This window comes from Roseovarius sp. CAU 1744 (genome assembly GCF_039839345.1).
Taxonomy (GTDB): Bacteria; Pseudomonadota; Alphaproteobacteria; order Rhodobacterales; family Rhodobacteraceae; genus Roseovarius.
On the sequence record NZ_JBDOQV010000009.1, the window covers coordinates 169,448 to 226,855 of the forward strand.

At 61.5% G+C, this 57,408-nt stretch carries 52 protein-coding genes and 1 pseudogene (2 of these 53 only partly in view); 27 read left to right on the forward strand and 26 right to left on the reverse strand.

Annotated features, from left to right (window positions below; genetic code table 11):
• From AAFO92_RS18410 to cysK, 4 genes and pseudogenes are all read right to left on the reverse strand, one after another.
• Positions 1–185, reverse strand: the 5' portion of a protein-coding gene (locus AAFO92_RS18410) for an OsmC family protein (protein ID WP_347537632.1). The gene continues 394 nt to the left of window position 1, outside the view; the window shows 185 of its 579 coding nt (coding positions 1–185); the start codon lies at positions 183–185; the stop codon falls past the left edge of the window.
• Between the two features lie 292 nt (positions 186–477).
• Positions 478–1,896, reverse strand: a complete 1,419-nt coding sequence (locus AAFO92_RS18415; protein WP_347537634.1) for an aminotransferase class V-fold PLP-dependent enzyme — start codon at positions 1,894–1,896, stop codon at positions 478–480.
• Positions 1,893–2,252 carry a glutaredoxin domain-containing protein gene (locus AAFO92_RS18420; RefSeq protein WP_347537760.1) on the reverse strand — a complete coding sequence of 120 codons (360 nt, stop codon included), beginning with the start codon at positions 2,250–2,252 and terminating at the stop codon, positions 1,893–1,895. The genes AAFO92_RS18415 and AAFO92_RS18420 overlap by 4 nt, the downstream gene beginning before the upstream one ends.
• Positions 2,253–2,342: 90 nt before the next feature.
• Positions 2,343–3,368, reverse strand: a pseudogene (cysK, locus tag AAFO92_RS18425) (cysteine synthase A); the annotation flags it as partial.
• Positions 3,369–3,769: 401 nt separating this feature from the next.
• On the opposite strand from cysK, the gene AAFO92_RS18430 reads away from it, so the two are divergent.
• The gene (locus AAFO92_RS18430; RefSeq protein WP_347537636.1) at positions 3,770–6,028 is read left to right on the forward strand and encodes an ATP-binding protein; all 2,259 of its coding nucleotides are present in this window, start codon (positions 3,770–3,772) and stop codon (positions 6,026–6,028) included.
• On the forward strand, positions 6,025–6,732 hold the full coding sequence (locus tag AAFO92_RS18435; protein ID WP_347537637.1) for a response regulator: 708 nt from the start codon (positions 6,025–6,027) through the stop codon (positions 6,730–6,732). Before AAFO92_RS18430 ends, AAFO92_RS18435 begins: the two co-directional genes overlap by 4 nt.
• A 10-nt stretch (positions 6,733–6,742) precedes the next feature.
• Here AAFO92_RS18435 and AAFO92_RS18440 read toward each other — a convergent pair whose 3' ends face one another.
• A complete protein-coding gene (locus AAFO92_RS18440) occupies positions 6,743–7,828 on the reverse strand; it encodes a DMT family transporter (protein ID WP_347537639.1) in 1,086 nt (361 codons plus the stop codon).
• Between the two features lie 192 nt (positions 7,829–8,020).
• Here AAFO92_RS18440 and AAFO92_RS18445 point away from each other — a divergent pair, with 192 nt between their 5' ends.
• Positions 8,021–8,917: an HAD hydrolase-like protein gene (locus tag AAFO92_RS18445; RefSeq protein WP_347537641.1), complete on the forward strand. Its 897-nt coding sequence runs from the start codon at positions 8,021–8,023 to the stop codon at positions 8,915–8,917.
• Positions 8,918–8,965: 48 nt separating this feature from the next.
• Here AAFO92_RS18445 and tdh read toward each other — a convergent pair whose 3' ends face one another.
• The 3 genes from tdh to AAFO92_RS18460 all read right to left on the reverse strand — a co-directional run bounded on the left by tdh (position 8,966) and on the right by AAFO92_RS18460 (position 12,303).
• Positions 8,966–9,991 (reverse strand): L-threonine 3-dehydrogenase, encoded by a 1,026-nt coding sequence (gene tdh, locus AAFO92_RS18450; RefSeq protein WP_347537761.1) that lies wholly within the window; start codon positions 9,989–9,991, stop codon positions 8,966–8,968.
• An 11-nt stretch (positions 9,992–10,002) separates the two neighbouring features.
• Positions 10,003–11,193, reverse strand: coding sequence for a glycine C-acetyltransferase (locus AAFO92_RS18455; protein WP_347537643.1), 1,191 nt, complete (start codon positions 11,191–11,193; stop codon positions 10,003–10,005).
• Positions 11,194–11,385: 192 nt separating this feature from the next.
• Entirely contained in the window at positions 11,386–12,303 is a 918-nt protein-coding gene (locus AAFO92_RS18460; protein WP_347537645.1) for a LysR substrate-binding domain-containing protein, read from the reverse strand.
• Between the two features lie 93 nt (positions 12,304–12,396).
• Here AAFO92_RS18460 and AAFO92_RS18465 point away from each other — a divergent pair, with 93 nt between their 5' ends.
• The 12 genes from AAFO92_RS18465 (at position 12,397) to AAFO92_RS18520 (ending at position 24,233) form a co-directional block, all read left to right on the forward strand.
• Positions 12,397–13,905: a trimethylamine methyltransferase family protein gene (locus AAFO92_RS18465; RefSeq protein ID WP_347537647.1), complete on the forward strand. Its 1,509-nt coding sequence runs from the start codon at positions 12,397–12,399 to the stop codon at positions 13,903–13,905.
• Between the two features lie 29 nt (positions 13,906–13,934).
• Entirely contained in the window at positions 13,935–16,406 is a 2,472-nt protein-coding gene (locus tag AAFO92_RS18470) for an FAD-dependent oxidoreductase (protein ID WP_347537649.1), read from the forward strand.
• Between the two features lie 237 nt (positions 16,407–16,643).
• Positions 16,644–16,805, forward strand: coding sequence for a hypothetical protein (locus tag AAFO92_RS18475; RefSeq protein WP_347537651.1), 162 nt, complete (start codon positions 16,644–16,646; stop codon positions 16,803–16,805).
• Positions 16,796–16,963 carry a hemin uptake protein HemP gene (gene hemP, locus AAFO92_RS18480; RefSeq protein WP_347537653.1) on the forward strand — a complete coding sequence of 56 codons (168 nt, stop codon included), beginning with the start codon at positions 16,796–16,798 and terminating at the stop codon, positions 16,961–16,963. The genes AAFO92_RS18475 and hemP overlap by 10 nt, the downstream gene beginning before the upstream one ends.
• The gene (locus tag AAFO92_RS18485; RefSeq protein WP_347537655.1) at positions 16,960–17,436 is read left to right on the forward strand and encodes a hypothetical protein; all 477 of its coding nucleotides are present in this window, start codon (positions 16,960–16,962) and stop codon (positions 17,434–17,436) included. Before hemP ends, AAFO92_RS18485 begins: the two co-directional genes overlap by 4 nt.
• 41 nt (positions 17,437–17,477) lie before the next feature.
• On the forward strand, positions 17,478–18,728 hold the full coding sequence (locus tag AAFO92_RS18490) for an imelysin family protein (protein ID WP_347537763.1): 1,251 nt from the start codon (positions 17,478–17,480) through the stop codon (positions 18,726–18,728).
• Positions 18,729–18,892: 164 nt separating this feature from the next.
• Positions 18,893–19,918, forward strand: a complete 1,026-nt coding sequence (locus AAFO92_RS18495; protein WP_347537657.1) for a hypothetical protein — start codon at positions 18,893–18,895, stop codon at positions 19,916–19,918.
• A 9-nt stretch (positions 19,919–19,927) separates the two neighbouring features.
• Complete coding sequence (locus tag AAFO92_RS18500; protein WP_347537659.1) at positions 19,928–20,191, forward strand: (2Fe-2S)-binding protein; 264 nt, start codon at positions 19,928–19,930, stop codon at positions 20,189–20,191.
• The gene (gene bfr / locus AAFO92_RS18505) at positions 20,170–20,655 is read left to right on the forward strand and encodes a bacterioferritin (protein ID WP_347537661.1); all 486 of its coding nucleotides are present in this window, start codon (positions 20,170–20,172) and stop codon (positions 20,653–20,655) included. The genes AAFO92_RS18500 and bfr overlap by 22 nt, the downstream gene beginning before the upstream one ends.
• On the forward strand, positions 20,627–22,156 hold the full coding sequence (locus tag AAFO92_RS18510; RefSeq protein WP_347537663.1) for a di-heme oxidoredictase family protein: 1,530 nt from the start codon (positions 20,627–20,629) through the stop codon (positions 22,154–22,156). The genes bfr and AAFO92_RS18510 overlap by 29 nt, the downstream gene beginning before the upstream one ends.
• Entirely contained in the window at positions 22,153–23,163 is a 1,011-nt protein-coding gene (locus tag AAFO92_RS18515; protein WP_347537665.1) for an imelysin family protein, read from the forward strand. The genes AAFO92_RS18510 and AAFO92_RS18515 overlap by 4 nt, the downstream gene beginning before the upstream one ends.
• Positions 23,163–24,233: a DUF1513 domain-containing protein gene (locus tag AAFO92_RS18520; RefSeq protein ID WP_347537667.1), complete on the forward strand. Its 1,071-nt coding sequence runs from the start codon at positions 23,163–23,165 to the stop codon at positions 24,231–24,233. The genes AAFO92_RS18515 and AAFO92_RS18520 overlap by 1 nt, the downstream gene beginning before the upstream one ends.
• A 186-nt stretch (positions 24,234–24,419) precedes the next feature.
• Here AAFO92_RS18520 and AAFO92_RS18525 read toward each other — a convergent pair whose 3' ends face one another.
• From AAFO92_RS18525 to AAFO92_RS18555, 7 genes are all read right to left on the reverse strand, one after another.
• Positions 24,420–25,550, reverse strand: coding sequence for a patatin-like phospholipase family protein (locus tag AAFO92_RS18525; protein ID WP_347537669.1), 1,131 nt, complete (start codon positions 25,548–25,550; stop codon positions 24,420–24,422).
• 240 nt (positions 25,551–25,790) lie between these two features.
• On the reverse strand, positions 25,791–26,429 hold the full coding sequence (locus AAFO92_RS18530; RefSeq protein ID WP_347537671.1) for a NapC/NirT family cytochrome c: 639 nt from the start codon (positions 26,427–26,429) through the stop codon (positions 25,791–25,793).
• Positions 26,429–26,893 carry a nitrate reductase cytochrome c-type subunit gene (locus AAFO92_RS18535; RefSeq protein ID WP_347537673.1) on the reverse strand — a complete coding sequence of 155 codons (465 nt, stop codon included), beginning with the start codon at positions 26,891–26,893 and terminating at the stop codon, positions 26,429–26,431. Before AAFO92_RS18535 ends, AAFO92_RS18530 begins: the two co-directional genes overlap by 1 nt.
• 4 nt (positions 26,894–26,897) lie before the next feature.
• Positions 26,898–29,402: a nitrate reductase catalytic subunit NapA gene (gene napA, locus AAFO92_RS18540; protein WP_347537675.1), complete on the reverse strand. Its 2,505-nt coding sequence runs from the start codon at positions 29,400–29,402 to the stop codon at positions 26,898–26,900.
• Positions 29,380–29,688, reverse strand: coding sequence for a chaperone NapD (locus AAFO92_RS18545; RefSeq protein ID WP_347537676.1), 309 nt, complete (start codon positions 29,686–29,688; stop codon positions 29,380–29,382). The genes napA and AAFO92_RS18545 overlap by 23 nt, the downstream gene beginning before the upstream one ends.
• Entirely contained in the window at positions 29,685–30,170 is a 486-nt protein-coding gene (gene napF, locus AAFO92_RS18550; RefSeq protein WP_347537677.1) for a ferredoxin-type protein NapF, read from the reverse strand. The genes AAFO92_RS18545 and napF overlap by 4 nt, the downstream gene beginning before the upstream one ends.
• Before the next feature lie 21 nt (positions 30,171–30,191).
• A complete protein-coding gene (locus tag AAFO92_RS18555) occupies positions 30,192–30,371 on the reverse strand; it encodes a periplasmic nitrate reductase, NapE protein (RefSeq protein ID WP_347537678.1) in 180 nt (59 codons plus the stop codon).
• Between the two features lie 398 nt (positions 30,372–30,769).
• On the opposite strand from AAFO92_RS18555, the gene AAFO92_RS18560 reads away from it, so the two are divergent.
• Both AAFO92_RS18560 and AAFO92_RS18565 read left to right on the forward strand, forming a co-directional pair.
• Entirely contained in the window at positions 30,770–32,188 is a 1,419-nt protein-coding gene (locus tag AAFO92_RS18560; RefSeq protein WP_347537680.1) for a hypothetical protein, read from the forward strand.
• A 21-nt stretch (positions 32,189–32,209) separates the two neighbouring features.
• On the forward strand, positions 32,210–33,955 hold the full coding sequence (locus tag AAFO92_RS18565; protein WP_347537682.1) for a hypothetical protein: 1,746 nt from the start codon (positions 32,210–32,212) through the stop codon (positions 33,953–33,955).
• On the opposite strand, the gene AAFO92_RS18570 is transcribed toward AAFO92_RS18565, so the two are convergent.
• Positions 33,847–34,986, reverse strand: coding sequence for a CoA-binding protein (locus AAFO92_RS18570; RefSeq protein WP_347537684.1), 1,140 nt, complete (start codon positions 34,984–34,986; stop codon positions 33,847–33,849). The two genes, AAFO92_RS18565 and AAFO92_RS18570, sit on opposite strands and share 109 nt — an antisense overlap.
• Before the next feature lie 77 nt (positions 34,987–35,063).
• Here AAFO92_RS18570 and AAFO92_RS18575 point away from each other — a divergent pair, with 77 nt between their 5' ends.
• Entirely contained in the window at positions 35,064–36,011 is a 948-nt protein-coding gene (locus tag AAFO92_RS18575; RefSeq protein ID WP_347537686.1) for a helix-turn-helix domain-containing protein, read from the forward strand.
• Positions 36,012–36,113: 102 nt separating this feature from the next.
• Here AAFO92_RS18575 and AAFO92_RS18580 read toward each other — a convergent pair whose 3' ends face one another.
• The 10 genes from AAFO92_RS18580 to AAFO92_RS18625 all read right to left on the reverse strand — a co-directional run bounded on the left by AAFO92_RS18580 (position 36,114) and on the right by AAFO92_RS18625 (position 48,497).
• Entirely contained in the window at positions 36,114–37,514 is a 1,401-nt protein-coding gene (locus tag AAFO92_RS18580) for an MATE family efflux transporter (protein WP_347537688.1), read from the reverse strand.
• A 474-nt stretch (positions 37,515–37,988) separates the two neighbouring features.
• Entirely contained in the window at positions 37,989–38,795 is an 807-nt protein-coding gene (locus AAFO92_RS18585) for a hypothetical protein (protein ID WP_347537690.1), read from the reverse strand.
• Complete coding sequence (locus tag AAFO92_RS18590) at positions 38,792–39,178, reverse strand: hypothetical protein (RefSeq protein WP_347537692.1); 387 nt, start codon at positions 39,176–39,178, stop codon at positions 38,792–38,794. Before AAFO92_RS18590 ends, AAFO92_RS18585 begins: the two co-directional genes overlap by 4 nt.
• 78 nt (positions 39,179–39,256) lie before the next feature.
• On the reverse strand, positions 39,257–40,234 hold the full coding sequence (locus AAFO92_RS18595) for a dynamin family protein (protein ID WP_347537694.1): 978 nt from the start codon (positions 40,232–40,234) through the stop codon (positions 39,257–39,259).
• A 16-nt stretch (positions 40,235–40,250) separates the two neighbouring features.
• Positions 40,251–42,296, reverse strand: a complete 2,046-nt coding sequence (locus AAFO92_RS18600; RefSeq protein WP_347537696.1) for a dynamin family protein — start codon at positions 42,294–42,296, stop codon at positions 40,251–40,253.
• A gap of 156 nt (positions 42,297–42,452) precedes the next feature.
• On the reverse strand, positions 42,453–43,682 hold the full coding sequence (locus tag AAFO92_RS18605; protein WP_347537698.1) for a hypothetical protein: 1,230 nt from the start codon (positions 43,680–43,682) through the stop codon (positions 42,453–42,455).
• Positions 43,679–44,629: a protein phosphatase 2C domain-containing protein gene (locus AAFO92_RS18610; protein ID WP_347537699.1), complete on the reverse strand. Its 951-nt coding sequence runs from the start codon at positions 44,627–44,629 to the stop codon at positions 43,679–43,681. Before AAFO92_RS18610 ends, AAFO92_RS18605 begins: the two co-directional genes overlap by 4 nt.
• On the reverse strand, positions 44,622–45,695 hold the full coding sequence (locus AAFO92_RS18615; protein WP_347537701.1) for an FHA domain-containing protein: 1,074 nt from the start codon (positions 45,693–45,695) through the stop codon (positions 44,622–44,624). Before AAFO92_RS18615 ends, AAFO92_RS18610 begins: the two co-directional genes overlap by 8 nt.
• A gap of 11 nt (positions 45,696–45,706) precedes the next feature.
• The gene (locus AAFO92_RS18620) at positions 45,707–47,011 is read right to left on the reverse strand and encodes a serine/threonine-protein kinase (RefSeq protein WP_347537703.1); all 1,305 of its coding nucleotides are present in this window, start codon (positions 47,009–47,011) and stop codon (positions 45,707–45,709) included.
• A 520-nt stretch (positions 47,012–47,531) separates the two neighbouring features.
• Entirely contained in the window at positions 47,532–48,497 is a 966-nt protein-coding gene (locus AAFO92_RS18625) for a LysR family transcriptional regulator (RefSeq protein ID WP_347537705.1), read from the reverse strand.
• A gap of 88 nt (positions 48,498–48,585) precedes the next feature.
• Here AAFO92_RS18625 and AAFO92_RS18630 point away from each other — a divergent pair, with 88 nt between their 5' ends.
• The 9 genes from AAFO92_RS18630 to AAFO92_RS18670 all read left to right on the forward strand — a co-directional run.
• The gene (locus AAFO92_RS18630) at positions 48,586–49,458 is read left to right on the forward strand and encodes an ABC transporter permease (protein ID WP_347537707.1); all 873 of its coding nucleotides are present in this window, start codon (positions 48,586–48,588) and stop codon (positions 49,456–49,458) included.
• 9 nt (positions 49,459–49,467) lie between these two features.
• Positions 49,468–50,259 carry an ABC transporter permease gene (locus AAFO92_RS18635; protein ID WP_347537709.1) on the forward strand — a complete coding sequence of 264 codons (792 nt, stop codon included), beginning with the start codon at positions 49,468–49,470 and terminating at the stop codon, positions 50,257–50,259.
• Between the two features lie 22 nt (positions 50,260–50,281).
• A complete protein-coding gene (locus tag AAFO92_RS18640; RefSeq protein ID WP_347537711.1) occupies positions 50,282–51,451 on the forward strand; it encodes an extracellular solute-binding protein in 1,170 nt (389 codons plus the stop codon).
• Positions 51,452–51,517: 66 nt separating this feature from the next.
• Positions 51,518–52,591, forward strand: a complete 1,074-nt coding sequence (locus AAFO92_RS18645; protein WP_347537713.1) for an ABC transporter ATP-binding protein — start codon at positions 51,518–51,520, stop codon at positions 52,589–52,591.
• Positions 52,588–53,928 carry an aspartate aminotransferase family protein gene (locus tag AAFO92_RS18650; protein WP_347537715.1) on the forward strand — a complete coding sequence of 447 codons (1,341 nt, stop codon included), beginning with the start codon at positions 52,588–52,590 and terminating at the stop codon, positions 53,926–53,928. The genes AAFO92_RS18645 and AAFO92_RS18650 overlap by 4 nt, the downstream gene beginning before the upstream one ends.
• A gap of 7 nt (positions 53,929–53,935) precedes the next feature.
• A complete protein-coding gene (locus AAFO92_RS18655; protein WP_347537717.1) occupies positions 53,936–54,868 on the forward strand; it encodes a 3-keto-5-aminohexanoate cleavage protein in 933 nt (310 codons plus the stop codon).
• Positions 54,865–55,347, forward strand: coding sequence for an N-acetyltransferase (locus AAFO92_RS18660; protein ID WP_347537719.1), 483 nt, complete (start codon positions 54,865–54,867; stop codon positions 55,345–55,347). The genes AAFO92_RS18655 and AAFO92_RS18660 overlap by 4 nt, the downstream gene beginning before the upstream one ends.
• Entirely contained in the window at positions 55,348–56,373 is a 1,026-nt protein-coding gene (locus AAFO92_RS18665) for a histone deacetylase family protein (protein ID WP_347537721.1), read from the forward strand.
• Positions 56,370–57,408, forward strand: the 5' portion of a protein-coding gene (locus AAFO92_RS18670) for an FAD-dependent oxidoreductase (RefSeq protein WP_347537722.1). 71 nt of this gene lie beyond the right edge of the window; 1,039 of the gene's 1,110 nt are visible here — the first part of the coding sequence; its start codon is at positions 56,370–56,372; the stop codon falls past the right edge of the window. Before AAFO92_RS18665 ends, AAFO92_RS18670 begins: the two co-directional genes overlap by 4 nt.

The following is a 57,408-nucleotide window of genomic DNA, read 5'->3' on the forward strand; positions in this document are numbered from 1 at the left end:
GCGCCGTTGAAACCGTTGATGCTGGTCCGGCTGTGGGTGCCGCTGAGCCATTCGCCGTTGGCGCGAAAGGTGAACTTGGCCAGTTCCGTTTGTTGGCCGACGGCGCCGATGGTGCCAAGAAGGGTGGGAACATCCACGCCGTTCATGGCGATCTTTGCGGGTTTGTCCATTACGGCATTTGCCATTTTATCGTCCTTTGCTTCGAGATTTTCAGTACCCGTAGGTTGGTTTCCGCCCCGACGCAGGGAGATGAGGTAGGGAACGTGGGAACCATCGCGCCCGGGCAATGAGGGTGTTTTAGCCAAGGCGTGTTTCAGCATTTCATCGCGCAAAGGTGCTTTGGGTTTCATATGTTTCAACTGGTTTTGGATTGCGTAACGCCGGGGTTAACGCGTTGATAAAAATAAAAAACCCCGGTGGATTTTCCCACCGGGGTTGCCAAGCGGCTCCGTGAGCGATCGCCTGTACAGCGCCTTTTCAGCCGCCGATCTCATGCCATAGCTCAATGATCTTGTGCGCCAGCTCCTGCATGTGCAGTGGGCCGGTGTCCTGGCTGATGATCGAAACCCGCAGGACACACCGGCCCCGCCATTGGGCGGTGCGAAAGAAATGCCTGCCATCGGCGTTGAGGGCGTCTTCCATGGCCCGGGTCAGGCGGTCTGCGTCCGTTTTGCCGCGGCCCCGGTCGAAGGACAGCACAAGCTGGTTCAGCACGACATCGTTCAGAATGGCGATTCCCCGCACATGTTGCAGTTTGTGAGCCAGAAGGCTGGCACAGTCGCAATGATTGCGCACCATGTCAGAAATCCCGTCGCGGCCGAACGCCTTCATCGTTGCCCAGACAGCAAATCCACGTCCGCGCCGGGACAGTTCCGGATTGTAACTGGTCGCGTTGCGGCCGTCGCGCGGCTCGTTCGGCAGGTAGCTGGCCGTGATGTCCATCGCGCGGCGATGCGCATGTTCATGACGTACAATGGCAAAGCCCGCATCGAACGGAATCTGAAGCCATTTATGCCCATCGGTTGACCAGCTGTCGGCCCGCTCGATGCCTTCGGTCATTGCCCGCGTAGAGACGCTGGCGCGTGCCCAAAGCCCGAACGCGGCGTCGACATGCAGCCAGGCGCCATATTCTTCGGCGAGATCTGCAAGCGCGTTGAGATCATCGAAAGCGCCGGTGTTGATATGCCCGGCTGTCGCGATCACGATCTTGGGCCCCTGCGGAGCCGCCATGAGGCGGGACAGCGCGTCCACATTCATCCGGCCCTGGTCGTCGGCCGGTACCTCGACGATATTCCGGCTGCCGAATCCCAGGTAACGCAAGGCCGCAAGGTTTGACGCGTGCGTTTCCTCCGAGACGAAGACGGTCACCGGCGGCGCATATTGCAGGCCGGTTTCGGCAAAGTCATGTCCATCGCGGCGCAGCATCTCGTCGCGGGCGGCGGCCAGGCCGATGAAACCCGCCATCGTTGCTCCGGTGGTGATGCCCACCGATGCCGTGCGCGGCAGATCGAGTATGTCGAGCAGCCAGCCGCAGGCCACTTCCTCGGCGGTCGCGGCGGCCGGCGAGCCCTGGTAGAGCGCGGCGTTCTGGCCCCAGATCGAGGTCAGCCAGTCGGCGGCGACGCCGACCGGATGCGAGCCACCCATGACCCAGGCGTGAAAGCCGGGTTGGGTGTTGCCGACAAGACCGGGTTCGGCGGCGGCAATAAGCTCGTCAATGATCTCGGTGCCGGGCTGGCCCCTGGCGGGTAAATCGCCGCCGAAGGACTCGCGCAGCTCGGACAGCGTGGCGGTGGGATGCAGGTTGCTTTTGCGGTCGCGATAATCCTGGGCATAGACAGCTGCGGTGGTCAGCGGGCTGCGGTCAAGGGTGGGAAAGGAATGTATCTGTTTCATCTTGGGTGAATCCATTTCGGAAGGAAGGAATAGGCATTGACGTTGCCTGAGGGCGCGCAGGGGATGCCCGCCGCCGCGAGCCGTTCATGAAGGCTGCCGTCGTTGAAGGCGTCGAAGGTCTCGGTCGCGCCCCCGATATGTTCGCCGCCGACAAAGATCTGCGGGATGGTCGCCTGACCGGTGACCTGGCGCAGGGCGGCCCGCATTTCGGTACCCAGGTTGTCCTGCTGGTAGGGCAGGCCATCCAGGTCGACGCTCTGATAGGTGATCCCCGCTGCGGCGAACATCTTGCGCACCGACCAGCAGAACTCGCACCATTCAAGCGCGAAAATGACGACAGGTTTGTTGGCGACCATGGCCCGAAGTTTTTCGATAATTTCGGGGCGCGCGGCCTGGGCCGCACCTGCCGGAGGCCGGGGTGCCGGTTTGTCGAACCGAGCACCTTGCGTCGATCGTGACAGTGCCGTTTCCTCGGCGGTCATTTCGGCCGGGACTTCCTCGAACAGCGGGGTCGAAAGATACCGCTCGCCCGTATCCGGCAGCATCGCCAGAATCTTGGACCCCTTGGGTGCCGTACGCGCCAATTCCAGCGCGGCGGCTAAGGTGGCACCACCGGTGATGCCGCAAAGGATGCCCTCTTGCCGGGCGAGGGCCCGGGCCATCGACAACGCATCAGCGCCCGCGACGGGCTGCATCTGATCAATTAAGCCGTCCTTCAGCGACTGATTGGCGATCTCCGAAATGAAATCGGGTGACCAGCCCTGCATCGGATGCGGGCGGAATTCCGGGTGGCTTGCGGCGGCGCTGCCATCGTCGTTGAATGGCTGGACCGTGCCGCTTCCCATCAGCCGGGCATTTTCGGGCTCGGCCACGACAACCTTGGTGGCGGGGCTTTGCGCCTTGAGCACACGCGCCACGCCGGTCAGCGTTCCACCGGTGCCGAAACCGGTTACCCAGTAATCCAGCCCCCCGGCGCCGAAATCACGCAGGATTTCGCGCGCTGTCGTACGGCTGTGGATGTCGGCATTTGCAGGGTTTTCGAACTGGCGCGACATGAACCAGCCGTGTTCTTCGGCCAGCTCGCGCGCCTTGGCAATCATGCCGGTGCCTTTTTCCGCGGCAGGTGTAAGAACGACCTTCGCCCCGAGAAACCGCATCAGCTTGCGTCTTTCGACGCTGAAACTTTCCGCCATGGTGACCACCAGCGGATACCCTTTCTGGGCACAGACCATGGCCAGTCCAATGCCGGTGTTGCCGCTGGTCGCCTCGACGATGGTCTGGCCGGGTCTAAGCGATCCGTCACGCTCGGCCGCTTCAATCACGCCCAGTGCCAAGCGGTCCTTGACCGATCCCATCGGGTTGAAAGCCTCGAGCTTGACGAAAATCTCGACATCGCTCGGCGCCAGATTGTTGATCCTGACAATCGGTGTGTCGCCGATGGTGTCCAGGATGGAATTCTTGATTTGTGACATGGGATCAGTCCTGTTCTGAAAATCTTAGATATGCGTTGGCCGGCGCTTGCCGGCGTAGAGATTGGCGTAGTTGCCGGGGCGATAGCGGGCGGGCATCTTGTGAATGCCCGAAGCGATGCCGGGAGAAGGGTAGTCATGTTTCATCCTGGTTTTCCTTTCCGAGAGGCCGTTGTGACGGATCCGTTCTGCGCGGCCAAAGTTGCAATCTGTTGTCCGGAGACGGGGTTTCGTGTTTCATTCGCGCAAGCAGGGGGTCGCGGCGCGGGAATTTCGAAAATGTATTTGGAACAGATATTTGAGCGATTTGCCGGCGTCGGTGGGCACGGGGCCGCTGTTACAATTGAAACAAATTGCCGGGGCGTCGAAAACCGGCTGAAACAAAGGCCCGATAGGTAACGGTTATGGCCATCGGAACCGATTCAAAACCATTCGTTCGTGACCCGGCAGCAGCAGACTTAGTCTGGGACGCGATTGAGGCGTTGTCGGAGGGTATTGCCGTCTATGACAGGGACCACAGGCTGGTCACCTGTAACCAGCGATATATCGACATGTATCCGCTGATCGCCGATCTGATCAAAAGGCGTGCCAAGTGGGAAGAACTGATAAGAGCCGGCGCAGAGCGAGGACAATATGCCGATGCCCTGGGCCGGGTCGAGGAATGGCTGTTGGAGCGGGCCGACCTGGAAACGGAGTTCAGCACGAACCTCAAGCCCCAGATTCGCGAGGTCGCGCTGACCAGCGGTGCGGTTTACGAAGTTCGGCTGAGCCCGACAAGTCAGGGCGGATTTGCCGTCACGAATATCGACATCACCGAACAACGGCAGGCCGAGAAAGTTGTCCGCGAACAGGAAAACATTTTGCGCACGGTGCTGGAGGCCTGCCCGGTGATCGTGGTGATGGCGCGTATGAAGGACGGCCGGATCCTTTACCGGTCGCCGGAGGCGATCAAGTTCTTTGGCAACACTTCGAGCGCGGTAGAGCACTACGTCGACCCCAAGGACCGCGTGACATATATCGAGGCGCTGGAAAAGGCCGGGCGGGTCGATGATTTCAGGCTGCTTCAGCGCGATGTCGAGGGCCGGACGCGGGCCACCACGATGTGGGGCCGGGTGGTGGAATTCGACGGCGAGGCCTATATCGTCACCGCGATCGTGGATCTCAGTGACCGGCATGAGCGTGACGACCTGATCCGACGGGTGCTCGAAGCCTGCCCGACGCCGATACAGATGACCCGCGCCGAAACCGGCGAGGTGCTTTTCGCAAGCCCGGAAACCGTCTCGCTCTTTGGCCGTACCGATCTTGCCCGCCAGTATTATGCCGATGCCGGAACGCGCGAACGCTACCTTCGGCAGTTGCGCCGCGACAGGGTGGTGAACGAATTCAAGGCGGAATACATCAACGCGGCGGGCAAACGTTTCTGGGGTTCGGTCTCGGCCCGCCTGATCGACTTCAACGGCGAAGAGGTCATCGTATCCAATACCCGCGATCTGACCGAGCAGCTGCAGATCGAAACCGCGCTGCAGCAACAGCAGGACCAGCTGTTTCAGAACGAGAAACTGTCGGCGATGGGCGAACTGCTGGCCGGCGTCGCGCATGAGTTGAACAATCCGCTGTCGGTCGTCGTGGGCCATTCGCTGATGCTGCGAGAGGACTGCCATGATCCCGAAACGCTGCGCCAGGTCGAAAAGATCAGCCACGCGGCGGAGCGCTGCGCCAAGATCGTCAAGACGTTTCTGACGATGGCGCGGCAGCAACCGGTGCGGATGCAGAAGGTCGATATCAACGAGATCATCCAGACGGCCGTGGACGTCGCCCGGTACGGGGACAAGGGCGACGGTATTACGCTGGATTGCGCGCTGGACGCGGACCTGCAACGGGTCTGCGCCGACCCCGACCAGATCACACAGGTTTTCATCAATCTCATCCTGAATGCCGAGCAGGCAATTCGCGACAGCAACCAGGGTCAGAGGATCACCGTTTCGACCTCGGCAGCGAAGAATGGCAAGGCGGTCAAGATCACCGTCGAGGATGACGGGCCGGGCATTCCCAAGAAACACCGCAACCGCGTGTTCGAACCGTTTTTCACCACCAAGGATGTGGGCGACGGCACCGGCATCGGCCTGGCATTGTGCCACCGGATCGTACAGTCGCATAACGGCCGGATCTCCCTGGGCGAGGGCAGCAGCGGCGGGTCGCTGTTCACGATCGAGTTGCCCCTGGATCTTGAAGTCGCACCGCATCCCGAAAAACGCCAGGAGGCCAAGGCGCCGGGAACGCCTATTCGCGTCCTGATCCTGGATGACGAGGATGACGTGGCCGAGTTGAACGCCGAAATGCTGACGCGGGCGGGGTACGATGTGGACGTGTTCAACCACGCGGGACAGGCAAGAGAGGCCCTGCGCCAGGGCGAGTACGGGCTGGTGCTGAGCGACCTGAACATGCCGGATATCGACGGCAGGGGATTTTTCGGGATCATCAGCAGCGAATTTCCACACATGATCGCCAGGACCGGATTTGTCACCGGCGATACGATGGGCCGCGCCTCGCAGACATTTCTGGCCGAGGCCGACAGGCCCTGTATTGAAAAACCGGTATCTCCCAAGGAATTGCGGGCCTTCGTGGCCGATATCATCGCTAACGCAGAAAAGGTTTCCGAATGACGACTACAGCGACAATCATGGTATGCGACGACGAGCCTGACGTGCGCGAAATGCTGCAGGAATACCTGTCCAAACGCGGGTTCGACATCGTGGCGGCCGCCAACAGTCAGGAACTTCGGGCGACCTTGGAAAAGGCGCCGGTCGATCTGATCCTGCTGGATATCAACATGCCGGGCGAGGATGGGCTGACGACGTTGCGGACGCTCAGAACCGACAATCAGGTGCCCGTCGTCATGCTGACCGCGGCGGGTGAGGTCATCGACAAGATCGTCGGCCTGGAAATGGGCGCGGACGATTACCTGGCCAAGCCGGTTGACCTGCGCGAGCTTGAGGCGCGGGTAAAGGCCGTGTTGCGACGCAGGACAGAACCTGCGGTGACACCTGCCGCCGACGCATCCGGATCCGCTGCTTTTGGCGCGTTCACGCTGGATTTGTCGGCAGCCAAATTGCTGACGGCTGAAGGTGAGGAAGTGCCTTTGACGGCGATGGAATTCAACCTGCTCAGCCTGTTTGCGCGTAATCGGGGGCGGGTGCTGAACCGTGACCAGATCCTGGAACAGGCGCATGACCGCTCGTGGGATCCTTTCGATCGCAGTATCGACATCCGTATTTCGCGCCTGCGCCGCAAGATCGAACCGAACCCGCAGAAGCCCCAGATCATCAAGACCGTCCGCGGGATCGGCTATATTTACGACCCCGATTGACCGTTCGGCATCAATAGCTGCCCGTGTATGCCCTGTTGTTGGCACCGGGCAGGGCGGCAACCGGCACCACCAGCTGAGCGATCCCTTCAGGCGAGAAGGTCGGGCGTTTGCGCCAAATCCGTTTCAGTTCGGGCAGCACCGGCATTTTCAGCTGGCCGACACAGATCGCCAGCAGGATCAATGCGCCGCCGGGCAGCAACCCGGCCCCGGGGTTTTCACCCAGCAGCAGCATCGCAAACACGACCCCCGCCACTGGAGAGAAAGATGATGCAAGCGCCACATCGCTTGAGCGCGCGTATTTCAGCGCGATGAACCAGGTCAGCTGACCGACCACCACGACCGGCAGCGCATAGAGCCAGATCCAGCTCAGCAGCACGGGCGAAAACACGTCCTGAAACTGTTGCGGTCCGCGCAGGACTGAAATCAGCGCGAAATAGATCAGCGTCCCGGCTGCGGTGCGGTAGATCGAAAACAACCCCATCGGAATTTCCTTGAGCGCTTTGCGGGCGACGATCGCAGAGGCGACATAGGAAAGGGTCGCCAAGGCTGCGGCAATCTCGCCAATGCCGAAGACGCAGTGACCACCGCTTTCACGCAGAACGATGATGAGCATGGCGCCGAAAAGGGCAACAAGACCTGCGGTGAAAGCCTTCAGGTCGACGCGTTCTCTTAGGAAGACACCTGCCGCCAGCAGGAATAGCGGCGGCTCGATCCGGCTGACCAATACCACGTTAGTCACGCTGGAATGTTCCAACGCGAAAAAGAACAACCCGGGCGTCAGGGCCGAGGACAGCAACGCCGATAGCGTCAGCAGGCCCCAGTGACCCCACGAGAGCCTGCGCAGGTTCTTGCGGGTCCAGTCGCCGCGAAACAGAACCGTCATCGGGATCAGTGAAATCAACGATCCAAGAAACAGCAGGTTGGTGAATGTGATGGCATTGCGCCCCCCGGCCACGGGCGACGCCGCGCCGATATCGACCAGCAAGGTCGCGATGGAATTTGATGCGGCATAGATAAGAACCCCCAACCAGGCAAAGCCCAGGCCAAACTGGGTGGGGGTGATCGTGCTGAAATGGTTTGTTGAAGGCGTTCGCATGATTGCGCTCCGGTTTCTGAATGCCGAAGGAATAAGCGCGCCGTGTTTCGCCTGAATTTCCTGCGAACCCCTTCCGTGTTTCAGTTGTTTCGTCTGCGTATGCGGGTGAAACACTGCCGTGTGGGGCACGTCCGAAGGGCTATTTGCCGACAGGCCCTTTCAATTCCGCGCGAATGCACCGACAAGGCGGGCATGAAGACTGACCTGCAAGACACCCGATCAGTATTCGACCGCTACGAGGAGATCCGTGCGCGGTTGCCAGCCGCCCCCGGTTCGCCGAAGACCCGGCGGGTTGGGTCCCTGATGGATTTGATGGGGCAGGTTGATGCCTTTGTCTTTGACGCTTTCGGGGTGCTCAATATTGGCGAGACGCCGGTGCCGGGTGCCGCGCGTCGGCTTGGGCAGCTCCGGTCGGAAGGCTGCGCGATCCGGGTTCTGACCAACGCCGCGAGCTATCAGAGGAGTGCCGCAATTGCCAAGTTCAGGCGATTGGGGATGGGGTTGCACGACGATGAGATCATCACCAGCCGCGATGCGACAATTCGGTCGCTGGACCCGCGCAACTGGGGCGCCATTTGCGCGTCAGAGGATACGCTGGCCGATATTCAAGGTGATGTCGTCAGGCTGGGAAACGATCCGGCGGCCTATGACCAGGTGGACGGATTCCTGTTCCTGTCGACGGCGGATTGGGATCTGCACAGACAAGGCCTGCTGGAGGCCGCATTGCGGCGGCACCCGAGGGAGGTGATGATTGCCAATGCCGATCTGGTCGCGCCGCGCGATCACGGGTTTTCCCTGGAGCCGGGCTATTTCGGTCACCAGCTTGCCGACAGGACCGGCGCAAAGGTCAGGTTTTTCGGCAAACCTTTTCGCGAGGTATTCGATATGGTCGAAGCATCGCTGCCGGCCCTGCCCGGGCACAGGATCGCGATGTGCGGCGACTCGCTTCATACCGATATCCTGGGCGCAGCCGCGTCAGGTTGGAAATCCGTGCTTGTAACGCAGGACGGGCTTTTTGCCGGAACGGATGTGGGGCGCTATGCAACCGCATCGGGTATCCACGCGGACTGGCTGGTCAGCCGTATCTGATCGTCACGCAACGGCACCGGGCGGTATTGCTCGGGCACCCTGCTGCGGTCAGCCCCAGTCCATGACGACTTTGCCGGCGTTTCCTGAGATCATGGCGGCGAAGCCGTCCGCAAAGTCGTCGATTCCGATGCGGTGGGTGATCAGGTCGGTCAGGTCCAGGCCCGACTGCACCAGCGCGATCATCTTGTACCAGGTCTCGTACATCTCGCGGCCATAGATCCCCTTGACGTGCAGCATCTTGAAGATGACCTTGTTCCAGTCCACCGCGAACTCGGTCGGGGCAATGCCCAGAAGCGCGATCTTGCCGCCATTGTTCATCTTGTCGATCATGTCGCGGATCGCCGGGGCGGCGCCGGACATCTCGAGGCCGACGTCAAACCCTTCGGTCATGCCGATCTCGGCCATCACGTCGCTCAGGTCTTCCTTGCCGGCATCCACCACGTGCTGCACGCCCATCCGCCGCGCCAGTTCGATCCGATAGGGGCTGATATCGGTGATCACCACCTTGCGCGCGCCGGCCTTCTGCGCGACCAGCGCGCCCATGATGCCGATCGGGCCCGCGCCGGTGACAAGCACATCCTCGCCCACCAGGTCGAAGCTGAGCGCGGTGTGCACCGCGTTGCCGAAAGGGTCGAAAATCGCGGCGATCTCATCGGGAATATCGTCCGGGATCGGCACCACGTTGCTTTCCGGGATGCAGAGATACTCGGCAAAGCTGCCGGGGCGGTTCACTCCCACACCCAGCGTGTTGCGGCACAGGTGCCCGCGCCCGGCGCGGCAATTGCGGCACTTGCCGCAGACCACATGCCCTTCGCCCGAGACCCGCTGGCCGATCCTGTACTTGGTTGCCGCCGATCCGCAATCGGCGATCTCGCCGCAGAACTCATGGCCCACGACCATCGGCACGGGCACCACCTTGGCCGACCATTCGTCCCATTTCCAGATATGCACATCGGTGCCGCAGATGGCGGATTTGCGGACCTTGATCAGCACCTCTCCGGGGCCGGGCTCGGGTACCGGCACGCTTTCCATCCACAGGCCTTCCTCGGGTCTTGCCTTGACCAGCGCCTTCATCTGATTGTCGCTCATGAGATGATCTCCATTTCCCTGCCGACGGCAATGAAGGCGTCGATGGCGGTGTCCAGTTCCGCGCGGCTATGGGCGGCGGACATCTGGGTGCGGATTCGGTCCTGCCCGCGCGGCACCACCGGAAAGCTGAAGGGGGCCACGTAAACGCCGCGTTCGTCCAGCCGCCGGGCCATCTCCTGCGCCAGTTTCGGGTCGCGCAGCATCACCGGGATGATCGGGTGTTCGCCGGGCAGCAGATCGAACCCCGCCGCCGACATCCGCTGACGGAAATGGGCGGCGTTTTCCATCAGCCGGTCGCGGCGTTCGGTCGAGGCCTCCAGCATGTCCAGCACCCTGATCGAGGTCTGCGCGATCACCGGCGCCAGCGTGTTGGAGAAAAGATAGGGGCGCGAGCGCTGCCGCAGCCAGTCGATCACCTCTTTCCTGCCCGAGGTATAGCCGCCCGAGGCCCCGCCAAGCGCCTTGCCCAGGGTGCCGGTCATGATGTCCACCCGGCCCATCACGTCGCAATGTTCGATGCTGCCACGCCCGGTCTTGCCCACGAAACCGACCGCATGGCTGTCATCGACCATGACCATCGCGCCGTAGCGGTCGGCCAGGTCGCAGATCTCGCCCAGCCTGGCGATGTACCCGTCCATCGAAAAGACGCCATCGGTGGCGATCAGCCTGAACCGGCAGTCTGCGGCGGCCTGCAGCTGCGCCTCCAGGTCGGCCATGTCCGAGTTCGCGTAGCGGAACCGCTTGGCCTTGCACAGCCGCACCCCGTCGATGATCGAGGCATGGTTCAGCGCGTCCGAGATGATCGCATCCTCGGGGCCCAGGAGCGTTTCGAAAAGCCCGGCATTGGCGTCGAAACAGCTGGAATAGAGGATCGTGTCCTCGAACCCGAGGAAGTTGGAAATCCGCCTCTCCAGCTCGGTATGCTCTTCCTGCGTGCCGCAGATGAACCGCACCGAGGACATGCCGTAACCGTATCGCGCCAGCGCCTCCCGCCCGGCCTCGATCAATTCGGGGTTGTCACTGAGGCCCAGATAATTGTTGGCGCAAAGATTGATCACCTCCCGGCCCGAGGCCAACGCCACCGTCCCGGCCTGCTTGCTGGCGATGACACGCTCGGTCTTGTAAAGCCCGGCCTCCCTGAGACCCTCCAGTTCCTGGGAAATGTGGCTGATGAATGCCTGGGTCATCCTCTTCCTCCGCTGATGGAAAGCGCCGGGTGGACCGCTTTCCTGTTCTTTCCTGGTGTGAGCTTCGCTCTCCTCGAACCCTCTGGGTATAGCCATACAGGTCACCGGGCATCTTCGCCAGTTGATTGGCTGGGCGCCTGCCTCATTGGCGACATGCGCCATCAGCCCAGCGACAATCTTGCCTGCCCCTGGTCACGGGCCGTCAGGGAAATCCGAAACCGAGATGATCCAGTCGCGAACCAGCGTGGCCGGGTGCGACAGCGGCTTGGTCCTGGACCAGATCAGGTAGATGCCGTTGCCGGTTTTCCACGCCCATTCGGTGCGCGCGGCCAGGGTCTTGCGGTCCACCAGCCCCTGCACGACATGCTGCCAGCCAAAGGCGAAACCCTGACCCGACAGGGCGGCCTGCAAGACCAGCGCATAGTCGTTGAGCCGGAGCCCGGCAACGATGTCACGATCCCTTATGCCGTGATGGGCGAACCATTGCGACCATGTCGGGCGCTGGCGCACAGGCTCTTCGAGGTGGATCAGCCGTTCGTTCAGCAGGTTGGGAATGGACCGCAGATTCTTGGCGGCGGCCATCACCTCGGGGCTGGCGACGGGAAAGATCACCTCCTCGGCGATCAGCGCCGAATGCACGCCGGGCCAGTTGCCGCTGCCCAGCCGGATTGCCAGGCTGATATTCTCGGCGTCGATATCCGGCTCGTGATCGCTGTTTTGCAGCCGCAGGTCGACATCGGGGTGCTGTTCGCGCAAGAGATGCAGCCGCGGTATCATCCAGTAATATGAGAAGCCCGAGGATGAATTGAGCGTCACATGTTCCTTTCGGCCCATTTTGTGCACCGCTTCGGCGGAGGTCTCGATCTCGTGCAGCGCGCGCGACACATCGGTGAAGAACCGCATCCCCGCATGGGTCAGCGAAACCTTGCGGTGCCCGCGCTCGAATAAAATCACGCCCAGAGAGGATTCAAGCTGCTTGATCGCCGCGCTGACCGAGGGTTGCTGCATCCCCAGTTCCTCGGCTGCGCGGGTGAACGAGCCTAGCCGCGCCGCCGCTTCGAAGACAAAGAGGTTACGCGGAGAAGAGAGGAGCTTGAGTGAGTTTCGCATAGACTGACACTATCCAAACCATCACTATTTTCAAGGATCACAAACGCTGGAATCGCCTCTATCAACGGCGGGTAATTCGATCAGGAGGCAGGAATGGCCCGTCGCGCATCTTCGGACAGCTCTGACGCTGCCATTTCCCAATCGCCCTATGTCCAACGGCGCCTTCCGTTCTTCGACCCGCTTGACGAGGAACAGATCACGCGGCTTGAGGCGCAGGTAGACTGGCTGTTCGAAAACGTGGGTTTTGCCTTTCGCGATGATCCCGAGGCCATCCGCATCTGGGCCGATGCCGGAATCAAGCAGAAGGATGGCTTGATAAAGGCCGACGCCCAGTGGGTGCGCGCGCTGTGCGCCAAGGCGCCCAGCCAGTTCACGCAAGTCGCGCGCAATCCCGAACGCTCGGTCATCATCGGCGGCAGAAACCAGGTTTTCGCGCCGATCTACGGCGCGCCATTCGTGCGCGACCTGGAAGGGGGGCGGCGCTATGCCACCTTCGACGATTTCCAGAAGCTGGTGAAGCTCGCCTATATGCACCCCAACCTGCATCATACCGGTTTGGTGATCGCCGAGCCGACGGACATCCCCGTGTCCAAGCGGCACCTGGACATGGTCTATGCCCATATGGTGCTGAACGACAAACCGCATCTGGGCGCAATCACCGAAAAGAGCCGGGCGCAGGACAGCGTGGACATGGCCGAGATCCTGCACGGCAAGGCGGTGATGGACGAAAACGTGGTCATCATGGCCAATGTCAACACCAACTCGCCGCTGCTGGTCGACCGGGTCGTGACCGAGGCCATCCAGGTCTATTCGTCGCGCGGGCAGGCGATGGTGGTAACGCCCTTCATCCTGACGGGCGCCATGGGGCCGGTATCGACCGCCGCGGCGGTGGCCCAGGCGATGGCCGAGGCGATGATCTGTTGCGCCTTTGCCCAGCTTGTGCGCCCGGGCGCGCCCTTCGTGATGGGCAACTTCCTCAGCTCGATGTCGTTGAAATCCGGCGCGCCGACCTTCGGAATGCCGGAACCGGTGATGTCCAACTATGCCATCGGGCAACTGGCGCGCCGCGCGGGCCTGCCGCTGCGCTGCGGTGGATCGCTGACCGCCTCCAAGATCGAGGATGCGCAGGCGGCCTATGAAAGCGCCGATTCAATGCACTCAACCATGCTGGCCGGGTCGAATTTCACCCTGCATGCCGCCGGATGGCTGGAGGGCGGTCTGGCCACCGGGTTCGAGAAACTGGTGATGGATGCCGACCGGCTGGGCAGCTATCAGAAAGTGCTGGATCAGGGGCTGGATTGCAGCGATGACGCCTTCGCCCGCGATGCCTATGAAGAAGTGCCCGCCGGCGGGCATTTCCTGGGCTGCGGCCACACGATGCGCAACTATCAGAGCGCTTTCTACGAGGCGCAGCTGAGCGATAGCGAGAATGTCGAAAGCTGGGAAGAAGGCGGCGCGAAGGATATGCGCCGCCGCGCCTACGAGCGCTGGAACCGTATGTTGAAAGACTATCAAGAGCCGCCGATCGACATCGCGCGGAAAGAAGCGCTGACCGCCTATGTCGCAAAACGCAAGGAAGAACTGCCGGACGCCTGGTACTGAGCGCCGCCCAATATCAAGAGGAATACCCCATGTCTGACAATCTGGCCCAATCGACCCTGAACATCCAGAAAGATGAAAGCGCCCGTGGCAAGCCGCTTCCGTCGCATGCCAAGGTGGTCGTCATCGGTGGCGGCGTGGTGGGATGTTCGATCCTGTTTCACCTGGCCAAGTTCGGCTGGAAGGATGTGGTTCTTGTGGAACGTAACGAGCTGACCTCTGGCTCCAGCTGGCACGCGGCGGGCCAGATCCACACGATCAGCTCGGACCCCAACATCTCGCGCCTGCAAAGCTACACGATCGGGCTTTACAAGGAGATCGAAGAGCTTTCGGGCCAGTCCGTGGGCCTGCACATGACCGGCGGTTTCTACCTGGCGTCGAACAAGACCTGGTATGACTACCTCAAGCGGGAACGGTCCAAGGCGCGCTACATGGGGCTGCAACAGGAATGGATCAGCCCCAAGGAACTGGCCGAACGGCACCCGCTGATTGATCCCAAACATTACCTGGCGGCGCTGTGGGACGAGCAGGATGGTGATCTTGATCCGTCGGGCACGACCTATGCCTTTGCCAAGGCGGCGCGGCATTATGGTGCCCAGTATTTCACCCACACCCCGGCCACCGAAACCACGCAGCGCCTGGACGGCACTTGGGACGTGGTCACGCCGCGCGGCACGATCAATGCCGAATTCATCGTCAATTGCGGCGGCCTCTGGGCGCGCGAGGTCGGGCGGATGGGCGGCTTTACCCCGCCGGTGCAGCCGATGGAGCACCATTACCTGATCACCGAACGCATCGACGAGATCGCGAATGCGGGCCGCCGTTTGCCTTGCGGTATCGACTATGAGGCCAATATCTATTTCCGTCAGGAACGCGACGGGATGCTTCTGGGCACTTACGAGCCCGTGGGCGTGCCGTGGAAGGTGGCGGGTACCCCGTGGGAATTCGGCCACGAGTTGCTGCCGCCCAACCTGGAACATATCGCAGATCGGCTGGAACTGGGGTTCGAACGCATCCCGGCGCTGGCCAATGCCGGGATCAAGGACGCGATCAATGGCCCGTTCACCTTTGGCCCCGACGGCAACCCGATGATCGGCCCGGTACCGGGGATGCACAATTACTGGTGCGCCGTCGGTGTCATGGCCGGTTTTTGCCAGGGCGGCGGTGTCGGCCTGACGATGGCCGAATGGATGATCGACGGCGAGCCGTCCATTGACGTCTGGGCGATGGATGTGGCGCGTTTCGGCAAATGGGCCTCGCCGGATTGGGGCACGGTCAAGTCGACCGAGAATTACGAACGCCGCTTCGTGATGACCTTCCCCAACGAAACCCTGCCCAAGGGCCGCCGCCAGCAGACCACCGCGCTTTATGACCGGCTGATCGCCAAGGGCGCGCGGATGGGTCAGGCCTTTGGCCTGGAGCACGCGCTGTGGTTCGCCGACGGGCCCGAGGATGCCTGGGAAGACCCGACATTCGAACGCAACCGCAGCCACGATTATGTCGCGCGCGAAGTCGAAGCCGTGCGCACCGGCGTGGCGGGGATCGAGCTTGCCAATTTCGCCAAGCACGAGATCCGGGGCACCGGCGCGCGCGACTGGCTGAACCGGACGATGGCGGGCCATATCCCGCAGCCGGGGCGCATTACGCTGACGCCGATGCTGACCGGGAAGGGCCGTCTTTACGGCGATCTGACTGTGGCCTGCCTGGGGGACGATCACTTCATGCTGTTCGGGTCGGGTGCGATGCAGGATGCGCATACGCGGTTCTGGGCCCGGACGCTGCCGCAGGGCGTGACCCATGAAAACCAGACCGGCGACTGGCACGGCATTGCCATCTCGGGCCCGAAATCCCGCGACCTACTGGCGCGTATCACCCGCGATGACGTATCGGCAGAGGCGTTCAAGTTCCGTGACTGCCGCAAGACCTTCGTGGGCGGTGTACCGGTGATCCTGAACCGGATCAGCTTCTCGGGAGAGCTGGGTTACGAGATCTATTGCCGCCCGCAATACCTGATCCGCCTGGCCGAGGCGGTCGAAGAGGCAGGCGCCGATCTGGGCTATCGATGGTATGGGAACCGCGCGCTGATGTCCTTGCGGCTGGAGAAGGGCTGGGGTGCGTGGTCGCTGGAATTCCGCCCGGATTTCAATGCGGTCGAATCGGGCATGGACGCGTTCATCAACTGGAACAAATCTTTCGTAGGCAAGGAAGCCACCGAGAAATTCAAGGCCGAAGGCACCGGCCGCAAGCTGGTGACACTGACCATCGACACCGACATCGACGTGTCGCTGGACGAGGCCGTTCTGAAAGACGGCAAGGCGATCGGTTACATCACCTCTGGCGGATACGCCCATCACGTGGGCAAATCCATGGCCCTTGCCTATGTCAGCACGGAGAATGCCGCGCCGGGGACCAGGGTTGATGTCGAGATTCTGGGTGAACCATATCCGGCCGAGGTTCAGGGCGCCCCGCTATATGATCCCGATGGATCGCGGATGCGCGGCTGAATCGGCCCAATCGAACAGACTCTAACGGCGGTTCCGATATCCCCCATCGTTCGATCCGGCCCGGCACCTGAAAGTGCCGGGTCGTTTGCCATTTTGGCGGCGCGTTATCCGCTTATTATCTGACTAAAAAAGTCAGATTGACAATTCTTACTAAATAACTCAGTTTATCACTATCCAGCCAACCCGCTGATTCCGGGATAGCCAAAAATCAGATGAATCTTGAACGTGGAGGAACTGATGCTCGTCCTGGCCCATGACCTTGATCCCATGGTTTACAACGAACGATCGCGCGCCGCGCTGATCTGTGCAGCATTCGAAAGCGCTATTCCGTCTTTTTTCAGCCTCGAACATTGCCTCGATGCGGTCGAGCGGAACGAATGGAGCGGGCTATGGTGGTAAGCGTGGCAAAGGCAACCCGGTATTTCCCCGAGGACACCCTGCCTCTTTACGAGGCGCTCGACCTGACCAAGGGGGGAGATCTTGCAAAAATCAAGCTCGACGACCAGTTCTACACGCTGCGCATCACCCGTGCCGGCAAGCTGATCCTGACCAAATGACCGCGCCCCTGTCATATCGCGGCGGCGCGCCGGTAGGTCACCTGTCAGAGTTGGGGCCGGTCGAGGCCGGCGCGATTTTCTATCTGCGCCTCTGGAGCGACGGGCGGGATGCGCAAAGCCTGGTCTGGAACGATTTTGCAACGGCACTGGGGCCGGAAAACGGCCGTAAGGCGCTGAAGTCCTTTGAAGCTCTCTGTACCCTTTGTGCAAGGCACGGCCGGCGACCGCTGATGCGTCACAGCCTGACCTGCAAATGCGTGGGCGCGGATGAATCCTGTTTTGCCAATTTCATCGGGTATGCCAGCGAAGGCGCGCGTGAAGATGCCATGCTGATGGCCACCAACCTGGTGCGCCCCGACATGGCGCCCGTGATTGTCGGCCTGGCCGAGGATTTCGGCATCGCGCTGAAACGCATGGCTATCGCGCCAACCCGCTTCGTCGAAAAACCCGCGGAAAATGCCGTGTATCACTGACCAAGGAAGACCTTATGAAACACTACAAACTGGCCACTGGCATGCTGTCGTTCAGCGTTGCGTTCGGAACCGCCGCCGCCGCCGATGAGGGCGTGTCCAAATCGGCCGTTCTGGAAAACTACGCGAACATCGCCGAGGCCAAGTACGCCGATAGCCTGGCGACCGCGAAATCCCTGCAGGCGGCGGTTGACGCGTTGGTCGCAGCCCCCTCGGCAGAGGCGCTGGCAGCGGCGAAGCAGGCATGGCTTGCCGCCCGCGTGCCCTATCAGCAGACAGAGGTCTATCGTTTCGGCAACGCCATCGTCGATGACTGGGAAGGCAAGGTGAATGCCTGGCCGCTGGACGAGGGGCTGATTGACTATGTCGATGCAGGGTATGGCGGGCCGTCGGACGAAAATGCCTTTGCCGTGCTGAACGTCGTGGCGAACCCGTCCTTTACTCTGTCCGGCGAGACGGTCGATGCGGCCAAGATCACGCCGGAACTGCTGTCCGAGACCCTGCACGAGGCGGATGGAATAGAGGCCAACGTGGCCACGGGTTATCACGCCATCGAATTCCTGCTCTGGGGTCAGGATCTGAACGGGCATGGGCCCGGGGCGGGGAACCGGCCCTGGACCGACTACGCGACCGGAGGTGACTGCACCGGTGGCCATTGCGACCGCCGCGCTGCCTATCTGAAATCCGCGACGGACCTGCTGGTCAGCGATCTGGAATGGATGACGGCGCAATGGGCCCAAGGGGGCGACGCGCGCGGCAACCTCATGGCGGATGAGGATGCCGGCATATCGACCATCCTGACCGGGATGGGGTCGCTGTCCTACGGTGAACAGGCCGGTGAAAGAATGCGCCTTGGCCTGATGCTGAACGACCCCGAGGAAGAGCATGACTGTTTCTCGGACAATACCCATAACAGCCACTACTACGACGGTCTGGGCGTGCAGAATGTCTATCTGGGTGAATATGTCCGGATCGACGGTTCCCTGGTGTCCGGCGCATCGCTGTCGGATCTGGTCGCGGCGGCGGATTCCGACCTGGATGTCGAGATGCAGACAAAGCTGGCGGGCACCATGCAGGCCCTGGGCCGGATCAAGACCGCGGCCGAGGCCGGGTTCAGCTATGACCAGATGCTTGAGGCAGGAAACGAGGCCGGTGAGGCGCTGGTAATGGGCGGTGTCAACGGCCTGATCGACCAGACCCGTTCCATCGAACGTGTTGTCGCGACGCTTGGCCTGGGCAATGTCGAATTCGAGGGCTCGGACAGTCTCGATAACCCGGGCGCAGTCTTTCAATGACACACCCATTGCGCTGCCCGGTTCGGCTTCGGCCGACCGGGCGAGAGATCAAGTCGCAAACACCATCTGGACATCGCAACACGAAACGCAATAAGAGGCGTTACGATATAACATAACTTACGGGCGGAGTTTCCTGCCCTTACAACCCGGAAATGGACAAATACATGATGCGATCCACCCTGCTTCTTGCAGCATCCGCAACCGTCATCGGCGCCGCCGCCAACGCACAAGAAACCTCGTCGCCGTTCTCGGCTGAATTCTCTGTCGAACTGCAAAGCGATTTCACCTTCGATTCCTCCGATCCGGCAGCGGAAATCAACAACACATACGCCACCATCGAAGGCGCGCTTTCGTTTTCGTTCACCCGGAACACATCGTTGAACGCGACCCTGTTGATCGAACAGGTCATGGATCCGACCAGTGACAGTTTCCTGGAAGATCACGGATTTTACGCCGAAGAGCTGTTCTTTGCCCATGATTTCGGCAAGGCGCAGGTGGTCCTGGGCAAGTTCAACCCCGCTTTCGGCTCGGCCTGGGACGTCGCGCCGGGGATCTATGGCGCGGATTTCGCCGAAGATTACGAGATCACCGAGAAACTCGGCGCGGCCGTGGTCGTGCCCTTTGCCGCCGGTGCCGGCGAGCATGAGCTGTCCTTCGCCGTCTTTCAGGCCGATCGCACAATCCTGAGCGATTCCATCGGCACCGAACGCGGCCAGAACAGCCTGCCGGCGGGTGGCGTGTCGAATACCAGCAGCCCGGAATCCGTGGCGTTGTCCGTGGCGGGTACCTTCGGGGCAACGGGGTATAATGTCGGCATCCAGTATCAGGCGAAAGGCCGCGGCGATGCAGCCGATCAGACCGGCGCGGTGCTTGGCCTGACCCATACGGTCGAGACCGGTTCCTTTCCGCTGGAACTGCTGGCCGAGGTCGCGTGGTTCGACGAGTTTGACGGCACGCGCGATTCGGCCAGCTATGGCACCCTGGGACTGGCCGCGCCGGTTGGTCCGGTGACGGTGTCGGCCGTCTATTCGCTGCGCGACGTACAGACCATGCCAACCGATCACCTGGTTACAGTCTCTGCCGAGATGGAGCTGTTCGAGAACTTCACCGGCGCCATCGGCTATCGCTACGGCGACGAGGGCGGGGAAGACAGCCACACCATCGGCACGCTTTTTGCCTATGAATTCTGAGGAAGAAACATGATCGTCTGCCACTGTCAGAATATCGCAGATCACGACATTCACGCCGCGATCGACTGGATGCGGGCCGCCGACAGTGAGGCCCTCATCACCCCCGGAAGGATCTATCACGCGCTTGGCAAGGCAGCGGATTGCGGCGGATGTATGCCGCTGTTTCTGGCCACGATGCGAAACAATGATAATCTGGAAGTACCCATGGAACTCCGTGGCCTCAAGCCACGGGCAACACAGGAAAACAAGATATGCAGGGCGACAGCAAGGTAATTGATTATCTCAACAAGGCATTGCGCCACGAATTGACCGCGGTCAGCCAGTACTGGCTGCACTACCGTCTGCAGGATGATTGGGGCCTGGGCCGGATGGCCAAGAAAAGCCGCGAGGAAAGCATCGAAGAGATGGAACACGCCGACAAGCTGATCGAGCGGATCATCTTTCTGGGCGGACATCCGAACCTGCAAAAGCTCGATCCGCTCAGGATCGGGCAGAACCCGAAGGAGACGCTGGAATGCGATCTTGCGGCCGAACAATCCGCAAGGGCGCTCTACAAGGAGGCGCGCGATGTCTGCAACGATGCGGGCGACTATGTCACGATGAAGCTCTTCGAAGACCTGATGGCCGACGAAGAAGGGCATATCGACTTCCTTGAAACCCAACTTGAACTCTTCGAGTCGCTCGGTGCCGAGAAATATGCGCAACTTAATGCCACCCCCATGGACGAGGCTGAGTAGCCTTGTGTTTCTGGCGGCCGGGCTTGCCCCGGCTGCCAATGCCGGTCCGCCGGACGAACCGCATCTGAACATCATCCCCAGAACCGCAGTGGAACAGGCAAGGGTCGACAAGGTTCTTGCGCTGCCGGCGGATTTCAGCGAACCACAGCAATTCGAAGAACTTTCGGCGGGGGCGGCGACCGTGCGTGTACGGGCAAATGCCGACGCCTTCTCGCAGCCATCGGCCAACATGCCCTTCGCGGATGAGCTGGATTTCAAGGTGGGCAACGGGCTATTTCGCAAGCTCTGGGTGTCGTCGCCCTCTTCGACCCTGGCCTCCGACGGGCTGGGCCCGCTTTACAACGCCCGGTCCTGTCAGCGCTGTCACCTGAAGGACGGGCGCGGCCATCCGCCGGAGGGGCAGGATGACAATGCCATCTCGATGTTCCTGCGCGTGTCGATCCCCGGCGGAGAGGCGGACCGCATGGCCGAGATCGAAGGCTATATCGCCACCGCGCCGGACCCGGTCTATGGCTCGCAATTGCAGGATTTCAGCCTGCCCGGTCACGCCGCCGAGTACCGGCTGCAGATCGACTATCAGGAAATCGACGTTCCGCTTTCGGAGGGTGAGGTCGCCCATCTGCGCCGTCCGGCTTACAGGGCCGCCGATCTGGGCTATGGCCCGCTTCACCCCGATGCCATGCTGAGCCCGCGCATTGCCCCGCAGATGATCGGGCTGGGCCTGCTCGAGGCGATCCCGGCCGTGGACATCTTGGCCGGCGCTGACCCGGATGATGCCGATGGTGATGGAATCTCGGGCCGGGCGAATATCGTCTGGTCGGTGGAACATGACCAGCCAATGCTGGGGCGCTTTGGCCTCAAGGCGGGGGCACCCACGGTCCGGCATCAATCGGCTGCGGCATTTGCGGGGGATCTGGGCATCTCGACCCCGCTTTTTCCCGCGGCCTGGGGCGAATGCACCGCCGCGCAGTCCGATTGCCGCGCCGCGCCGCACGGGGACGGCGACGAACGTATCCACGAGATCGGGGCCGAGGGGCTGGACCTGGTGACATTCTACAGCCGCAATCTGGGCGTGCCCGCCCGGCGCGACGCGGACGATCCGCAGGTGCTGCGCGGCAAGAAGATGTTCTATGACACCGGCTGTACTTCGTGCCACCGCCCTGCCTATGTCACCCACCGCCTGGCGGATCAGCCGGAACAGAGTTTTCAACTGATCTGGCCCTACACCGACATGCTGCTGCACGACATGGGAGACGGTCTGGCCGACAACCGCCCCGAGGCACGCGCGACCGGACGTGAATGGCGCACCCCGCCGCTTTGGGGCATAGGTCTGACGCAGCAGGTCTCGGGCCACAGCTACTTTCTGCATGACGGGCGGGCGCGTTCACTGCTGGAGGCGGTGTTGTGGCACGGCGGTGAGGCCGCGTCGCACCGCGACAGCGTGATCGACATGCCTGCTGCCGACCGGACGGCGCTGATACGATTCCTGGAGAGCCTATGAGAACCCTGTGCTGCATGTTCCTGTTGTGCATCGTCCTGCCAGTGACGGCCAACGCTGACCGGAATGCCGAGTTGATCCGCAATATCGTCGAAGAGGAAATCATCGGCGGGTTCGATGCGCTCGAAACCGCCGCCGAACGGTTGGCCGATACTGCCGCCGAAACTTGTGCGGGTGCCGATCTGACGGCGGCTTATTCCAAGGCCTTCCGGGCATGGATCCGTGTCAGCCATCTGCGTTTCGGCCCCTCGGAAGAGGACAACCGGGCCTTTGCGCTGACCTTCTGGCCGGACCCCCGGGGAAGCACGCCGAAGACCTTGCGCAAACTTCTGTCGGACCAAGGGGAAGCCGCGCCGGACGTTGCGGCCTATCGCAATATCTCGGTTGCGGCGCGGGGGTTTCATGCGCTGGATTATCTTCTTGGTGATCCCGATCTCCGGTCCCGCCGGCAGGAGGACAGGTATTGCGCCCTGGTTGCGGTGATCGCTCAGGACATATTTGCAACGGCCCGCGATCTGGCCCGTGCCTGGCGGTCATATGCTCCGGGGCTGATTGACCCGGGCAAAGATACCCCGTACCGGACGCAGCAAGAAGTGTTGCAGGTGCTTTACAAATCCGCCCGAACCGGGCTGCAGTTTACCGCCGACATGCGTTTTGGCCGGCCCCTGGGTACAGTTGAAAAGCCGCGCCCCAAGCGGGCCGAGGCCTGGCGGTCGGGGCTCAGCCAGATCCTGGCGGGCGAGGCGGTTGCCGGCAGCGGCGGGCTGGCGCTGAAACTGGCGCGCGACAATCCCGACCTGATGAAACGGCTGGACAATTCCCTAAGCCGTTTTGCCGCCGGCATGGCGGCGCTGGATGATCCGGTATTCATGGGTGTCCTGACACCGCAGGGCCGGTTCAGGATCGAGGTGCTGCTGACCGAGCTCAACGGCATCCGCCGCATCGTCGATCGGGATCTGGGCCCAAACCTTGGCGTGGCGGCCGGGTTCAACGCGCTGGATGGCGACTGATGAGAACCCGCCGTGCTTTCCTTGCCGGGATGTTGGCCACCGGCATTATCCCGCGCCCGGGCTGGGCCGACGTGGGCAACCCGGCATATCTGTCCGCTGCGCGGCGCCCGGCGGGTGATTTCGCGCTGCTTGGCCTTGATCGTCAGGGCAGGGCGGTGTTCGATCTTCCCCTGCCTGCGCGTGGACATGCCGCAGCGGCGCATCCCACGCTCCCTCTGGCTGTTGCCTTTGCGCGCCGCCCCGGACGTTTTGCCATCGTGATGGATTGCCTGACCAAGACCATCATCGCCCGGCTGGAGACGCCGCCCCACCGCCATTTCTACGGTCACGGCGCATTTTCGGGTGATGGCCGGTATCTTTTCACGACCGAGAACGATTTTGATGCCGCGCGCGGTATGGTTGGCGTCTGGGACAGCCAGAATGATTTTCGCCGCGTCGGCGAGTTTCCCTCGGGTGGGGTCGGTCCGCATGATATTCGCTTTCTGCACGATCATCAGACGCTTGTCGTGGCGAATGGCGGGATCGAGACCCACCCCGATACCGGCCGCGCCAAGTTGAACCTGCCAGATATGCGCCCGAACCTCAGCTACCTGACACCGGATGGTGCGTTGCTGGATCAATTCGAACCGCCCGGCGAATGGCACATGAACTCGATGCGCCACCTTGCCGTCAGCGCCGAAGGCCGCGTCGCCGTTGCCTGCCAGTGGCAGGGCGATCCGGTCGATGTCCCGCCCTTGCTGGCAACCCATGTGCCGGGTGGCGGGCTACGGTTTCACCGCACCGGGCCGGAACGGGATATGCAGGGTTATGTCGGCAGCGTCGCGTTTTCCGGCGGTGGGGAGGCCATCGCGTTTACCGGTCCGCGCGGCGGCCTTGCCGGACGGATCGACCTGGGCGGCCGGTTGCAGCACACGATCACGGCACCGGATATCTGCGGGGTTGCGCCGCTGGCGGCCGGGTTTGTCTTTACCACCGGGACGGGCGATGTGCTGGCAGATCGCAAGGCACATACGGAGAGGCTGTCGCGACACGACTGTGCCTGGGACAATCACCTGGTACCGGTCGGCTGACAGCTTGACCTGCTGTGCAGGCCCGGGCCGGTCTTGCGCCGCGCTATGGTGCCCCTTGTGACATCGCGCGGCCAGCGGTGATCCGGTTCTGGTCATCGGTTGCCGGGTTGACCCGGGGCGCAGATGGCCTGCGAAGGGCGGCACGAAAACCCAAGCATCCGAAACCCGCCGATGTCGGCGCAAGCCTCACCGAGTTGGGGGATCCATCAGCAGCGTGTCCAGATCCAACTTCGCGTCGATATAGGCACGTGTCAGGTCATAGATCGGACGAATGATGCCGGGATCGTCAAATCGCCGGAACCGCCTGAGATCGCCTGCCGGAACATCCAGCCCTGCTGATTTCAATTCGGCCTCCTCCAGCGGTAAGTCCAGTCGGAGGAAGGAAAATATCGGGTCGGGTGTCAGGTGATCATCCGCCAGGGATCCGATTTCCGAATTCACGCATATCGGACGCCGCGATTTTCCGAGCCATTGCATCATGGCCAGTGTGTGCTCTTCCGCGTCGCCGACCATGCCGCGCATCGCCAAATAGGCCAGTTGCAGCGGCCAGGCTTTCTCGGCCAGTGCGGGCTTGATCCGTTGCCGGAAACGGCCGGCTCCGACGGACAGAACAAAAAGCTGCTCTTCCCCGACCGGCCAGTTCAGTCCAAAGGCGCTCAGACGCGCGAGCTTCAGCAGGGCGAGGCTGGGATCGTTGTGCGGGGAAAGGCCGCCATCCACGAAAGTCGCCCGCTGGCCGGGACCGATCTGCAGGCTTTGCTGTTCGAAGAAGGTCGGTGCGGCGGTCGCTGCCCGCAGGAGCTGCGCAACCGGGTAATGCCGGTTGCCAAGATACGAACCGTCCGGCGCGTCTTCGAAATAGGGCGCTGTCGGAATGTTGTTGACGATCCAGGGACTGCCGGTATCCAGCCGCTTGGTGACGATCGCCAGATAGGTCCGAAATGCCGGATCACCCAGCAAGATATCCCCGACGGTGCCGCGAAATTCCCGCTCCAGCGCGTCGCTGTCGAAAACGCCGCCCGGCCTGATCCCGCCCAGCCAGCGACGCCGTTCAAAGAATTCGGACGCCTGTTCCAGGTAGAACGCCTTGATCCGAGAGAGCGGCAACCCGAGCGAGAGGGCGGTGGCAATCAAGGCTCCTGTCGATGTTCCGCCGATCAGGTGGAAGATGTCGCAGAGTTGGGTTTCCGGGCCGAACCGTCGCTTGTAGACCGTTTCCGCCGCCTCGAGAAAAGCCACCTCGACGATCCCTCTGACACCGCCGCCGGACAGTGCCAGAATGCGCCGGGGCAGGGTTGTTTCAACCGCGCGCGCCATGTGTCGGGGGCTCATTCGGGGCGCGTGAGCGGGTGTGATCGGCTTCTGTCCCTGTCGCATACGCTCCGGCAATCGCGATCTGAAGTCTAAAGAACACCTGTGTTTGTCCAAGTAAGGGCCGCTGTGGTCTGTGATGGCAACCCTAGGATACTCTCCGACGCGTGGGCAACCTCGGATCGCCTGACAGAGGACAATCCGCCGCTCGGGCGGCAACGGGAGGGTTTGCCCCGGTGTTGCTTATCACTCTGCGGTTGCGCTCAGATAGGATTGAAGCACGCCGGGCGCATCGCGCTCCATCCTGGCCGCCTCGCTCATGTCCGGCAATTCATGCGCGATGCCCTTGTGGCATGAAATACAGGTCTTTTCTCCGGTCAGCAGGAATGTCTCATGGGCTTCGGACGCCCGCTTGCTTTGCAAGGTGATGTCCATGCTCTCGGCCGAATGGCAGTTGCGGCATTCCAGGCTGTCATTGGCCTCGAACCGCGCCCATTCATGCTGCGCCAGTTCGAACCGCTTGGCCTCGAATTTCTCGCGCGTGCTGATCGTGCCGAAAATCTTGCCGTACACCTCCTTCGAGGCGGCCATCTTGCGCGCGATCTTGGACGACCACGCGTGCGGCACATGGCAATCCGGGCAGGTTGCGCGCACGCCGGAGGCATTGGAATAATGCACCGTCGCCTGAAGCTCGGCGAAGACATTATCGCGCATTTCGTGACAGCTGACGCAGAATTTCTCGGTATTTGTCAGTTCAAGCGCGGTGTTGAAACCGCCCCAGAAAATGATGCCCATGACAAAGCCGCCGATCGTCAGAAATCCAAGCGATAGATGGGTTGCGGGTCTGCTCATGACCCGCCAGATTCGCGAAACCATGCGGCGCATTACTGATGGCCCTCCCCGTGCGACTGGATATAGTCCAGCACCTCGTCCACATCGACAAAGCTGTTCTCAAGCTGGGGCCGTGCTTCGGATTGCGGCACATGGCATTGGGTGCAAAAGAACCGCCGCGGTGACACCGAGGCAAGGAACTGTCCGTCGCGATCCATGAAATGCGTGATCGACACCATCGGTGCCTGGCTGATCTCGATCGCCGAGCGCGCGTGACAGGTCAGGCATTGATTGTATTTCAGGTCGATCTGATAGCCGTCGATCTTGTGCGGTATGACTGGCGGTTGTTCGGGATAGTTGCGGACCTGCCGGATATCGGAGTTGACGATCTTGGGGATCACCGGCGCGCTGGCGTTTTCATCCAACGGCGCGCTGCCGCGCAGCGTGGCCAACTGGTTCTCGGCGGATGCCGCCGAGACGGACAATGCAATGAGGGCCGGAATAAGCAGATTTTTCATGATGTTACCCCATCACCGGTTCAATTTTCACAGCGCATTTCTTGAAATCGGTCTGTTTCGAGATCGGATCGGTTGCGTCCAGAGTCACCTTGTTGATCAGTTGGCTGGCGTCGAACCACGGTACGAATACCAGCCCGCGCGGCGGCTGGTTGCGGCCACGGGTTTCGATGCGGGTGATGATTTCGCCGCGTCGCGATGCGACACGTACTTCCGAGCCGCGCCTGAGCCCCTGTGCCCTGGCGTCGTCCGGGTGCATGTAGCACAACGCATCCGGTACCGCCTTGTAAAGTTCAGGCACCCGCTGCGTCATCGAACCCGAATGCCAGTGTTCCAGCACGCGACCGGTTGTCAGCCAGAAAGGGTATTCCGCGTCCGGGCTTTCGGCGGGGGGTTCGTAGGGCAGGGCGAAGATTACCGCGCGCCCATCGGGCTTGCCGTAGAAATCGTAATCCGATCCGGGTTTCGCATAGGGGTCCGACCCCTCCTTGAAGCGCCATAGCGTCTCCTTGCCATCGACCACGGGCCAGCGCAGGCCGCGTTCCTTGTGATAGGTATCGAACGGCGCGAGGTCATGGCCATGGCCGCGCCCGAACTGCGCATATTCCTCGAACAGGCCCTTCTGGATGTAGAAGCCAAAAGCCGCCGCTTCGTGATTGGCGTTGTCCGGGCTCGTATCGCTCAGCGGAAAGGCATCGACCTGCCCGTTGGCAAAGAGCACCTCGTACAGGGTCTTGCCCTTGTAGTCGGGATTGGCATCCAGCAACCCGGGCTCCCAGACCTCGTCGGTGGTGAAGCGCTTGGAAAATTCGACCAGTTGCCACAGATCCGACATGCTTTCACCCGGCGCATCGACCAGTTGATGCCAGAACTGAGTGCGGCGTTCGGCATTGCCATATGCCCCCTCTTTCTCGACCCACATCGCGGTGGGCAGGATCAGGTCCGCGGCCTCGGCGGTGACGGTCGGGTAGGCATCCGAGACGACAATGAAATTGTCGGGATTGCGATAGCCGGGATAGCCTTCTTCCATCATGTTCGGCGCGGCCTGCATGTTGTTGTTCACCTGCACCCAGTAGCAATTGATCTTGCTGTCTTTCAGCAGCCGGTTCTGCAACACCGCGTGGGCACCGACCTTGTCGGGGATCGTCCCCTCGGGCAGTTTCCAGACCTTCTCGGCAAACTTGCGGTGTTCCTCGTTTGTCACCACCAGGTCAGCCGGCAGGCGGTGGGCAAAGGTGCCGACCTCGCGCGCGGTGCCGCAGGCCGAAGGCTGGCCGGTCAGCGAGAAAGGCGAGTTGCCGGGGGTCGAGATTTTGCCCGTCAACAGGTGGATGTTGTAGATCATGTTGTTGACCCAGACCCCGCGGGTGTGCTGGTTCACGCCCATGGTCCACAGCGACATGACCTTGGTGTCCGGGTCGGCATAGATCCTGGCCATTTCCTCGATCCGGTGCGCCGGTACGCCTGACATCTCCTCGGCATATTCCAGCGTGTAGGGCGCCACGAAGGCGGCGAATTCCTCGAATGTCATTTCCGAGGAGCCGCCCACCTTGTCGGCATTGGCGGCCGCCTGCTCCAGCGGATGTTCCGGGCGCAGCCCGTAGCCGATATCGGGGTTGCCGCGCCGGAAGTTCACGTGTTTCCCGACGAAATCGTGGTTCACCGCATCATTCTGAATGAGATAGTTGGCGATATAGTTCAGCAGCACCAGATCGGTCTGCGGGGTGAACACCATCGGCAGGTCGGCCAGGTCGAAACTGCGGTGCTTGAAGGTCGACAGCACCGCCACCCTGACATGCGGGTGGCTGAACTTGCGGTCGGCAAGCCGGGTCCACAGTATCGGGTGCATCTCGGCCATGTTCGAGCCCCACAGCACGAAGGCATCCGCATTCTCGAAATCGTCGTAACAGCCCATCGGCTCGTCGATGCCAAAGGTGCGCATGAAACCGCCCACCGCCGAGGCCATGCAGTGCCGCGCATTGGGGTCGATATTGTTGGAACGGAAACCCGCTTTCATCAGCTTCGAGGCGGCGTATCCCTCCCACACGGTCCACTGGCCCGACCCGAACATGCCGATACCCTTCGGGCCTTTCTCTTTGAGCGTGGCCTTCCATTTCTCGGCCATGATGTCGAAGGCCTCGTCCCACGAGACGGGGGTGAATGCGCCGTTCTTGTCGTAGACCCCGTCGGTTTTCCGCAGAAGCGGCTGGGTCAGCCGATCAGCGCCATACATGATCTTTGACAGAAAATAACCTTTGACGCAGTTCAGGCCCCGGTTCACCTCGGCCTTGCTGTCGCCATGGGTGGCCACGACCCTGCCGGCCTTGGTCGCCACCATGATCGAACAGCCCGTACCGCAAAACCGGCACGGGGCCTTGGACCATTTCAATTCCGTCAGTTCGGCATCAGTGACAAGGTTTTGCGCGGCGGCGGGTACCGCCACACCGGCCGCCGCCGCCGCGGCGGCCACGGCCTGAGCCTTGATTACATCACGACGGGTAAAGTCTGCCATGGCTGTTTTCCTTCCGGTTCGGTGGGGGGGTGGGCGCTTCGGCCAGGGCTTCGGCGTGATGATAGACAAGGGCGGCGCTGACCACGCCGTCCAGAAGCTGAATATTGGTAAGCGCCTGGACGATGGCGCTTTCATCAGGGGTTTCCAGCGTCACGATGATCTTGCCGGAGGCATCAGTATGGGCGATCTCGGCAATGGGCATGGATGTGATCGCGCCTGCCACCTGCCGCACCATCCGCGGCTGCGCAGTGACTAGGAGGCTGGAGATATGCGTCATGCTGGTCATGCGGCCTCTCGTTCCGTCTGTGGCGTCAGCGTGATTGCGGTGACCGGGCAGGCGCCGATGCACATGCCGCAGCCGGTGCAGCGGCTCTGATCGATCCGCAGGGCACCCACCGGGCGCTGCGACAGGTCCAAGGCCAGCGCATCGGTGTCGCAAAAATCCGTACATAACTGGCAAGAGACCCCGGATGTCAGCAAACAGCCGTCGGAAATGGTCAGGCTGACCCGCCACGCCGGTTCGCGTTCGTGGTCAAAAACGCTTTCTGTGCAGGCTGTCGCGCAGTCGCCGCAAAAGGTGCACCCGGTATTCGAGAAATCGACCTTGGGCATGCCCGCGCCGTCAAGTGCCAGGATGCTTTCGGGGCAAGCGGAAACACATGCGTTGCAGGATGTGCACTGCAGCAGGGATTGCGCGCTCACCCAGGGCGGGCGATGCGGTGATGGGTCGGATCGCGGTCTTCCGCGAAGGAATTCCCGTCGGTTCATGGCTGCGCACGCGCTCCCGGCTCAGTGGCTGGGAGGCCCGAGCATGAGCTGGGACATCCAGATCAGAAACCCGTATCCGCCAACCAAGGCGAAACTCAGAATGGGTGCCAGCAAAACCGCGAGGAAAAAGAATATCCGCAGCTCGCCGGCTTTGGATACGGTCTCTGATTGCGCACCGGACTCCTGTTCAAACTGGCTCATGAGAGCCCCCCTGAAGAATCTAGGTTGTGCGCGTTTCCGACCCTACTGTGCGTCGGTCATTTCGATATGTCTAGGATTTTGTTCCCCGCGTATTCCCGAGGCATCTCCTTGCGGTTGCGGCGGTAAATGGACCCCCCGGGAGAAACCGACCGGCTGCCCGATGTCCACGCCGCGTCCGCAGGTTTACCCGGGAATGGCGGTCGTGGCCGCGGTTCCGCGTCATTGCACCACCGACTAGCCGGATTTGCCGTGTTGCCGCAATGGTTGAACGGATAAGGCGCTCTTTTCCGGTCTGATTGTGCTATAATTCGACGGCGCCGGGTACAATTTTCCGCGTAACAGCAATTTTTACTTACGAATTTTTCGGTCGCGTATCCTCAGGATCAGGGAGTGAAAATATGACAGATGAAGGTATTCCGACCAATGATCTGGTTCTCGAAGGGGATTTGGTCATCATTGACGCCGCCGGTGTCGTGCGCTTGCGTCTGGACAGGGAAACCGGTTCGATTTTCGGCCACAACGCTGACGGCGACATGGTGTTCCGCTGGCAGGTGCCGGGCAACAACCTCAGTTTCGGCGGGCATGGGCAGGATGGCGATCTTACCATTTTCGATGGCGGCGCCAATACCGTTGCCGGAACTTCCCAGGCGATCCTGCATGTGAACAGCCAGACCGGAACGCTGCGGATCGGCGGCAGCGGCATTTCGGGCAGGATTCTGGGGCAGGACGGGGATAACACACAAGTATTCCTGCTGGATGCCGAGGCGGGGATCATCATCGTCGGCAATGACGGTCAGGAGGGGTCATTCCTGGCGCAGAACTCATCGGGGCAGACAACCATCCGCATCCAGGCGCAAAACGGCAATATCAATGCCGGTGGCGGTGGCGCCGACGGAGACCTGCTCTTGCGCGGGCCGGACGGTTCGCTGCGGGTCCATCTCAGTGCCGGCGGCCAGCGCATGGAAATCCGTGAACCAAGTGGCGAGATCACCGCGATGATGGGGGGCGATGCGAATATTCGCGCCGGCAGCAATGGACGTTCCGGCAACCTGTTTCTGTATCCCCAGCAGGCGTCGGACATCTTCAACAACGCCCAGGCGTCGATCGTTCTGAACGCAGAGAACGGCAACGCAAGCCTTGGCGGAAGCGCCGGGGACGGCGATGTGCTGTTGCGGGACACGTCGGGCGCAACCCGCGTCCACCTGAGCGCCAGCGACCAGCGGCTGGAAATCCGCGACGGGGATGGCGCGATCACCTCGATGATCGGCGGCGACGCGAATGTCCGGGTCGGCACAAACGGCAGATCCGGGAACATGTACCTGTACCCCCGGGACGCAGAGAATATCTTTGACAATTCCGAGGCGACGATCGAGCTGAATGGCGATGCCGGCGATATCGTTCTGAGCAATGGTGACTGTGCCGAGGAATTCCGGCTGGGAACCGATGCCGCCGCCGAGCCGGGGCAGGTCGTCCGTTTGACCGATGAGGGTGCCATTTGCCCGACGACAACGCCATATGACACGCGGGTTGCCGGTGTCGTGGCCGGTGCCGGCGGGCAACGCCCCGGAATCGTGCTGGGGCGCACAGCTGCCGGGGAAACGGCCGCGCGGGTTGCGTTGATGGGCCAGGTCTATTGTCTGGTCGACGCGGAGCCCGGCAGCATTCACACCGGCGACCTACTGGTCAGCGGTTCGCGCAAGGGCCATGCGATGCGCGCAGACGATCCGGCAAAGGCCTTTGGCGCCGTCATCGGCAAGGCCATGGAGCCGCTTGCCGAAGGTACCGGGCTTGTCCGGATCCTGGTCAATATTTCGTAACCGCAACAAGGGGTTATCAAGATGGATTTTGCCAGGTTCTTGACCGCCAAGCGAAAAGCGGAAAGCGAGTTGCTCAGGCGCCCCGGTGTCACCGGGGTTGGTGTCGGGTGGAAATATGTCGGCGGGAAGCGCACCAATCAGCTGGCGATACGGGTCTATGTCAGCAACAAGCGCGATGTTCCGCCGCCTGAACGTATCCCCGCGCGGTTCGACGGCTTGGTGACCGATGTGGTTCAGCGCCGGGCAAAGCCGATGGTGCTTGCCGCGCCGGTCCCGCAGGCGGCGGCGTCGGTCGATGCCGCGTCCTATGACCCGCTGCGCGGCGGCATCAGCATCGGAAGTTGCCGCGAGATAGATGGCAACGCATTCGCCGGGACGCTGGGATGCCCGGTGGTGGACAGTCAGACCGACGACCCGATGGTGTTGAGCAATTACCACGTGCTTGCGCTGGATCAGATGTTTGCGGTCGGCGACCAGATCGTGCAGCCCTCAGTGCCCGATGCGGGTGCCTGCCCGGACGATGTAATCGGCACGTTGCAGCGCGCGGCGCTTGGCGGGCAGCTGGACGCCGCGGTGGCAACCGCGGCGAACCGCGATACCCGGTGTGAGATCGTCGATATTGGTGCCATTGACGGGACCGGCGTGGCCGATATCGGCATGGAGGTTCGCAAGCGCGGCCGGACCTCCCGGGTAACGTCGGGCACGGTGGATGCCCTCGACGTGACGATCTCCGTCGATTTCGACGGCCTCGGCGCATTCCAGTTCAGCAATCAGATTGAGATCACGTCAGGGGCCAGTTCCCTGGCCGTCGAAGAGGGGCTGTTCATCGCCGGCGAATGGACCAACGCCCCCAGTAGCAGCAGCGGCGACGTGACGGTCGAGCTGAACGAGCAGGGGATCACCGTCACCGGCCCAAACGGATCGCTTACGCATCTGGGCGCGGCAAACACCACCCTGCGCTACATGATCTACGGTGACGACCATGTGCTGATCCTTGACACGTTGGGATCAATCGGCCCGATCACCCGCCGCGTGACATCGGTTGATTTTACCACCGTTCCCCCAAGCGAACGCATGATCCTGACCGGCGGGTCAAGCGGGCCGGACATCCCGGCCCCCGTGGTTCAGTTCAGCCAGGGTGACGGATCGGTCTTCATGATCTACAGCTCGTCCGGAACCCAGCTCCAGAACCTCGCCATGTACGAAAGCCGGAATGGCAACGCGATATTCGCCGGGCCGCCATCCTTCGTCGCGACCGGCGAAACCCGCGGCGAAGCGACCGAGGATTCGCTGATCATCCATTATTCAAGCGGCGGCGTCAGCAGCGAAGCGGTCTTTCAGTTTGCCAATCTGGCAGAGGGCGATCCATTCCTGCTGCCCGGAGATTCCGGATCGGTTGTGGTGGATAACTCGCGGCGTGTGATCGGGCTGCTCTTTGCCGCCAACGAAGAGGAGCGCGACGATAACGGCAATGTGGTGGTGGCCGAGGGTGTGTTTGCATATGCCAATCACATAGAACCGGTGCTGGAGACGCTGGACGTCAGTCTGTGCAGGTCCTCGCCGGGCGGCGGCGCGGGCATCCCGGGCGGGGGTATTCCCGGTGGCGGGCCACCTCCGCCGCATGACTGGAAACTCAGCCTGCGCAACATCGCGGCGGATCATCTGGGCGTGGTGCCGACATTTTCGGTCCGCTCCGACATCCTTGCCGACAGAAACGCCGATAACGCCTCGCTGCGTTCCCGGCTGATCGAAATCATGGTCGCCTGAGGGTTGCAGGGCGTGGCGATGTTGGGCAGCAAGCCGCGCAGCCGCTCTGTGCGCGCCTCGGAAGGCTGAGGTAACGCAAAGCCCGCGGCGCTGAGGTGGTCGGCCAGTATCACGCCCAGTACGCCGGAAACGCAGGTCACCAGCGCACGTCGTCCGGCGGGCATCTGGCCGGAGGCGATCAGTTTCATCGTCTCGAAAAATTCGCTTTCCGAGTTGGCGGATATGATGCCAAGGCGGTCGAGCAACGCCTCCCACGCAGCGCCCAGGCCGGTCATCGAGGCGGTATGGGAGGCGGCAGCCTGTGCGCCGGCCTCGGTCTTGCCGAACTTGATCGCGACGATCGGTTTGCCAAGCGTCAACGCCTTGATCGCCGCCCGGCGCAGGCCCGCGATATCATAAAGCCCCTCGAACGACAGGCCCACGGCCCGCACCCTTGGATCCTCCAGCAGGTAGTCCACACATGCCTCGACCCCGGTGACCGCCTGGTTGCCGCAGCCAACCATATGGGTGATTGGAAGGCTGCGGTCACTGAATACGGCGTCACACAGCAAACCACCGCCCTGGCTGACGATGGCCACGCCGTGCTGAACCTGATGCACGCCGAACTGATCCATCATCGCCGCCATCGGATCGACGTAGTTGACGAGGCCCACGGCATTGGGCCCAAGCAGCGCCATGCCGCCCGCCGCGGCGATGAGGCGCCGTTGCAGATCGTGACCGTCGTCGCCGGTTTCGGCAAATCCGGCGGCATTGCAGACCACCGCCCGGCACCCAGCCTCACGCAATGCCGCAATGGCATCGATTGCGGCCTCGCGCCGGATGGCGACGAAGGCAAGGTCCGGCGCGGCGGGCAAGCTCTGGACCCCGTCCACGCAGGCGAACCCCTCGATCTCATCGTATTTCGGGTTCACGACCCAGGTCTCGCCCGAAAAGCCAAGATCACGGTGATATCTGAGGGCGGGCGTCAGGTTGCGGCCACCGATGAACGCGATCCGGCGGGGGTTGAACAAGGGGTCCAGGTGCTGAGTCATGCTGATCGCTCTCAGGGAGTTGTTGCATCAGTGTAGGATTTCGAGCAGAGAGTTAGGTGACCTGAAAGAGCGAAAACATGACTCAAAGTGACAGAAAATCGATTTTCGTCGTCATCGGAGAGGGTTTTCCCCTGCTTTCGCTATCCCTGATCATCGAACCGCTGCGGATCGCCAACCGGGTGAGTCCGCGCCCGGTTTTTGACTGGAGAATTCTAAGCTCGGACAGCGAAACCCCCCGGTCTTCAAGTGGCAGAAAATTCCCTGTGGACGGCTTTCTGGATGATGGTACGGCCGACGCGATTATCCTGCTCGCCTCCTACGCGCCTGACCGTATGTCGTCGAAGGCATTGATGAAATGGCTCCGTGCCCAGGCCCGGAAAGGCACGTTGATGGGCTGCGTGGATACCGGTGCCTTGTTGTTTGCCGAGGCGGGGTTGCTGAATCAGCGCCCGGCAGCCGTGCATCACGAAGCCATTGCCGGGTTTCGCGAACGGCAGGATGATGCGTTTTTCGTGGATCGCCTCTTTGACCTGCATGGCAACCGGTGCTCAAGCGCCGGTGGCGTGGTGACGATAGACATGACGCTTGCGCTGATTTCTCATTTCGAAAGCCCCCGGCTGGCGCGTCAGGTTGCTGAGATCCTGAACTACCGTCCGCTTGATTCCGACAAGGCCAAGGGGTTGTTCGGTTATGACTGGTCGATGCCGCGAACCGACAGAACCCTTGCCAAAGCGGTCGAGATCATGCTGGCAAATGTGGAAACGCCGGTTCAGATCTCGGAAATTTGCACACGGCTGAACGTGAAGATCTGGCGCCTGCGCCGCCTGTTCCTGCGTCATTTGGGCAAGTCTCCGCAGGCCTATTACCTGGAACTGCGGCTGGATCATGCCAGGAACCTCTTGCGCAACTCACATGAGAAAGTCGGTGCGATTGCCCTGATGTGCGGATTTCCCGCGCGTGAAAGCCTGAGCCGAGCCTACCGCGCCCGGTACGGCACGGCACCGAGCGCTGACCGGAAGCTGTGAAACCGCAACAGGCGACAGCCGCCGGTAGTCCGGCAAACCTTTGGGATTGCGCGCTAAATGGAAATCCGTTCCCGGTGCAGCCATGTTTGCCGTTGGCCGCGTTCAGCGTATTGATCTGTTGGCGACGACTTGCAGGCGATACTGTTGCGGGCACAGATGCGGCATGAACAGTTTCTTGCCGGGGCAGTCGATGACCCGGAAACTCAACCAGACCGCAATGGCTGCAAAGATCACGCCGCCAACGGCCTGTCCGATCAGCACACCAGGGGCACCCCACCAGGCGGCGAACAGGATGACGAACGGCCAGGTGCCAAGGGTGTGCCGCCCCCAGTTGATCCAGCTTGAATAGACCGGGTGGCCCAGATTGTTGAACGAGGCATTTGAAACGAAAATCGCGCCATTGAAGAAATTCGCCAATGCCAGCGGGCCGCAAAACCAGTAGAGCAGGACCCGCGCGTCACCTTCCGCGCCAAACATGTCGGCCAACGGAACCCGGACGAAATACAGAACCAGCGCTGCAAGCAGTACGTAGACCGATAGAAATTTCAGCCCGTCAATGTAGCTTTCGCGGACCCTGTCCATGCGCGAGGCCCCGTAATTCTGTCCGATGATCGGGCCGATTGCACCGGATAGCGCCAGGACGACGGCAAAGACCACCGGGGTCAGCCGTCCGACAACGGCCATGCCGGCCACCGCCTCTGTGCCGAACTTTGCCATTTCCCGCGTCACGATGGCCGTCCCCAAGGGCGTTGCAATATTGGTCAGAACGGCGGGCATGGCGATGCCGACAACCTCGACCATATCGCTGGACACCTTGCCGAGGTCAAATTTGGCGAAGGCATCGTATTCCTTGATCGCCGGATAAAGCGCGAAACCCATCGTGGCGATGCGGGCAATCGCCGTCGCCCAGGCGGCGCCTTCCAGGCCCAGCCCCAGTGAAAAGATGAAGATGGGATCAAGCAGCGCATTGACCCCGCCCCCCAGAAGAGAAGGGTACATCGCACGCCTGGCATCCCCATAGGCGCGCAGCACCGCAACGGCGACCATTGCCATCCCCGAGAACATCGTCGTGGGCAGGATGATAAAAAGATAGGACTTGGATTTTTCCGCAATCTCGCCAGACGCGCCCACAAGGTTCAGCAGGAAATCGGCGTTGGTGAGCATCACGATCGGAACCAGTATGCCGATCAGAATTGTAAAGGCGGCAACACTGGTGGCATATCTGCGCGCTTCCTCTTCGCGGTGTCCGCCGATCGCCCGGGAAACAAGTGCCGCCGCGGCAATCGACAAGCCGATGTTGATGGCGCTGGCAAAAAACATGAGTGTGCTCGCGTATCCGGCCGACGCTGCCAGTTCATCCACACCAAGCAGCGAGATGAAAAAGAGGTCGATCAGATCAACGGCAAAAACGGCCATCAGGCCGATACTGGCCGTCAACGACATTGTCGATACGTGGCGCATCAGGTTGCCATGAGTGAATTTTGCGTCTGCAATGTGAGCCACGTTCAGTCTCCTTGTCGGACAGCCGTCCGCGAACCAGCTGGGGAAACGTAAATAATCAACTCCACCGACGATGCCAAGATGCCGAAATCCACGACTGTCGGTGCAAAAATGAACAGGTCGTTCTGGAGACCGTTTTACCGCATGCCGTCCACGATGACCCCGACGCTGTGCGTGGCACCATTGCTACGGGTGAATTTCAGCGTGTCGCCTAGTCTTGAATCACGATCGCCGTCAGAATTGAGAACCAGGTCCGTCAGATTTTCATTCGCAAATGGCGCAAGAACCGGCTGGGTAATTTTGTCAACTTGCCCGGCAAAACCCGCTGGCGGCATTGCGGCAGTTGCGAATGTTTCCGCGCTGTGAAACCTGGCCTGCAATCAGAATGCAAAGACTGGTCCCTGCACGGCGCCTGTCATTGGTCCGGCTGCTCTCAGGCTGCCTTGGTCTGATTTGGGTTGACTACCGGATTTGCCGTTATGCCCGGCAGGATTGCCAATGTTGCGAAAGCGTTTCTGCCTGAGCGGCCGGAACCAGTGCCATGAACCAGGCGTCGCGATCGGTGCTTGCAATCAGGTGGGCATTGTTCGCGAGCGGGATGATGAAACATTCCGGCGCGCCAATCCGGAACTTGGATTTGTGCGACGATGCAGGATCGCTTCCCGGCAGTTTCCGGTAGGTTTTTTCGAGACAATCCACCTGCTCGGCAGAGCCATCCCAAGCGGTCTTTTCCTGGCTTGGGTCGAACTCGACCCATGCCTGCGCTACCGCCTTCGCGGCCTTGTAGAAGCTTTCGAACGATTGTGTGTTCTGATCGTTAAAGCAATCAAGCGCCGCCGCTTCGGCGACAAGCTGCGCCGAACATGAACAGTCGGAACTTACTGCGTCTTCAACACGCTCCGGCGGCAGGATCGTGACCTCCTTGCAGCGGGCGAAGAACTGGGAAAGGGCCGATGCATAGTATTGCGCCAGTTCCGAGGGCCCGGGCGGCGGCGGCTGCGACGGTCCTGCGTCATCAGAGAACTCGATCGCCGACAACCGGCGGTTCGAGGCCAGTACCCTGACGGCCCCGGCGGGGCGGCATTCCAAGATCAGACGTCGCGGAAGCATCGTTTCGTCGACCTCTTCAAGAAGCGTGCGCAGGATGTTGTGACCTTCGCGGTCCGGCTTGACCGGCACCCCGTAACGCGGGGTTTGCTGGCGGGCACAGCGACGCAGCAAACGGTGCAGCCCGCCGCTGTCTTTTTCCGCTACGTCGATATGCGCCGGGATCGTTGCCATCATTCGGCCGCCGCGATCTTGTTCAGGGTTTGACGGGCGGCAGAAGACATGGCGGCGTGATCGCCTTGTGCGGCGCATACCAGGCAAAGAAATTCAGAGGACAACTTGTCGCTGCGTACGAAAACGGTGCTATTCCTGTTCGTCAGCACCACCGCTTCATTCGGCGGTCCCCCGGGATCCCCCAGCATGTTGCAAAGATCGGCCGTGGCATCCAGCAGGCCAAAACATCTGGCCGCCTCATTGCAGAGCTCATCGAGGTTTTCCCGGCGAATGTTGTCGTGATGACTGGATCGCAGCATCAAACGGGTCGAGGCATCGCCATAGGCCGCGACCGTGCAGCCCGCGACCGAGCTGCGTGCCGCGTCAAGTTCCTTTTTGATCGTCATTGCCGCTGCTCCTGCGGCTCAGATCGAAGGCCGCGATACGGGCGCTTGGCAGGATCGGGTCGATGATGCCGCGGACATTCACACATCCGCATTGCTGCCCCCGGCGATCATCGCGTCGGCCTGGGCTGCGGTCGGGCGCATCTGCGAGGGCGCCTGTTGGTCGGCGCCGGATGCCGTGTTGCGCACGACCCTCCTGGGCACGATCCGATCTGCGGCCTCGGCCGGCACCGGCGTTTCCGCGAGAGGTTCAGAAGCGCCGCCGGAATTGTTCCAGCGTATCTCGTCGCAGAATTCTGACGGTGCTTGCTGGTCCGGTTCCTCCGCCGTCAGGCGCGGTACAAAGGTCGATCCCTTGGTCTGGCGCAAGAGCATATCGACCAGGTGCTCACTGAACTCCGCCGCGCCGCTCTCGGCCCAGGCTTCCTCGTCTGCGGCGTTGATCGCGTCGATAAGCGCCAGCGGAAACACGGCCTGAAACGTGCCTTGTGTTTCCTTTTCCACCCGCGCGACCAGGCGGGCACGGTCCCGGTCCTTGGTTATCTTGTCAAATTGCGTGATCACAAGGAGGTTGTTGCCTTTGGTCTGGCCGGAAATCTCCTCCCAGGTCGCGGCCTCGGATTGCCGCCACGCCTGGGTCGCGTGGGTGCACCAGATCACGTTATCGACCTCGTTGAAAACGGATTGCCAGGTCTCCGGCGACATGTTCGGATCGGAAATGCCGGGCATATCGATCAGGTCGCAAATCTCAAGCGCGTCCGATTCAAGCCATAGCCGGACATATTTTGCATCCTCAAGCGAGGTTTCACCCAGCTCGCCTACTTCCAGGGCTTCCTCGGTGCCGTCATGCGTCACGCGGATCGCGGCCTCTTTCCCGTGGGAAATCCAGACCGGCGGGACGCTTGTTGCAGTGATGCGGACCGGTAGAGGCGCCTGGGCAAGCAACATGTTCAATAGCGTGCTCTTGCCGGCGCTGAATTCTCCCATCAGGGCGATTCTGGGCTTGCGCGGCGTGATGTTCGGCGCGATGCCGTCGGCGGTGGCATTGTCCTGTGTCATATCCAATTTTCCTCTCTCACGCGGCGCGTGCCCGCAGTGTCGACAGCAACTCATCCAGCGCAGCGCCCTGGGTCGCTCCGTCTCGGTCGACCAGGTTGCTGATGTCGCCACCACGGGATGCGCCCGCGCTGATTTCGGCGAAGATGTCCTTGTGATTGATGAAGAATTCCCTGAGCACGGAAACGAACTGATGGCACACCAGATCGCTTTGCTCGGACTTGAGCTGAGTCATGAATTCCTCGGTTTCGGCAGAAATCAGTTGGCGGAACTGCTTGGCAAATGCCTCATATCCGCGGAGCCGTTTCCACCACGAGACCCACCAGCCATCGTTGAAGTCCAGCGCGATCGTCTGTCCGAGCGCGACGGGCGCCGGGATGTGGGGCGGGGCCGGCATCCCCAGTTGAATGCCCTCAACGGCCTCTCCGAAAGTGCGGGCGTAAATTGTGGCGACATCCACAAGTGCGGCCTCATAGCGCTTCAGCGCCAGTTTCCTGACCTTCCTGCCAAACACTGAATAGGCCGAACGCACGAGCACCCGCAATCCGGTCGGATCATATTTCCACCCCTCCAGCGGTCCGTAGAGCTCCAGGTGCGATATCAGCGACTGCACCGCGCGTTCGATGAACTGTACATGCGCCCGGTCCACGCGGACGTGATAATCATCCGCCAGCGGTGCAAGGGCAACCTGCAACGCCTCGATATGGCGGTTGCACAGCCGGTCAAATTCCACCATGGCGTCCCGCACGCTGATCGAACTGTCGGCCACGCCGCTGACGCGTATCTTGTCGGCGGCCTGCTGGCTTGTGGCGATCGTGATGGCGGAACTGGCGATCTTCTGGATGAACGGGGTGCCAAGATCCGTCACGATCCGTTCGGAAAGTGCGCGGAACAGCGCCGGAAGCCCCGACAGTTCCCAGACGATATCGACGGGTTTCGTCTTGCTTGCCCTTGAATCGAGCGATTTCTCGGCCCATTCGAGCAGCGCCTTGCTGCTGCCCTTGGGCAGTTTTTCGATATCTCCGGACAGGACCGCACCGGCCCAGCAGGCGCTGCCGAATACGATTTCGACGTCTTCCGGTCCCTGCTTGGATTTCAGTGTCTGACGGATGCTCTTCTCGATCTCGGGAATCTGTTCCGCCGGCGCCGTCAGTTCATCGATCCGGTTGACGAAGATGACGATGTTTCTTGATTTCAGGTTTGAAATCAGGCGAATAAGCCCCATGTCGACAGAGGATAGTGCCTGGTTTGCGGACAGGACCAGAACGCAGAACCGGCTGTCACGAACTGCCTGAACGGTGATCTGTTCGCGCATCATGAAGGTGTCGTTCACGCCGGGAGTGTCGCGAAGACAAAGGTTGATAGGAATGGCGGCGCTGCTCAGATTCAGGTCGGCCGAACGCAGGATATCGGCAAAACGCCCCTGATCGGCCGTATCGGGCTGGGCGTTCTCCAGGTCGAAATCGTCACCCAGGCAGATGTATTTTTCCAGCAGGTTCTTGTCGAAATAGCCGTATTCATGCTCTTCGCCGATCAGCAGTTCGAATTTCCTGCCAAGGCGCTGACGTGCCTTTTCGCGAACAAGTTCGATCTGCTCGCCGATCTTCTGCAGCTCACTCTCGGCACCGGCCCGGCCCGCCAGTTCGCCCATGCGGCCGCCCTTGCCCAATAGCCTGTCCCATTCTTCCTCCGTCATGAACCGGAAGCGCGCGGCATTCTTCGACTGATCGGTCCCCGGCCTCAGGTGCAGCGACGTGACGACCGATGTCCAGGGATTTACATCCGACGGCAACAGCTCTGCCCAGCCCGCCATTGCATTGACGAGGGCGGTTTTCCCGGCTTTGACCTGCCCCAGCACGGTGACTGTCGGCTCGAACTCCTCAAGTTCCTTGCTCAGACGTGCGACAGCCTTCGAGGCATCTTCGCCCGTCAGGCCGCTCAACTCGTCCAGCACGTTGCGAAGTGTGCCAACCTCATCGGCGAACTGCGCCAATTGCTCGAGCCCGTCGACGAATGTCTTCGGGCGCGGTGCCTTGCGCATTTCCTGCGTTTGCTCGTTTCTCATTTCTACGTTCATGACTAGTCCAGCGGTATGTTGCATTTCCATCGTAAAGGAGTCGTTGCGCGGGCCTGTATTTTCACTGAAAACTGGAACTAATTACCATTTTTTGCTTGTTCTTGGCCTTGCTCCGTGACCCTCGGCATCTTCACCTGCCGAGCGTCAAGCATATGCATGTACCGATATCTCCTTGTTCAGTTGCAGCATGAGCGCCACAGCATCGGCTGCCGATGTTTCACCCTCTTCGAGTTGCAACAGCAGCAACATGTCCGTGCCCTCCTGCACGTCGTCCAACAGGTCCTGGACCGATGGCGCAGTCGAGGAGACGTCCGAAAACAGCTCGGAAAGATCCTGCAGGGCCGCAACGCATTGCTTGATGATGTGTTTGCTTCCCGGGGGGCGGCTTGCCGATACCTCGCCCAGCATCTTGTCCGCACCCGCCTTCAACCTTTGCAGCGCCTGTTGCAGCATATCCTTGGCCGGCCCGGCATCGGTCTGCCGGGGTGCTGGCTGGGTTTGTTTGGATGCCGGCTTGTCCGGGGCGTCTGCCCGGCGCTGCTTTGCCGGACCCGTGGCCGCCAACTGCTCCAGGTATATCATGGCGCGGTCATGATCTTCCGACTGACCCAGAGAAACCTGCCGGTCAACGGCGCGGCACAGCGCGTCGCCGCCGCTGCGTTTCCACAGATCTGATGACTGCGCCTCGCCATTCCGGCGCGCTGCCATCGCCTGAAGAGTCGCGACGGGATAGAGGCCCAGAAACTCGTTGGCGACAAAATCTTCCAGTTCGGCAATTCTTTTTGCCAGGCGGTTTTTCATCAGCTGGCGATCCGCCATTGTCAGTGCCAGGAAACCATGATCCTTGATATGTTCCGGCATGGCCGACCACAGCTGTTGCTCATCGGCGCTGAAAGCTTCGGAGCACCAGATGGCAACCGAGGTTGACCCGGCGGCATAATCCAGGAGCTTCTTGTCGTCGCTCTCTACCCCGGTCAGGCGGATCTCGGCAAAGGATCTGAGAAACAGCCGCTCGTCAGGGATTTCCAGCCGGGCGCGATAAACATCCTGCGTCGCGCGCGCATTGTCGGCCGGTCCATCCTGCACGACCTGGCTGCCATCTTTGAGCTCGAATGTCGTGCGGTGTTGCGGGCCATAGATGATTTCGACAACCGCGGCGTCAGGGAGATCCTTCACCCGAACCTGGTCAAGCATCACGTTGATCAGGCTTGTTTTTCCGCTCTGCGGCATGCCGATCATGGTGATCTGGAGTGGCCTGCGCAACTGTTCCAGCAATTGCATGCCGGTCTGCCGGACCCGGGGCGGCACGGTCTGGGCAGCAAGCGCATCTTCGATCTGCTGCGCAATATGCGATATGTTCTGAAGCGCGCTCACCCCTGTGCCTTTCTCGAAACGCAGAGCACGCGGGTTCCGGCGGACCCGGTTCGGGCAAGAACCGTAACGGCCGGCGGGGTTTCCGCGGCGTCGCCGGATTGCGTGTCGTCAGACAGCGTGCCGGCAGCTTCGGTCGTGGGGCGGTCATCGGTGGCGGCAATGTCCGGCGGGCCGGTGACCTTGATCACGCAAAGCGAGACATTGTCCTGGTCCGGGTCGTCCAACGCCTTGATCTCGCGCAGCAGCGCCGCGCTGATTTCAACGCTCGGGCGCTCCCCGCGGGTTGCCAGCACCTCCTCGATCTGCGCCTCGGTCAGGAACTGGATGCCATCGCTGGCCGCAATCACGATATCACCTTGCTGCAGGCCGACCGGCTCGGTCGTGCAGTCGATTTTCGGGATCTCCTTGCCGATCAGGACGGAGGTGAGGCATTGGCGGTCGGGGTGGTTTTCCGCATCATCGCCGTCGATCAGGCCCTGGCTGTGCATACGGTCAATCTCGGGCGCCATGGAGTGATCTTCGTTCAGCCGCAGCAGCTTGCCATCGCGGAAGAGGAAGAGCGGGGAATCGCCAACCGAAATCCAGTAGAGCCGGTCGCCGAACAGTACCGGGGCGACAAGCGTTGACCCCATGACGCTGTCATTTGCCTCTTGCTTGGCATAGTGATTAATGCAGGCATTCACGCCCCTCAGCGCATTGCGAAGATCGGCGTCGAAGTTTTCTTCAAGCTGCTCGGGATCGCTGATCAGCATCTTCAGTTCACTGAACATCTCGGTCACGGCGATCTGGCTTGCGATATCGCCGGCGGCATGACCGCCCATGCCGTCGGCCAGCACCGCAAAGCCATGTCCCGCGCCAACCGGAAAGTCCGCGGCGACGGAATCTTCCTGTCGCTCCCGGCGTCCCAGGCTCAGCGCCGAGGCGGCATCATAGTTTAGTTCAACCAACGGACGCATTCCTTGCTTCGCCTTCCTGATCTTGATCCCACGTGAAGTTCTGCCCGCAAAGCGCGATGAACCGCAGTGTCGTTTCGCCGATCCGCACGGTGTCTTCGGATTGCAGTTCCTCGGTGCTCAGCACCGGACGCCCATTGAGCCGAACCAGGTTGGCCTTGCCGCCATGCCCCAGGAAAAAGCTTTTCTGCTCATTGTCATAGGCAATCGCAGCGTGGTTCTGACGCGATATGCTGCTGTCCCCGAAATCGAGGCGAATAGGTTGATCCTCGCCACGGCCGATCTGCGCGACGCCGTCGAAAATCGTGAAGGCCGCGCCCCGCCCGGGACCGTCAACCACGGCAAGCCAGCCCACCGGAAACTTGGATACCTGGGCGGATGCGGTTTCGCCGGCTTTCTCGAACGGATCCGCGGCAGTGGCGCCGGGCGAGCTGAAGCCCAGTATCCGCGTCTTGACCCGGCCCGATTGCCGGTTGCCCCGACCCGCTGCCGGCATCGGAACTTCGAGGGGCGCCTGCTGGATCTCGGTCACTTCCGCGGTAACTTGTTCTTCAACGATATTCTCAACGATATCTTCGACGGTGTCTTCGACGGCGCCTTCGGCAATATCTTCAACGTGATCTTCTGCCAGCGTTTCGGGCGGGTCGATTTCGGCGGGCGGCTCTGCCACGAGTTGCTCCTGCTCGGGTTGCTCAACCTCGGCTTCCACCGGCGCGTCCTGTTCCGGCTCCGGCTCTTCAGAAATGTCCGGCGTGTCGGAAAACTCCAACTCATCCTCGAAAATTTCCGGCGAACTTTCTTCCGGCTCATCCGAATTGGCCAGCGCGCGGCGCAGGTCGTTCAACTCACTGAGGTCAAGTTGCCCAATTTCCTCATGGGTGTCTTCCGGTTCCATCTTGGCCGGAGCGCCCGGCACTGGCCCGACCGGTACCGCGGCAAATGTTTCACGCGCTGGCGGGTCAGCCCTTGGCGCTTCGAACGATGTGTCGTTCTGGTGCTTGTCGGCTTGTTCCTGAATACTGCGGCTTTTTTCTTCGATGAGATCGCGAATGAATTTCATGTCGGTTTCCTTCAATTCTGTGCCACGACGGATCCTGAACCCCGCCGGCCTGCACGAAACTTGGTCAGCATCCTTCTGACCGTGGATTTGGCTAATGGTGTGTTTTCCCGGTCAGTCGAATAGGCTGAGGCCTCTTCTCTTTTTCTCGTTGTCTTGTTCTTGTCCTGCTCTTTGAGGAATGCCTCGACGTCCTTGATCGGATTGCCGAAGATATCGACCGGGCAGGCGTGCTTAGAGGCTTCTTCCTGAGTCTTCTCAACGTCCTGCTCGTCATCCCTGAGGCATTTGGGCAACCCCTGGGTAAGCCTGCTATTCGTGTCGGAAACGAGCTGTGCGATCGTGTCATTGATGTTCTGGTTGATCGCCGGATGCGCGGCAGCCACGGGCGCAGGCGCGGGCGCGGCCTCTTCTGCGCCATCCTTCAGTTCCAGAAGCCATTGTTCGGCCGAGCGGTGCCGGTCCTTCTGGTTGACGGCAAGCGCCTTGTCGATCTGTGTCAGAAAGTTTTCATCAAGTTTCCAGTCGCCGGAGGCGAGCGGAACATATGGGTCGGGATCTCCGCCGGCGATTGCCGCCAGCCGTCTTTCGCTGTTGGGCGGGGCCGCCCCGGTGATGACGTAGTGCAGGGTTGCGCCCAGCGAATAGAGGTCGCTGGAGGCATCCTGGGCGTCGCCATCAATGTAGAACTCATAGGGCGAAAAGCCGTCCTTGACCGCCAGCAGCTTGGTATATTTGTTCTTTTGCTGGCTGCTGTTTTCGTAGGCCGAGCCGAAGTCGATCAGTTTGACGTGATTGTCGTCGCCAAGGATCAGGTTGTCCGGCGCCAGATCGCGGTGAAGGATACCCTTTTCATGGGTATACTGCACCGCCTCGAGCGCCTCGACCAGCATCTGACGCAGCAATGCCGGTGTCAGTCGCTCCGGTTCGCAGTCGTAGATGAAATAAAGATCGTCGCCCTCGGCGTAATCCATCGCCATGTAGGCGGTGCCGTTTTCCTCGAACACCTGGTGTACCCGGACGATCCCGGGATGATCCAGCAAGGCAAGGCGTTGCGCCTCGCGCTTGAATTGCTTGAGGATGCGATGGAATTCCTTTTCGTGGCGTTCGGAATGGGCAAGAACCTCTGAATCCAGCCGACTGCAAAAATCCGGCGGGTAGCATTCCTTGATCACCACTTTGCGCTCCAGGCTGTCGCGCGCGAGGTAGGCAATGCCGAAACCACCATGCGACAGAGCGCAGTCAATGGTGTACTGCCCCCGCAATAACTGCATGCCTTGTGGCAAATCTATATCGCATCGCTGCGAGTTCATCGTCATGTCGCCCCTTTGAACTTCATCGATATGTCCGTGAAGATGCGCTCCGTATTGTGTAGGACTCTGTCAACAATAGGGGCGGTTAAATGTGGTATGTTCATGGCGATTGTCAGTTATCCGTGTGGCTTCTCACGAAAATTGGCGATGGGCTTGTTCCAAGGCCCGTATCCGTGGGATGACTTGCGGGTGATCCGACAATGCTGCGGTGTGGCACCGTGCGCTTCGTTCCGCCGAAACCGAAGAGCGGATTTTCTGCGTGACGATCCCATGTGCTGGATCTTTTCGGCGGGCATTGGCGCCAGATTATTGGCGAGATTCCTCGACGACAGCGGCAAGAAAAACGGTGCGCTACCAGCCGATGATTGATCGCGAGGGAACCTCTAGGTAATTGAAGTAACAATCTTTTTCCTGCCGGTGGGGCAGGGAGCCTTCTTCATTCACTCAAGAGGCGTAATTTTCAGTTTTGCCGATTTTTCAGTACCCACTTCCGTTGGGGTTGGAGCACGTTGGCGTGTTCCGTGCGTCAGAAGGGCTCGTTGTAGGTACGATCTGCAAGCGGAATTTCGGCAATGGTCTGCTTCAATTGACGTATCATCAGCTCCTCCGCCCGGTTCAGCCGCTTGCCGGGGTTGGTCACCAGAAAGATATCCACTTCGGGCGGATCGTCGTAGGGCGGTAATCGCCACAAGAGCCCGTCGGCCACGTCACGTTTCATCACATGGATCGGCAATGACCCGATGCCCATGCCGCACTGAACCATGCGCCGGACCTCTTCGAGCTGCGAGGAACGTCCGACGATATCGTAATCAAGTCCCCATTTGCTGCGCAGAAGGGCGACGGGCCGCAGGGCATCGTTGATATCTTCGGTGTCGAAGGATACGGCGGGATAGTCGCGCAGATCGGCCATCTTCAGCCGTCTGCGGCCAAAAAGAGGGTGTGACGGGCCGCAATAGAAGCCAAAATATTCACGATACATCAGGTGATATTCCACATCCTGGAACTTGCGGTTCACCAGGCAGATGCCAAAGCTCGCGCGGCGTTCACGGACCGCCTGCACGACCTTGACGCTGGTGTCGATACGAATGTTGAACCGGATCTGGGGATGCGCCTGGCTGAGACTGGAGAGTTGCTTGTCAAACAGCGGTGTTATCACGTGGCTGGCCATTACGATGTTGATTTCACCGGAGATTTCGTTCGCGGACTGGCGCACCGCTTCGGGCAGCCGCCCGACGCCGCCGAACATGTCGCTGCATTCTGCATAGAGCCTGCGCCCGGCGGATGTCAGCCGGAATGTGCCATGCCCCCGGTCGATCAGGCGGCAGCCCAGTTCGGTTTCCAGCCGCTTCAGGGCAAGGCTGACCGAAGGTTGACCGCGCAAGAGCCGGTGCGCGGCAAGAGTGATGCTGTGCTCTTCCGCGATCACCAGGAACGTGCGCAGCAGATTCCAGTCAAGCTGAAAGACGAACTTGGTGTCGATATCGACTGACATTAATGAGATCAATCCTTGCTATTCAGGTTATCAATTTTCGCAATTTGCGCCTCACATGCAATAGTTTTCGCAACGAGGGGAGAATCCGTTGTCAGAAACAAGCATTCCGGTCGACCGCCGCCCGTGGCTGCTTCTGTCGCCCGCGCTGGTGTTCATCACCGTGCTGGTGGTGATCCCGATGGCGTTCATCCTGGTCTATTCTTTCTACGAGAATATCGACCTGGCGGTGGATGTGCCCGCCTTTCAGTTCGGCAACTGGCAGGAACTGCTCACCGACAGCTATTATCACACCGCAATCTGGAAAACGCTGCGCCTGTCGCTGATCGTCACGGTGCTGGCGGCGGTGCTGGGATATATCCCGGCCTATGTGATCGCCATGACGCGGTACCGTCACAAATGGCTGCTGTTGCTGCTGCTGATCCTGCCGTTCTGGATCAGTTTCATCATCCGCACGCTCAGCTGGATCCATATCTTCGGCAATCAGGGCGCGCTCAACGGATTGCTGGCCTGGCTGGGCCTGACTGATGCACCTCTGAGCATCATGTATACCGAGTTCACGGTGATCGTGGGCTTCATCCACGTGTTCCTGCCCTACATGATCCTGAACGTCTATGTCAGCCTTGAAGGCATCGACGAAAACCTCGAACCCGCCGCGCGCACGTTGGGCGCGACACCCTGGCAGGCGTTTCGCGAAGTCACCTTGCCGCTGTCGCTGCCGGGTCTGGCGGCCGGGTCGCTGCTGGTTTTCGTGCTGACCGGCGGCAGCTATGTCACTCCGCTGATCCTGGGCGGTCCGCGCGATTTCCTATTCGGCAACCTGGTCTACGACGCCGTGGTGACCGAGCTGAACTGGCCGATGGGTGCGACATTGTCCTTCGCCCTTCTGGTCCTGCTGGGCAGCGTCGTGATCCTTTACAGCCGGCTGATGGGCATGAACCAGCTTGCCAAGGCGTTCGGATAGGGGATGGCGATGAAACCACGTGTCTGGACATTGCTGAAGGTCTACACGTTGCTGGTCTACGGCTTCATGTTCGCGCCCATCGTGGTGGTGCTGATCCTGGCTTTCAACTCGTCGCAGTTCGGCGGGTTCCCGATCGAGGGGTTCTCGCTGCGCTGGTTCTACGAACTGGCCGAGAACGAGGCGATCATCCGGGCCATGCGCACATCCGTTTCGCTAGGGCTGCTGACGGCGCTGATCGCGACGACGCTGGGCATCCTCGCCAGCATGGCGCTGGTGCGCTACCAGTTCCCGGGCAAACAGTGGATCACCACATTTCTGATTTCACCGGTGCTGGTGCCAGAAACCGTGCTGGCGGTCGGGCTGCTGATTTTCCTGCGCTGGCTACACATGCCGCGCAGTTTCGCCCTGTTGCTGATCGGCCATTCGATTATCGCGCTGCCCTTCGTGGTGCTGGTGGTGCAGGCGCGCCTGATCGGTATCCGCAAGGATTACGAGGAAGCGGCGCGGTCCTTGGGGGCGAGCCCGGTGCAGACCTTCTTCCAGATCACGTTGCCGCTCCTGATGCCTGCGGTCTTTGCGGGGGCGCTTTTTGCCTTCACCATCTCGTTCGACAACATCACCGCCACGATCTTCTGGCGGCCTTCAGGGATGGAAACGGTGCCGACGCAGATCTTCGGGATGCTGCGCAACTCGGTCAGCCCCGAGATCAACGCACTGGGCTTCGTGATGATCTGCATCACCGTGGGCGTGCCGCTGCTGGCCGGCGGGCTGGCGCGCTATTTCTCAAGACGAAAAATCTGAATCAATCAAAAGGGAGACTGAAATGACAAAGAAAATTGATGACACGACACGTTATGAGCGCCTGCGCGAGAGGATGGGCAATGGCGATATCGACCGCCGCTCGTTCTTTGGCCTGCTTGGGGCCGCTGGCATGTATGCCGGGGTGTCGGGCGGGATCATGACTGCGATGGCCCGCCAGGCCCGCGCGATGGGCACCGAGCTGCATTTCGAAGGTTGGGGCGGGGTCGTTTCCGAAGCGCTGCGCGAACATGCCTTCAACCCTTACGAGGAAGCCACCGGCAACAAGGTGATCGACGCGACCTTTGGCGGCGAAAACGAGGTGCTGACCAAGATCAAGGCGGCAGGCAATACCGACGGCCACAACATCCTGCACAGCTCGGGCATCACCTGGTACAAACGCTGGGTCGATAACGGTTATCACGTGCAGCTGAACCTCGACAATATTCCGAACATGGAAAACGTCATGCAGGCGATGATCGATCCGTTCCTTGCGATCACGCCCGACGGGTTGTCGGCGGTGCCCTATGATTATGGCACCACCGGCATCGCCTATAACACCGAGCATGTCAGCGAGGACAAGGCCAAGGAACTGGGCGCCAACCTGCTGCTGGATGCCGACCTGAAAGGCAAGATCGGCGGCTGGGGTGGCGACTGGGCCAACCGCGCCTGGTACGGTGCGCTGCAGTCGGGGCAGAACCCGAACGACATTCAGGACTGGGATGCCGTCTGGGACAAGGCGCGCGAACACCGCGATCTGGTGCTGAAATACTGGAGCTCGGGCGCCGAGCTGATGGACCTGCTGGCCAAGGGCGAAATCTACGTGACCGAGGCCTGGTCTGGCCGGGTTGCGGCACTGCAGGCGCAGGGCCACCCGATTGCCTACATGGATCCGCCCAACGGCCTGGCCTGGATGGAAACCATGTTCGTTCTCAAGGGTTCGCCGATGGAAGCGGCCGAGGAACTCTTGAACTTCATGCTGGCGCCGGAAACCGCGATTGCCGTGGCGGCCGGGCAGAAATACCCGTCCTCGCTTGATCCGACCAAGGTCGACATGCCCGATGAGGTCAAGAACCTGCCGGCCTTCGACGCGACCGGCAAGCTTGAGGGGCTGGTGTTCCGCGACCCTGCGGCCTGGAACCCGCATGAGAAGGAACAGGGCAAACAGTGGAACCGCGTTCAGAAGGGCGGCTGAACCAAAACCAGGGGCGGGCCGCAGCGACGCGGCCCGCTTCGATGACGCAACAAACGGAAAGATCCCATGGCGCGTGTTGAACTTGTCGATATCCGGAAATCCTTCGGGGCCGTTCACGCGGTGAAACAGGCCAACGTGGTCTTTGAAGAAGGTTCTTTCACCACGCTGCTCGGGCCCTCGGGCTGCGGCAAGACGACGATCCTGCGCATGGTCTCAGGGCTTGAAACACCAACCAGCGGCGACATCCAGATTGGCGGCAAGCGGATCAACGACGTGCCGATCCACAAGCGCAACCTTGGCCTGGTCTTTCAGAATTACGCGCTGTTTCCGCATCGGACCATCGGCGAGAACATCGCTTTTGGCCTGAAATACCGCGACGTGCCTAAGGCGGAAGTGGCGAAAAAGGTAATGCAGGCCCTTGATATCGTGCGGCTGCCGGGGGTTGAGGACCGCTATCCCACCCAGCTTTCGGGTGGGCAGCAGCAGCGGATCGCGTTGGCCCGCGCCATCGTGATCGAACCTGACGTGCTGCTGCTGGATGAACCGCTTTCGGCGCTGGATGCCAACCTGCGCGAAGACATGCGGGTCGAGTTGAAATCCATCCAGGACCGGATCGGCGTGACCTCGATCTTCGTGACGCATGACCAGTCAGAGGCGCTGGCCATGTCGGACAAGATCATCGTCATGAGCGCGGGCCAGATCGAACAGGTCGGCACGCCCGAGGAGGTCTACAATACCCCTGCCTCGGAATTCGTGGCCGGGTTCCTGGGGGCATCGAATCTGCTGGCGGCCAATGTCGTCGGGCGGGACGACACCCATGTCGTGCTGGAAACCGCGGAATTCGGCAAGACGCCGGTGCCGCTTTCGCATGCCGCCACGCTGAAACAGGATGGGCGGGCAAAGCTGATGGTGCGGGCGGAGAAGCTGACCCTTGGCGCCAAGGGCAAGCCCGGCGTCGAGGCCGTGGTCGAGGCGGTCGATTACCAGGGGCAGCTTGCGCGCTATTTCGTCCGCGTGGGCGATACCCAGTTGCAGGCGATGAACATGATCGACGGCAAACCCTTTGCCGAAGGTGAAACCGTGGCACTGGCGATGAACCCCGATGCCTGCGCCGCCCTGCCGGTGAGGGAAAATACATGAGCCGCCTATTCTATCAGACCCGGCTTGAACGGCCGCATCTGGACCGGGCCGAGGGCATCTATATGTGGGATGTCAGCGGCAAACGATACATCGACGGGTCGTCGGGCGCGATGGTGTCGAATATCGGCCATTCCAACCCGCGCGTGCTGGAGGCGATGCGACAGCAGATGGATCGTTCGACCTTCGGCTATCGCCTGCATTTTCAGACCGAGGCATCCGAGGCGCTGGCCGACCGGGCGGCGGCACTGGCCCCCGAAGGCCTGAACCGCGTGTTCTTTGTCTCGGGCGGATCGGAAGCCACGGAAAGCGCTATGAAACTGGCCCGCCAGTATGCACTGACCCAAGGAGCGGCGCAGCGCTACAAGGTGATTTCGCGGATGCCGTCTTATCACGGGGCGACGCTGGGGGCGCTCGCGGTCACTGGCTATGCGCCGATGACCGCGCCGTTCGATCCGATGATGCACGCGATGCCCAAGATCGCCGCTCCGCGGGCCTATCTGGACGGTCTGGACCCGGACGATCCCGCCACCGGCGCCCATTACGCGCAGATGCTCGAGGACAAGATCCTCGACGAAGGGCCGCAAACCGTCCTGGCTTTCATCGTCGAACCGATTGGCGGGGCGTCCACCGGTGCGCTCGTGCCGCCGGCGGGATACATGCAGTGTATCCGCCAGATCTGCGATCACTACGGTGTGCTGTTGATCCATGACGAGGTGATGACCGGCGGCGGCCGCACCGGGCGCTTCTTCGGGGCCGAGCATTGGGAGGTCGCGCCCGACCTGATCTGCCTGTCGAAAGGGTTTGGCGGGGGTTACGTGCCGCTGGGCGCGATGATCGCCCGCGACGACATGGTCGAGGCGGTGCTGGACGCGGGCGGGTTCATCCACGGCCACACCTATGCGGGGAACCCGCTGGCCTGTGCCGCCGGGTTGGCGGTGATTGACGAGATTGAAAGCCGAGAGCTGATGGCCAACGCCGCGCGCATGGGCGATGTGCTGCAGTCCCGGCTGCGCGGCCTGATGCAGAAATACCCCGTGATCGGGGATGTCCGCGGCAAGGGCCTGCTATTGGCCTTCGAACTGATGGCCGACCCGCAGACCAAGGCGCCCCTGCCGCCCGGGCTCAAGGCCTTCGACCGCGTGGTCGAGATCGCCTACAAGAATGGCCTGATCATCTATTCCCGCCGGACCCGCGGCGGGCTGTCGGGCGATCATTTCCTTGTCTGTCCGCCGATGATCGTTTCCGAGACGCAGATAGACGAGATCATGGAGCCTCTCGACAGGACACTGGCGCAATTCATGGCCGAAATACCTTCGGACATGCTGAAATCCGCATGAGGCGATGATGGGCAACACGATCATCACCTGCGCGATCACCGGGTCGATTCACACGCCATCGATGTCGCCCTACCTGCCGTGGAAACCGGCCGAAATCATCCGGCAATCGTTTGATGCGGCCAGGGCCGGGGCGGCAATACTGCACCTGCATGCCCGCGATCCCGAAAACGGGCGCCCCTCCTCGGAGCCGGCGCATTTCATGCAGTTTCTGCCGCAGATCGCCGCCGGGTCCGATGCGGTGATCAACCTCTCGACCGGTGGCAGCGCGATCATGAGCCTTGATGACCGGCTGAAGGCCGCGCTGCGCTTCTGCCCCGAGATGTGTTCGCTCAACATGGGCAGCATGAATTTCGCGCTCTATCCGATGGCCGAAAAAACCCGTGATTGGCTGTTTGACTGGGAAGAACCCTTTTTGCGCGGCACCGACGATCTGGTGTTCAAGAACACGCCGCGCGACATTGCCGGCATCCTGTCCCGGATGGGGCAGGAGCGCGGCGCGCGGTTCGAATTCGAATGCTACGATATCGGCCATCTCTACATGTTGAAGCATTTCGTCGAACGCGGCATGGTGAACGCGCCGATCTTCATCCAGTTCGTGTTCGGCGTTCTGGGGGGCATGGGTCCCGATCCCGATACGCTCGACCACCTGATCGCGCTGGCCGACAAGCTGTTTGGAGAAGAGTACATGTTTTCCGTCCTTGCCGCCGGGCGGCATCAGATCCCGATGGCCACCCGCGCCGCCGAACTTGGCGGCCATGTGCGTGTGGGACTGGAGGACAACCTGATGATCGCGCGGGGCCAGCTGGCGCGTTCGAACGCGGAACAGGTGCTGCAGATCCGCGAAATCGTTGAAAGCATGGGCCGCAGCGTCGCCACACCCAACGAGGCCCGGCAGATGCTGGGCCTCAAGGGCGCGGACAAGGTGGCGATCGTTGCATGACTGATATCGCGATCGACCCCGTCACGCCGGACACGCTCGACCTTTTCGACTATGCGCTACGCCAGCTATCGGACAGTTTGGGGGATCCGCACCGGGCCAATATCGGCCATCTGCGCAGGGCCATGTTCGGAGAGCTGCCGGCCTGCTACGGGTTGATAGCACGTGAGCCAACCCGCCTGCCGTCTGGCGCAGTGATGTTTTCGCCGATCATGTCGACACGGCGTGGATGTGCCGGATTGCAGGTCACCGACCTGTGGGTCGCACCGGGGCAGCGCGGTCTGGGCGTGGGCCGGCGGTTATTGGCGGCAGCCTCAACCGCGGCGCAAGACAAGTGGCGCGCCGGGTTTCTCTGGCTGTCCTGCTATACCGAGAATACGCAGGCTTTGGAGTTTTACGCCCGGCTCGGCTTCGTGGAAGCGACCGGCGATGTGCGGCTGGCCCTGTCGGACGAAATATTCGACAGGCTGAGGGAGATCTAGATGAAAGCCTTTTTCGACGAACGCCAGTGGAAACATGACCCCAAGCATTTCATGGCCAACGGGGTGCAGCAGCCCAGCCCGGAACAGCCTGAGCGCATCGCGCGGCTGAAAGCAGGGGCCGAGGCAGCGGGCTGCGTATTCGAGACACCTGGCGATGCCGGGCCAGGCCCAATCGCGGCGGTGCACACGCCCGAATATCTTGTCTTTTTGCAAAACATCTATGCGCGCTGGCGCCGGATCGACGGCGCCGGGGCCGAGGTGATCCCCAATATCCACCCGGCCAGCCGCTCGGATGGCTACCCGCTATCCGCCGTGGGACAGGCGGGATACCACCAGGCCGATACTGCCTGCCCGATCGCCGAACATACCTGGGAGGCGGCCTATTGGTCGGCCCAGTCCGCCGTGGCGGGGGCCGATGCGGTCGCGGAAGGCGAACGCGCCTGTTACGTACTCTCGCGCCCGCCGGGACATCATGCGTTTGGCGATCTGGCCGGTGGGTTCTGCTTTCTGAACAATGCCGGCATCGCCGCCGAACGGCTGAGAGCTGCAGGCCACCGCCCCGCGATCCTGGACGTGGACGTACATCACGGCAACGGCACCCAGGGCATGTTCTACGACCGGGGTGACGTGCTGACCGTGTCGATCCATGCCGATCCGGCGCGCTTCTACCCGTTCTTCTGGGGCCACGCGCAGGAACGCGGTGCGGGCGCCGGGCTGGGCTGCAACCTGAACCTGCCTCTGGCCCGCGGGACCGGGGATGATGATTACCTTTCCACGCTGGACAAGGCGTTGGAGCGGGTCGCGGCCTTTGGCTGTACCGCGCTGGTGGTCGCGCTTGGGCTCGATGCGCATGAAGGCGATCCGTTTCAGGGGCTTGCCGTCACGACCCGCGGGTTTGCCCGGATCGGTGCGGCCATTGCGGCGTTGGGCCTGCCTGCGCTTTACGTGCAGGAAGGCGGCTATCTCTCGGACGCGCTGGGGGCCAACCTCACCAGCTTTCTGAACGGAGCATCGAAAACGGCATGAGCGAGACCACGGACATCCTTGTGATCGGCGGCGGCATCGCCGGGATCAGCGCCGCCGCAGCCCTGGCGGAACAGGCCGACGTCACGGTGCTGGAGGCCGAGCCGCAGATCGGTCAGCACGCCACCGGCCGTTCGGCGGCGGTTTTCATCCTGAATTACGGCAACCACGTGCTGCGCGCGCTCAACGCGTTGGCCTTCCCGGCGCTTGACGGCGCTTTGCTGGGCGACTCCGTGCTGTCGTCGCGGGGCGAGCTGCTGGTGGCCAGTGACGACAGCCTGCCTGCGTTCGAAGCCTATCTGGAGGGGGCCAATGGCGTTGAACGGATAACGCCGGACGAGGCGCTGGACATGGTTCCGGTGCTCCGGCGCCAGACGATCGTGGCGGCAAGCTATGAGCAGCAGGCGCTGGATATCGACGTGGACCGTCTGTTGCAGGGCTGGCTGCGCCTGTTGAAATCCCGCGGCGGCCGGTTGCGGACGAATGCGCCCGTGCAGGGGCTGGAACGGCAGGGCAACGGGTGGACCATACGGACGCCGTCCGCGGAATTCAGCGCCGGGATCGTTGTGAACGCCGCCGGCGCCTGGGCAGACGAGGTCGCGAAACTGGGCGGTGTGCGCCCCATCGGCCTGCAGCCCAAGCGCCGTTCCGCCGTTATCATGCCGATGCCGGCAGATGCCGGAGACTACCGGAAATGGCCGCTCTTTGCTTCCGCCGCCGAGGACTGGTACGCCAAGCCCGAAGCGACGGGGCTGATGATTTCACCCGGTGACGAGGATCCTGTTGCACCGCAGGACGCCTGGCCCGATGATATGGTCCTGGCCGAAGGCCTGTACCGGTTCGAGCAGATGGTGGACCTGCCGATTGCGCGCCCCAGTCACAGCTGGGCGGGGTTGCGCAGTTTCGTGGCTGATCGCAGTCCGGTTTGCGGGTTCGATCCTGAGGCGCCTGGGTTTTTCTGGCTGGCAGGTCAGGGCGGCTATGGCGTGCAGACATCTCCGTCCCTCGCGGCATTGACGGCATCCCTGTGCCATGACC

Coding starts and splice junctions, on each gene's coding strand:
- AAFO92_RS18415 (WP_347537634.1), bottom strand. CDS start 1,896: ATGAAACAGATACATTCCTTTCCCACCCTTGACCGCAGCCCGCTGACC.
- AAFO92_RS18420 (WP_347537760.1), bottom strand. CDS start 2,252: ATGGTCGCCAACAAACCTGTCGTCATTTTCGCGCTTGAATGGTGCGAG.
- AAFO92_RS18430 (WP_347537636.1), top strand. CDS start 3,770: ATGGCCATCGGAACCGATTCAAAACCATTCGTTCGTGACCCGGCAGCA.
- AAFO92_RS18435 (WP_347537637.1), top strand. CDS start 6,025: ATGACGACTACAGCGACAATCATGGTATGCGACGACGAGCCTGACGTG.
- AAFO92_RS18440 (WP_347537639.1), bottom strand. CDS start 7,828: ATGCGAACGCCTTCAACAAACCATTTCAGCACGATCACCCCCACCCAG.
- AAFO92_RS18445 (WP_347537641.1), top strand. CDS start 8,021: ATGAAGACTGACCTGCAAGACACCCGATCAGTATTCGACCGCTACGAG.
- tdh (WP_347537761.1), bottom strand. CDS start 9,991: ATGAAGGCGCTGGTCAAGGCAAGACCCGAGGAAGGCCTGTGGATGGAA.
- AAFO92_RS18455 (WP_347537643.1), bottom strand. CDS start 11,193: ATGACCCAGGCATTCATCAGCCACATTTCCCAGGAACTGGAGGGTCTC.
- AAFO92_RS18460 (WP_347537645.1), bottom strand. CDS start 12,303: ATGCGAAACTCACTCAAGCTCCTCTCTTCTCCGCGTAACCTCTTTGTC.
- AAFO92_RS18465 (WP_347537647.1), top strand. CDS start 12,397: ATGGCCCGTCGCGCATCTTCGGACAGCTCTGACGCTGCCATTTCCCAA.
- AAFO92_RS18470 (WP_347537649.1), top strand. CDS start 13,935: ATGTCTGACAATCTGGCCCAATCGACCCTGAACATCCAGAAAGATGAA.
- AAFO92_RS18475 (WP_347537651.1), top strand. CDS start 16,644: ATGCTCGTCCTGGCCCATGACCTTGATCCCATGGTTTACAACGAACGA.
- hemP (WP_347537653.1), top strand. CDS start 16,796: ATGGTGGTAAGCGTGGCAAAGGCAACCCGGTATTTCCCCGAGGACACC.
- AAFO92_RS18485 (WP_347537655.1), top strand. CDS start 16,960: ATGACCGCGCCCCTGTCATATCGCGGCGGCGCGCCGGTAGGTCACCTG.
- AAFO92_RS18490 (WP_347537763.1), top strand. CDS start 17,478: ATGCTGTCGTTCAGCGTTGCGTTCGGAACCGCCGCCGCCGCCGATGAG.
- AAFO92_RS18495 (WP_347537657.1), top strand. CDS start 18,893: ATGATGCGATCCACCCTGCTTCTTGCAGCATCCGCAACCGTCATCGGC.
- AAFO92_RS18500 (WP_347537659.1), top strand. CDS start 19,928: ATGATCGTCTGCCACTGTCAGAATATCGCAGATCACGACATTCACGCC.
- bfr (WP_347537661.1), top strand. CDS start 20,170: ATGCAGGGCGACAGCAAGGTAATTGATTATCTCAACAAGGCATTGCGC.
- AAFO92_RS18510 (WP_347537663.1), top strand. CDS start 20,627: ATGCCACCCCCATGGACGAGGCTGAGTAGCCTTGTGTTTCTGGCGGCC.
- AAFO92_RS18515 (WP_347537665.1), top strand. CDS start 22,153: ATGAGAACCCTGTGCTGCATGTTCCTGTTGTGCATCGTCCTGCCAGTG.
- AAFO92_RS18520 (WP_347537667.1), top strand. CDS start 23,163: ATGAGAACCCGCCGTGCTTTCCTTGCCGGGATGTTGGCCACCGGCATT.
- AAFO92_RS18525 (WP_347537669.1), bottom strand. CDS start 25,550: ATGGCGCGCGCGGTTGAAACAACCCTGCCCCGGCGCATTCTGGCACTG.
- AAFO92_RS18530 (WP_347537671.1), bottom strand. CDS start 26,429: ATGCGCCGCATGGTTTCGCGAATCTGGCGGGTCATGAGCAGACCCGCA.
- AAFO92_RS18535 (WP_347537673.1), bottom strand. CDS start 26,893: ATGAAAAATCTGCTTATTCCGGCCCTCATTGCATTGTCCGTCTCGGCG.
- napA (WP_347537675.1), bottom strand. CDS start 29,402: ATGGCAGACTTTACCCGTCGTGATGTAATCAAGGCTCAGGCCGTGGCC.
- AAFO92_RS18545 (WP_347537676.1), bottom strand. CDS start 29,688: ATGACCAGCATGACGCATATCTCCAGCCTCCTAGTCACTGCGCAGCCG.
- napF (WP_347537677.1), bottom strand. CDS start 30,170: ATGAACCGACGGGAATTCCTTCGCGGAAGACCGCGATCCGACCCATCA.
- AAFO92_RS18555 (WP_347537678.1), bottom strand. CDS start 30,371: ATGAGCCAGTTTGAACAGGAGTCCGGTGCGCAATCAGAGACCGTATCC.
- AAFO92_RS18560 (WP_347537680.1), top strand. CDS start 30,770: ATGACAGATGAAGGTATTCCGACCAATGATCTGGTTCTCGAAGGGGAT.
- AAFO92_RS18565 (WP_347537682.1), top strand. CDS start 32,210: ATGGATTTTGCCAGGTTCTTGACCGCCAAGCGAAAAGCGGAAAGCGAG.
- AAFO92_RS18570 (WP_347537684.1), bottom strand. CDS start 34,986: ATGACTCAGCACCTGGACCCCTTGTTCAACCCCCGCCGGATCGCGTTC.
- AAFO92_RS18575 (WP_347537686.1), top strand. CDS start 35,064: ATGACTCAAAGTGACAGAAAATCGATTTTCGTCGTCATCGGAGAGGGT.
- AAFO92_RS18585 (WP_347537690.1), bottom strand. CDS start 38,795: ATGATGGCAACGATCCCGGCGCATATCGACGTAGCGGAAAAAGACAGC.
- AAFO92_RS18590 (WP_347537692.1), bottom strand. CDS start 39,178: ATGACGATCAAAAAGGAACTTGACGCGGCACGCAGCTCGGTCGCGGGC.
- AAFO92_RS18595 (WP_347537694.1), bottom strand. CDS start 40,234: ATGACACAGGACAATGCCACCGCCGACGGCATCGCGCCGAACATCACG.
- AAFO92_RS18600 (WP_347537696.1), bottom strand. CDS start 42,296: ATGAGAAACGAGCAAACGCAGGAAATGCGCAAGGCACCGCGCCCGAAG.
- AAFO92_RS18615 (WP_347537701.1), bottom strand. CDS start 45,695: ATGAAATTCATTCGCGATCTCATCGAAGAAAAAAGCCGCAGTATTCAG.
- AAFO92_RS18620 (WP_347537703.1), bottom strand. CDS start 47,011: ATGACGATGAACTCGCAGCGATGCGATATAGATTTGCCACAAGGCATG.
- AAFO92_RS18625 (WP_347537705.1), bottom strand. CDS start 48,497: ATGTCAGTCGATATCGACACCAAGTTCGTCTTTCAGCTTGACTGGAAT.
- AAFO92_RS18635 (WP_347537709.1), top strand. CDS start 49,468: ATGAAACCACGTGTCTGGACATTGCTGAAGGTCTACACGTTGCTGGTC.
- AAFO92_RS18640 (WP_347537711.1), top strand. CDS start 50,282: ATGACAAAGAAAATTGATGACACGACACGTTATGAGCGCCTGCGCGAG.
- AAFO92_RS18645 (WP_347537713.1), top strand. CDS start 51,518: ATGGCGCGTGTTGAACTTGTCGATATCCGGAAATCCTTCGGGGCCGTT.
- AAFO92_RS18650 (WP_347537715.1), top strand. CDS start 52,588: ATGAGCCGCCTATTCTATCAGACCCGGCTTGAACGGCCGCATCTGGAC.
- AAFO92_RS18655 (WP_347537717.1), top strand. CDS start 53,936: ATGGGCAACACGATCATCACCTGCGCGATCACCGGGTCGATTCACACG.
- AAFO92_RS18660 (WP_347537719.1), top strand. CDS start 54,865: ATGACTGATATCGCGATCGACCCCGTCACGCCGGACACGCTCGACCTT.
- AAFO92_RS18665 (WP_347537721.1), top strand. CDS start 55,348: ATGAAAGCCTTTTTCGACGAACGCCAGTGGAAACATGACCCCAAGCAT.